This window comes from Cellulomonas sp. PS-H5, assembly GCF_019265565.1.
Lineage (GTDB): Bacteria > Actinomycetota > Actinomycetes > Actinomycetales > Cellulomonadaceae > Cellulomonas.
Genome location: NZ_JAHVCI010000039.1, coordinates 1 through 41,107 on the forward strand (window position 1 = coordinate 1; position 41,107 = coordinate 41,107).

The 41,107-nt window shown below is 75.3% G+C and carries 41 protein-coding genes; 26 read left to right on the plus strand and 15 right to left on the minus strand.

Annotation, left to right across the window (positions count from 1 at the left end; genetic code table 11):
• The first annotated feature begins 123 nt into the window (after positions 1-123).
• From J5O08_RS14325 to J5O08_RS14360, 8 genes are all read left to right on the plus strand, one after another.
• A complete protein-coding gene (locus J5O08_RS14325) occupies positions 124-1,089 on the plus strand; it encodes a carbohydrate ABC transporter permease (RefSeq protein ID WP_218707564.1) in 966 nt (321 codons plus the stop codon).
• Entirely contained in the window at positions 1,086-1,988 is a 903-nt protein-coding gene (locus tag J5O08_RS14330) for a carbohydrate ABC transporter permease (protein ID WP_308281631.1), read from the plus strand. Before J5O08_RS14325 ends, J5O08_RS14330 begins: the two co-directional genes overlap by 4 nt.
• Positions 1,985-3,976: a beta-galactosidase gene (locus tag J5O08_RS14335; RefSeq protein ID WP_308281632.1), complete on the plus strand. Its 1,992-nt coding sequence runs from the start codon at positions 1,985-1,987 to the stop codon at positions 3,974-3,976. The genes J5O08_RS14330 and J5O08_RS14335 overlap by 4 nt, the downstream gene beginning before the upstream one ends.
• Positions 3,977-4,127: 151 nt before the next feature.
• Entirely contained in the window at positions 4,128-5,492 is a 1,365-nt protein-coding gene (locus tag J5O08_RS14340; RefSeq protein ID WP_255589918.1) for a glycoside hydrolase family 30 beta sandwich domain-containing protein, read from the plus strand.
• Between the two features lie 56 nt (positions 5,493-5,548).
• Positions 5,549-5,968: a hypothetical protein gene (locus J5O08_RS14345; RefSeq protein ID WP_218707565.1), complete on the plus strand. Its 420-nt coding sequence runs from the start codon at positions 5,549-5,551 to the stop codon at positions 5,966-5,968.
• Positions 5,969-6,053: 85 nt separating this feature from the next.
• Entirely contained in the window at positions 6,054-6,734 is a 681-nt protein-coding gene (locus J5O08_RS14350) for a DUF6766 family protein (protein WP_217615514.1), read from the plus strand.
• A 47-nt stretch (positions 6,735-6,781) separates the two neighbouring features.
• Entirely contained in the window at positions 6,782-7,690 is a 909-nt protein-coding gene (gene ppk2, locus J5O08_RS14355; protein ID WP_217615515.1) for a polyphosphate kinase 2, read from the plus strand.
• Between the two features lie 43 nt (positions 7,691-7,733).
• Complete coding sequence (locus J5O08_RS14360) at positions 7,734-8,441, plus strand: VOC family protein (protein WP_218707566.1); 708 nt, start codon at positions 7,734-7,736, stop codon at positions 8,439-8,441.
• Between the two features lie 10 nt (positions 8,442-8,451).
• Here the strand turns inward: J5O08_RS14360 and yidD are convergent, their stop codons facing one another.
• The gene (gene yidD, locus J5O08_RS14365) at positions 8,452-8,730 is read right to left on the minus strand and encodes a membrane protein insertion efficiency factor YidD (RefSeq protein ID WP_147794851.1); all 279 of its coding nucleotides are present in this window, start codon (positions 8,728-8,730) and stop codon (positions 8,452-8,454) included.
• Positions 8,731-8,871: 141 nt separating this feature from the next.
• Here yidD and J5O08_RS14370 point away from each other — a divergent pair, with 141 nt between their 5' ends.
• A complete protein-coding gene (locus tag J5O08_RS14370; protein ID WP_374225981.1) occupies positions 8,872-9,267 on the plus strand; it encodes an aldehyde dehydrogenase in 396 nt (131 codons plus the stop codon).
• 10 nt (positions 9,268-9,277) lie between these two features.
• Here the strand turns inward: J5O08_RS14370 and J5O08_RS14375 are convergent, their stop codons facing one another.
• Entirely contained in the window at positions 9,278-9,529 is a 252-nt protein-coding gene (locus tag J5O08_RS14375; protein WP_218707567.1) for a nuclease, read from the minus strand.
• A 351-nt stretch (positions 9,530-9,880) separates the two neighbouring features.
• On the minus strand, positions 9,881-10,444 hold the full coding sequence (locus tag J5O08_RS14380; protein ID WP_218707568.1) for a TetR/AcrR family transcriptional regulator: 564 nt from the start codon (positions 10,442-10,444) through the stop codon (positions 9,881-9,883).
• Positions 10,445-10,554: 110 nt separating this feature from the next.
• Between J5O08_RS14380 and J5O08_RS14385 the strand changes: the two genes are divergently transcribed.
• Complete coding sequence (locus J5O08_RS14385; protein WP_218707569.1) at positions 10,555-11,463, plus strand: SDR family oxidoreductase; 909 nt, start codon at positions 10,555-10,557, stop codon at positions 11,461-11,463.
• Positions 11,464-11,560: 97 nt separating this feature from the next.
• Entirely contained in the window at positions 11,561-12,181 is a 621-nt protein-coding gene (locus tag J5O08_RS14390; RefSeq protein ID WP_218707570.1) for a dihydrofolate reductase family protein, read from the plus strand.
• 7 nt (positions 12,182-12,188) lie between these two features.
• Here the strand turns inward: J5O08_RS14390 and J5O08_RS14395 are convergent, their stop codons facing one another.
• Both J5O08_RS14395 and J5O08_RS14400 read right to left on the minus strand, forming a co-directional pair.
• Positions 12,189-12,905 (minus strand): hypothetical protein, encoded by a 717-nt coding sequence (locus tag J5O08_RS14395; RefSeq protein ID WP_218707571.1) that lies wholly within the window; start codon positions 12,903-12,905, stop codon positions 12,189-12,191.
• 127 nt (positions 12,906-13,032) lie between these two features.
• Positions 13,033-13,371: a cupin domain-containing protein gene (locus tag J5O08_RS14400; protein WP_218707572.1), complete on the minus strand. Its 339-nt coding sequence runs from the start codon at positions 13,369-13,371 to the stop codon at positions 13,033-13,035.
• A gap of 142 nt (positions 13,372-13,513) precedes the next feature.
• Between J5O08_RS14400 and J5O08_RS14405 the strand changes: the two genes are divergently transcribed.
• Positions 13,514-13,714, plus strand: coding sequence for a hypothetical protein (locus J5O08_RS14405; protein ID WP_147794842.1), 201 nt, complete (start codon positions 13,514-13,516; stop codon positions 13,712-13,714).
• A 44-nt stretch (positions 13,715-13,758) separates the two neighbouring features.
• Positions 13,759-14,796, plus strand: a complete 1,038-nt coding sequence (locus tag J5O08_RS14410; protein WP_218707573.1) for an Fpg/Nei family DNA glycosylase — start codon at positions 13,759-13,761, stop codon at positions 14,794-14,796.
• A 22-nt stretch (positions 14,797-14,818) separates the two neighbouring features.
• Here J5O08_RS14410 and J5O08_RS14415 read toward each other — a convergent pair whose 3' ends face one another.
• Positions 14,819-15,262, minus strand: a complete 444-nt coding sequence (locus J5O08_RS14415; protein WP_308281633.1) for a GNAT family N-acetyltransferase — start codon at positions 15,260-15,262, stop codon at positions 14,819-14,821.
• Between the two features lie 102 nt (positions 15,263-15,364).
• On the opposite strand from J5O08_RS14415, the gene J5O08_RS14420 reads away from it, so the two are divergent.
• On the plus strand, positions 15,365-15,625 hold the full coding sequence (locus J5O08_RS14420; RefSeq protein ID WP_147794839.1) for a LapA family protein: 261 nt from the start codon (positions 15,365-15,367) through the stop codon (positions 15,623-15,625).
• Between the two features lie 19 nt (positions 15,626-15,644).
• Here J5O08_RS14420 and J5O08_RS14425 read toward each other — a convergent pair whose 3' ends face one another.
• Both J5O08_RS14425 and J5O08_RS14430 read right to left on the minus strand, forming a co-directional pair.
• Positions 15,645-16,304, minus strand: coding sequence for a DUF1684 domain-containing protein (locus J5O08_RS14425; RefSeq protein WP_218707575.1), 660 nt, complete (start codon positions 16,302-16,304; stop codon positions 15,645-15,647).
• 12 nt (positions 16,305-16,316) lie between these two features.
• Positions 16,317-16,520 carry a hypothetical protein gene (locus tag J5O08_RS14430; protein WP_308161005.1) on the minus strand — a complete coding sequence of 68 codons (204 nt, stop codon included), beginning with the start codon at positions 16,518-16,520 and terminating at the stop codon, positions 16,317-16,319.
• 75 nt (positions 16,521-16,595) lie between these two features.
• On the opposite strand from J5O08_RS14430, the gene J5O08_RS14435 reads away from it, so the two are divergent.
• Positions 16,596-17,543 (plus strand): LLM class F420-dependent oxidoreductase, encoded by a 948-nt coding sequence (locus tag J5O08_RS14435; protein WP_218707577.1) that lies wholly within the window; start codon positions 16,596-16,598, stop codon positions 17,541-17,543.
• Here the strand turns inward: J5O08_RS14435 and J5O08_RS14440 are convergent.
• A complete protein-coding gene (locus J5O08_RS14440) occupies positions 17,524-18,795 on the minus strand; it encodes a glycosyltransferase 87 family protein (RefSeq protein WP_308281634.1) in 1,272 nt (423 codons plus the stop codon). The genes J5O08_RS14435 and J5O08_RS14440 overlap by 20 nt on opposite strands.
• Positions 18,796-19,002: 207 nt before the next feature.
• Between J5O08_RS14440 and J5O08_RS14445 the strand changes: the two genes are divergently transcribed.
• Complete coding sequence (locus tag J5O08_RS14445; protein ID WP_218707579.1) at positions 19,003-20,340, plus strand: uracil-xanthine permease family protein; 1,338 nt, start codon at positions 19,003-19,005, stop codon at positions 20,338-20,340.
• Positions 20,341-20,362: 22 nt separating this feature from the next.
• Here the strand turns inward: J5O08_RS14445 and J5O08_RS14450 are convergent, their stop codons facing one another.
• Together J5O08_RS14450 and J5O08_RS14455 are read right to left on the minus strand one after the other, a co-directional pair.
• Entirely contained in the window at positions 20,363-21,043 is a 681-nt protein-coding gene (locus J5O08_RS14450; RefSeq protein WP_218707581.1) for a LytR C-terminal domain-containing protein, read from the minus strand.
• Positions 21,033-21,341: a type II toxin-antitoxin system VapB family antitoxin gene (locus J5O08_RS14455; protein ID WP_147794834.1), complete on the minus strand. Its 309-nt coding sequence runs from the start codon at positions 21,339-21,341 to the stop codon at positions 21,033-21,035. Before J5O08_RS14455 ends, J5O08_RS14450 begins: the two co-directional genes overlap by 11 nt.
• A 186-nt stretch (positions 21,342-21,527) precedes the next feature.
• Here J5O08_RS14455 and J5O08_RS14460 point away from each other — a divergent pair, with 186 nt between their 5' ends.
• Complete coding sequence (locus tag J5O08_RS14460) at positions 21,528-24,368, plus strand: bifunctional diguanylate cyclase/phosphodiesterase (RefSeq protein ID WP_218707583.1); 2,841 nt, start codon at positions 21,528-21,530, stop codon at positions 24,366-24,368.
• Here J5O08_RS14460 and J5O08_RS14465 read toward each other — a convergent pair.
• Positions 24,260-26,752, minus strand: a complete 2,493-nt coding sequence (locus J5O08_RS14465) for a hypothetical protein (protein ID WP_218707585.1) — start codon at positions 26,750-26,752, stop codon at positions 24,260-24,262. The genes J5O08_RS14460 and J5O08_RS14465 overlap by 109 nt on opposite strands.
• Before the next feature lie 144 nt (positions 26,753-26,896).
• Between J5O08_RS14465 and pheA the strand changes: the two genes are divergently transcribed.
• Positions 26,897-27,859, plus strand: coding sequence for a prephenate dehydratase (pheA, locus tag J5O08_RS14470; protein WP_218707587.1), 963 nt, complete (start codon positions 26,897-26,899; stop codon positions 27,857-27,859).
• Positions 27,860-27,875: 16 nt separating this feature from the next.
• On the opposite strand, the gene J5O08_RS14475 is transcribed toward pheA, so the two are convergent.
• Entirely contained in the window at positions 27,876-29,048 is a 1,173-nt protein-coding gene (locus tag J5O08_RS14475) for a diacylglycerol kinase family protein (protein ID WP_218707589.1), read from the minus strand.
• Positions 29,049-29,131: 83 nt separating this feature from the next.
• Here J5O08_RS14475 and serS point away from each other — a divergent pair, with 83 nt between their 5' ends.
• From serS to J5O08_RS14510, 7 genes are all read left to right on the plus strand, one after another.
• Positions 29,132-30,427 (plus strand): serine--tRNA ligase, encoded by a 1,296-nt coding sequence (gene serS / locus J5O08_RS14480; protein WP_218707591.1) that lies wholly within the window; start codon positions 29,132-29,134, stop codon positions 30,425-30,427.
• Complete coding sequence (locus tag J5O08_RS14485; protein WP_218707592.1) at positions 30,424-31,245, plus strand: HAD family hydrolase; 822 nt, start codon at positions 30,424-30,426, stop codon at positions 31,243-31,245. The genes serS and J5O08_RS14485 overlap by 4 nt, the downstream gene beginning before the upstream one ends.
• A gap of 88 nt (positions 31,246-31,333) precedes the next feature.
• Positions 31,334-32,380 (plus strand): LacI family DNA-binding transcriptional regulator, encoded by a 1,047-nt coding sequence (locus tag J5O08_RS14490; protein ID WP_218707593.1) that lies wholly within the window; start codon positions 31,334-31,336, stop codon positions 32,378-32,380.
• A gap of 125 nt (positions 32,381-32,505) precedes the next feature.
• Positions 32,506-33,900: an ABC transporter substrate-binding protein gene (locus J5O08_RS14495; protein ID WP_218707594.1), complete on the plus strand. Its 1,395-nt coding sequence runs from the start codon at positions 32,506-32,508 to the stop codon at positions 33,898-33,900.
• Between the two features lie 104 nt (positions 33,901-34,004).
• Positions 34,005-34,994, plus strand: a complete 990-nt coding sequence (locus tag J5O08_RS14500; RefSeq protein ID WP_217615539.1) for a carbohydrate ABC transporter permease — start codon at positions 34,005-34,007, stop codon at positions 34,992-34,994.
• Positions 34,991-35,965, plus strand: a complete 975-nt coding sequence (locus J5O08_RS14505; protein ID WP_217615540.1) for a carbohydrate ABC transporter permease — start codon at positions 34,991-34,993, stop codon at positions 35,963-35,965. Before J5O08_RS14500 ends, J5O08_RS14505 begins: the two co-directional genes overlap by 4 nt.
• Positions 35,966-36,100: 135 nt before the next feature.
• Complete coding sequence (locus tag J5O08_RS14510) at positions 36,101-37,030, plus strand: DMT family transporter (protein WP_218707602.1); 930 nt, start codon at positions 36,101-36,103, stop codon at positions 37,028-37,030.
• On the opposite strand, the gene J5O08_RS14515 is transcribed toward J5O08_RS14510, so the two are convergent.
• Positions 37,027-37,617, minus strand: coding sequence for a bacterial proteasome activator family protein (locus tag J5O08_RS14515; RefSeq protein WP_374225983.1), 591 nt, complete (start codon positions 37,615-37,617; stop codon positions 37,027-37,029). The genes J5O08_RS14510 and J5O08_RS14515 overlap by 4 nt on opposite strands.
• A 58-nt stretch (positions 37,618-37,675) precedes the next feature.
• Positions 37,676-38,659 carry an NAD(P)H-quinone oxidoreductase gene (locus tag J5O08_RS14520; RefSeq protein WP_218707596.1) on the minus strand — a complete coding sequence of 328 codons (984 nt, stop codon included), beginning with the start codon at positions 38,657-38,659 and terminating at the stop codon, positions 37,676-37,678.
• Positions 38,660-38,834: 175 nt separating this feature from the next.
• On the opposite strand from J5O08_RS14520, the gene J5O08_RS14525 reads away from it, so the two are divergent.
• Positions 38,835-41,107, plus strand: a 2,273-nt coding sequence (locus J5O08_RS14525) for a sensor histidine kinase (RefSeq protein WP_218707597.1), incomplete at its 3' end; no start/stop codon positions are given.

Genomic DNA, 41,107 nt, shown 5'->3' on the forward strand with positions numbered 1-41,107 from the left:
CCACCCCGGACACCAGCGGGGCCGACCGGGAGACGCCCGGCTCCCCCGCCCCCCCCCCCCCCGGGGGGGGCGGCCCCCCCCCGCGCCCCCCGCCGCCCCACCGACCGATCCGGAGGAAGGGCCATGTCGACCGACGTCGTCCCGGCACCCCAGGCCGCCAGCACCGCCCGCCCGCCCCGCGCGGGGTCCCACCGGCGCCGGGCGCGCGCCGCGACCCCCTGGCTGTTCGCGTCGCCCGCGATCGCGTTCTTCACCGCGTTCCTGATCATCCCGATCGGGTACGCGCTGTACCTGAGCTTCCGCGGCTACCGGGTCTCCGGCGGCGCGTTCGGGCGCCGCGAGGAGACGTTCGTCGGGCTGGAGAACTACGCGACCGCGCTCTCCGACCCGGAGTTCGTCGCGGGCCTCGGGCGCTCGCTGATCTACGGGGCCATCGCGGTGCCGAGCGTGCTCGGCCTCGCCCTGCTGTTCGCGCTTCTGCTCGACCACCCGCGCGTGCCGGGGCGCAGCTTCGCGCGGACGGCGATCTTCCTGCCGTATGCGGTGCCCGGGGTGATCGCCAGCCTGCTGTGGGGGTTCCTGTACCTGCCCAGCACGAGCCCGGTCAGCTACGTGGCGCGCGAGCTCGGCGGCAGCTCGGTCGACTTCTTCGGCTACCCGGCGCTGTACTTCGCGCTGGCCAACATCGCCCTGTGGTCGGGGGTCGGCTTCAACATGATCATCATCTACACGTCGCTGCGCTCGGTACCGACGGAGATCTACGAGGCGGCCCGGATCGACGGCGCCTCCGAGCGGCAGATCGCGCTGCGCATCAAGATCCCGCTCGTGACGCCCGCGCTGGTGCTCACCGGCCTGTTCTCCGTGATCGGGACGCTCCAGCTGTACAGCGAGCCCGCCACCCTGCGCCCGATGTCGAACACCATCTCCTCGACGTGGGTGCCGCTCATGAAGATCTACCAAGAGGCGTTCATGAACGACAACCTCGGGGGCGCGGCCGCGGCGTCGGTCGTGCTGGCCCTGGGCATCCTGGCCCTGTCCCTGCTGCTGCTCCGGTTCTTCCAGCGCCGGACGTTCGGGGGTGCCGCGTGACCGCCGTCGACACCCGGACCCCGGCCGTCGTCCGCACCGGCGACCGCAGCCCGCGCCGCGCACCTCGGCGGCACCGCCGTCCCCGCCTCGCGACCGCCGTGCTCATGCTCGGCGCGGTCTACACCCTGCTGCCCGTGGCGTGGGTGCTGATCGCGACGTCCAAGAGCCCGCGCGAGCTGTTCACCACCTTCTCCTTCGCGCCCGGCACCGGCCTGCTCGACAACCTCGCGAACCTCAGCGCCTACGGCGGCGGGCAGTTCTGGCTCTGGGGCCTGAACTCCGCCCTGTACGCCGGCGTGGGGGCGATCGTGTCGACGCTGGTGTCCGCGATGGCCGGCTACGCGCTCGCCAAGTTCCGGTTCCGGGGCCGCGAGCTGCTGTTCTCCGGCATCCTCGCCGGCGTCCTGGTGCCCGGCATCGTGCTGGCCGTCCCGCAGTACCTGCTGATGGCCCAGCTCGGCCTGGCCGGCACCCGGTGGTCGGTGCTGCTGCCGGTGATCATCAACCCGTTCGGGATCTTCCTGTGCCGGGTGTTCGCCGCGGCGGCCGTCCCGGACGACACCATCGAGGCCGCCCGGCTCGACGGCGCGGGGGAGCTGCGCGTGTTCGGCGCGATCGCGCTGCCGATGATGACCCAGGGGCTGGTGACCGTCTTCCTGCTCCAGTTCGTCGGGATCTGGAACAACTTCCTGCTGCCGTTCATCATGCTGTCCGACCAGGACAAGTACCCGATCACGCTCGGCCTCTACACGTTCCTGTCCAAGGGGGCGGGCGACACCGACCTGTACCCGCTGATCATCGCGGGCTCCGCGGTGTCGGTGATCCCGCTGATCGCGCTCGTGCTCCTCCTGCAGCGGTTCTGGCGGGCGGACCTGCTGGCCGGCGGGCTCAAGGGGTGAGGCCGGGGCTCGGCGCGCTGACCGATCGGCACGGCCTGCTCTACGGCGGCGACTACAACCCCGAGCAGTGGCCCGAGGCGGTGTGGGCGGAGGACGTCGCGCTGATGCGCGAGGCCGGGGTGAGCCTGGTGACGGTCGGCGTGTTCTCGTGGGGCACGCTCGAGCCGGAGCCGGGCCGGTTCGAGCTGGCCTGGCTCGACCGGGTGCTCGACCTGCTGGCCGGGGGCGGGATCGCCGTCGACCTGGCGACCCCCACCGCCTCGGCCCCGCCGTGGCTGGCGCACGACCACCCGGAGACCTCGTCGGTCGACGCGTCCGGCGTGCGGATGAGCCCGGGCTCCCGGAACCACTTCTGCCCGACCTCCCCGGTGTTCCGGGAGCACGCGCTCCGCGTCGTCCGGGTGCTGGCGGACCGGTACGCCGGACACCCGGCGCTCGCGATGTGGCACGTCGGCAACGAGCTCGGGCAGCGGTGCTGCTGCGACCTGTGCGCGGCGGCCTTCCGGGACTGGCTGCGTGCGCGGTACGGCACGCTCGACGAGCTCAACCGCGCCTGGGGGACCGCGTTCTGGAGCCAGCACTACGCGCGCTGGGCCGAGATCGTGCCGCCACGGGCCGTGCCGTACCTGCACAACCCGGCGCAGGACCTGGACTTCCGCCGGTTCACCTCGGACCAGCTGCGGGACCTGTACCGCGTCCAGGCGGAGGTCCTCCGGGCGGCCACGCCCGACGTCCCGGTGACGACGAACTTCATGGGCTTCTTCCGCGGCGTCGACTACCGGTCCTGGCGCGACGACGTCGACGTGGTCGCGGACGACTGGTACGGCGACCCGGCCGACCCGCGCAGCCCGGCGCGCGCCGCGCTCACCCACGACCTCATGCGCTCGCTCGGCGGCGGGCGGCCGTGGGTGCTCATGGAGCAGGCGACCGGCGCGGTGAACTGGCGGCCGCACAACCTGCCGAAGCCGGCAGGCGCGCTGCTGGTCGACTCGCTGCGGGCCGTCGCGCACGGAGCCGACGCGGTCTGCTACTTCCAGTGGCGCGCGTCCGCCGCGGGCGCGGAGCGGTTCCACTCCGCGATGCTGCCGCACGCCGGCCCGGACACCGACCTGCACCGCGCCGTCCGCGCGCAGGGTGACGTGCTCCGTCGGCTGCGTCGGGTCGTGGGCACCCGGGTCGACGCGCGGGCCGCGCTGGTCTTCGACTGGTCGTCCTGGTGGGCGGGGGAGGGGCCGGGCCTGCCCAGCGACCGTCTTCGCCCGGTCGAGCAGCTGCTCGCCTGGTACGAGCCGCTGTGGCGCGCGGGGATCGCCGTGGACGTCGTGCACCCCGGCGACGACCTCGACGGCTACGACCTGGTCGCGGTGCCGGGCCTGTACCTGGTCTCGGACGCCGACGCGGCGAACGTGGCCCGGGTGCCGGAGCGGGGCGGTGCGCTCGTCGTCGGCCCGTTCAGCGCGGTCGCCGACGAGGAGGGCCGGGTCCGCGGCGGGCGGTTCCCCGCGCCGTGGGCGGCGACGCTCGGGGCGTCGGGGGAGGAGCACCGGCCGCTGCCCGACGGGGGCGTCCGGGTCGACTCCGGCCTGATGGGCGCGTTCACCGCGGCCGACTGGTCGGAGAAGCTGCGCGTGGAGGGCGACGACGTCGAGGTGCTCGCGACCTACCGGGGTGCCGGGCTGGAGGGCCGTCCGGCGGTGACCCGCCGCGTGCACCCGGGCGGCGGCAGCGCGTCGTACGTCTCGACCGTGCTGCCCGCCGACGCGCTGGCGCGGCTGCTGCTCGACGCGGCGGCCGGTCTCGACCCGGTCCCGTGCCCCGACGGGGTCGAGCTGGCCCGGCGCGGCGACGTGCTGTTCGCGCTCAACCACGGGCCCGGCACACGCACGGTGCCGCTGGCCGCCCCGGCCGTCGACCTGGTGACGGGCCGGGAGGTGGCCGGCGCGCTCGTGCTCGGGGCGTGGTCGGCGGCGGCGTTGGTCGCGCCGTAGCCCCGGAACGCGCCAATACCTCCCACGCGGTCGGGAAGACGGGTAGCCTCGCACTACCTAGTAAGCGGTAGGTAGTGCCTCGCACCGGCGCGCGCCCCTGCCGCGACCCGGGGCCGCCGTGGTCCCCGTGGACGACGAAGTGGAGTGTGCGATGCGCATCGCGAGCTGGACCAGCACGACCGAGCACGAGCGCTGGACGGACCTCGGGGGCGTCGAGCCCGCTGCGGTCGACCGGATCCCCGACGTGTTCGTGCAGCTGGACGACGAGCGGCAGGAGATCGAGGGCTTCGGCGCGACGTTCAACGAGCTCGGCTGGACCTCGCTGGCCCACCTGACCGACGACCAGCGGGCCGAGATCTTCCGCGAGATGTACGCACCCGGGGTGGGCGGCAACTTCACGATCGGGCGGATGCCCATCGGGGCGAACGACTTCGCCCGCGACTACTACTCCTACGACGACGTGCCGGGCGACTTCGACCTCGAGCACTTCAGCATCGCGAACGACCACGAGACGCTCGTCCCCTACATCCGCGCCGCGCAGGAGCACCAGGGCGCGCTGAAGCTGTGGGCCTCGCCGTGGGTGCCGCCGCAGTGGCTCAAGACCAACGGGCACTACGCGTCGGTGCAGCCGTGGATCAACGGCGTCGAGAACGGCCTGCGCCCCGACCAGGTCCAGGCCGAGGGCACCGACTCGTTCACCCAGGACGAGCGGCACCTCGCGACCTACGCGGCCTACTTCGGCAAGTTCGTCGACGCGTACCGCGAGCTCGGCATCGAGATCGGCATGGTCATGCCGCAGAACGAGTTCAACTCGGCCCAGCCCTACCCGAGCTGCACCTGGACCCCGGCCGGCCTCGCGGCGTTCCTCCGGCACCTCGGTCCCGAGATGCGCGAGCGCGGCGTCGAGGTGTTCCTCGGCACCCTCGAGCGGCCGAACGAGGCCCTGGTCGACGAGGTGCTGGCGGACCCGGAGGCCGCCGCGGCGGTCACCGGGATCGGCGTCCAGTGGCACGGCAAGTCGATCGTGCCGTTCCTCAAGAAGGACCACCCCGAGCTGCGGCTCTACCAGACCGAGCAGGAGTGCGGCGACGGCAAGAACGACTGGCGCTACGCCCGCTACTCGTGGCGCCTGATGCGGGACTTCCTCAACAACGGCGCGAACGCCTACCAGTACTGGAACCTGTCGCTGGAGCGCGGCGGCGTCAGCCGCTGGGGCTGGTCGCAGAACTCGCTCGTCGTCGTCGACCCCGAGGCCCGCTCGTTCGAGTACAGCCACGAGTACTACGTGCTCAAGCACGTCAGCCACTTCGTGCAGCCGGGCGCCCGCCTGGTGCCGACGCTGAGCTACGCCGGCTACGAGAACCAGGTCGCGTTCCGCAACCCCGACGGCTCGCTCGTCGTCGTCATGCAGAACGACACCTCCGAGGAGATGCCGGTCTCGGTGCTCGTCGGCGACCAGGTCGCCTCGCCGGTGCTGCCGGCCGACTCGCTCAACACGTTCGTGCTGGAGGTCTGAGGGCGCCGGAGCCGGTTCGGCGCGCCACCGGGGACGACCCCTGCCACGATGCCCGGATGAGGCGGTGGCGCATCCCGGTGGGCGCGGCCCTGGTGGTCGCGCTGCTGGCGGGGTGCGGCCCCGGCAGCGCGGCCCGCGCGGCCCGGGACGTCGCGGTCGCGTTCTCCGCCGCGGTGGCCGCCGGCGACGGGGACGCCGCCTGCGCGCTGCTCGCCGAGTCGGTGGCGCAGAGCGTCGCCGAGGACGAGGAGGCCCCGTGCGCCCAGGCCCTGTCCGAGGGGCCGGTCGCCGACGACCTCGCGGAGCGCGCCGCGGACGCCCGGCCCGGAGAGGTGCGGGTGGCCGGCCGCCAGGCGCAGGTGCGGCTCGGCAGCGACACCGTGTTCCTCGCGCGGTCGGGCACCGGGTGGGTGGTGACCGCCGCGGGCTGCGACCCGCGCCCGGACCGCCCCTACGACTGCGAGGTGGCGGCATGAGGTCCCAGCGGGTGCTGTTCGCGGTGGTGCTCGGCGGCACGTACCTCGTGCTGCTGCTGTGCGTCGTGCTCGCGGCGGTGCGGCGGTGAGGGCGCCCCGGTGGGTCCGGGAGAACGGGCTGAGCCTGTTCTTCCTCGGGATCTTCCTCGCGGCGGTGGCCGGGCAGGCGGTCAGCGGCGTGGCCCTGTTCAACCGCGAGCAGGTGGCCGCCGGGCTCGAGCCCGTGACGCTCGCCGAGTACGTCACGTCGTCGGCGTTCGCCGTCGACCTCAGCGAGAACTGGCAGTCCGAGTTCCTGCAGTTCCTGCTCTACATCGCCGCGACCGTCTGGTTCGTGCAGCGCGGGTCGCCCGAGTCCAAGCCGCTCGACAAGGCGGGGCGGGAGACCGACGAGGAGCAGGCGGTCGGGGAGCACGCCGGCCCGCAGTCCCCGCCGTGGGCACGCGTCCGGGGCCGGCGGCTGTCCGTCTACTCGCACTCGCTGACCCTGGTGATGGGCTCGATCTTCCTGCTGTCCTGGTTCGTGCAGTCGCTGACCGGCGCGGTGGCGTACTCCGAGGAGCAGATGCGCGACCTCCAGGACCCGGTCACATGGCCGGAGTACCTGCGCGAGCCCGACTTCTGGAGCCGGACCCTGCAGAACTGGCAGTCCGAGTTCCTCGCCGTGCTGTCGATGGTCGTGCTGGCGATCTACCTGCGCGAGCGCGGCTCCCCGGAGTCCAAGCCCGTGGGCGCGCCGCACGGCGCCACCGGGATCGAGTCCTGACCCGCCGAGCACTGGCGCGGCGGCCCGGGTCCCCCGAGAGTGGTCGCATGACCGTCGTGAACCCGCCTCGCGACCTGCGCGAGTACATCGAGTTCCTCCGGGACAGCGGCTACACGGTCCGGGACGGCCACACGCCGGACCCGGACCTCATCGACCCCGAGGGCAACCCGGTCTGGACCTGGCAGGAGGGGTACCCGTACCCCGACCTGATGGACCGAGACGCCTACGAGCTGGAGAAGTACCGCCTCCAGGTCGAGCTGCTGAAGTTCCAGTACTGGCTCGAGGACAACGACAAGCGCGCGATCGTCCTGTTCGAGGGCCGCGACGCCGCCGGCAAGGGCGGCACGATCAAGCGGTTCACCGAGCACCTGAACCCCCGGACGTCCCGGGTGGTGGCTCTCTCGAAGCCGAGCGACCGCGAGCGCGGCCAGTGGTACTTCCAGCGCTACGTGCAGCACCTGCCGACGGCCGGCGAGATCGTCATGTTCGACCGGTCCTGGTACAACCGCGCCGGCGTCGAGCGGGTCATGGGGTTCTGCACCGAGGACGAGTACCAGGCGTTCATGGGGCAGGCGCCGGTCTTCGAGAAGATGCTCGTCGACTCCGGCATCCACGTGACGAAGCTGTGGTTCTCGGTGTCCCGCAAGGAGCAGCGCACCCGGTTCGCCATCCGCCAGCTCGACCCGGTCCGCCGGTGGAAGCTGTCGCCGATGGACCTCGCCTCGCTGGACCGGTGGGAGGAGTACACCGAGGCCAAGGAGGAGATGTTCCGCCGCACCGACAAGCGGCACGCGCGCTGGACGATCATCCGGTCCAACGACAAGAAGCGGGCGCGCATCAACGCGATGCGGTTCTTCCTCGGCCAGTTCGACTACGAGGGCAAGGACCCGGAGGTCGTCGGCCGGCCGGACCCGCTGCTCGTCATCCGCAGCAAGAACGAGCCGGCGGACGAGTAGCCGCCCCTTGCGTGGGGGCGGCGACGCCCGCGATCCTGGCCCGATGGCCGGCGAACGGACCTACGCGATCCTGCCCTGCCCCGACGTCGACGCGGCGGTCGCGTTCTACGAGGCGCTCGGCTTCCACCCCACGTACCGGCAGCGGCGCCCGAACCCGCACGCGGTCGTGCGGTGCGAGGACATCCAGATCCACCTCGCGGGCATCGACGGCTTCGACCCCGAGGGCTCCTACGCCAGCGTGATCGTCGTCGTGCCCGACGCGGAGGCGCTCTACCAGCAGTTCGCCGCGGGGCTGCGGGCGCACCTCGGGCGGCTGCCCGTCGCCGGCGTCCCGCGCCTGCTGCGGCCGCGGCGCAAGCAGGGCACCACCACCGGGTTCACGGTGGTGGACGTCGGCGGCAACTGGCTCCGGTTCTACCGCGAGGCCGACGTCGGGCAGCCCGGGCCCGCGGCCTCCGGGCTGGCGCGGGCCGTCGAGGTCGCGGCCCGGCAGGGCGATGCGCGCGGCGACGACGCGCAGGCGCTGGTGGCGCTCGACGCCGGGCTGACCCGGCACCCGGACGCGCCGGCCGACGACCGGGTCCGGGCGCTCGCCTACCGCGCGGAGCTGCTCGTGCGGCTGGGCCGGGTCGAGGACGCCGCCGCCACGCTCGCCGAGGCGGAGGGGCTGCCGCTCGACGCGGCCCGGGCGGAGGCGGTCGAGCCGGACCTCGCCCACGCGCGGGAGGTCGTGGCCGGCGCGGCGGGCTGACGCAGGGCCGTCAGAACCGGAACGGGATCGGGATGCCGCCGCAGCAGCACACCCCGCGCACGTCCGACTGCGCCAGCATCCCCGCGGCCTGGTAGCACGCGACGAACCGGGCCACGGTCGGCCGGACGCCCCGCAGCACGCCGCGGGCCACCACGGTGCGGCGGACGGCCTCGGAGCAGGACGTCCCGCCGTGCGCGACGCGGTGCGCGCAGGCGTAGCCCTTCCGGGGGGAGATGCGGCGCTGGTAGACCCGGATCAGGCGGTCGGCGGCGACGGCGGCGAGGCTCATCGCGTCACGGTAGGCGCGGGCTCGGCCGGGCGCGCGGCGAGCGGCGGCCCGCGGTCGGCACCCCCTGGTGGCCCCGCGCGCCCGCGGCGTAGCGTCGACGGTGCCGGAGCACCAGCCGATCGCACGAGGGGTGGAACTGCCGTGAGCATGATGATGGACATGATGAAGTCGATGCCGGCGGGCACGACGGGGATGGACATGACCGCGATGCAGCCGTGCATCGAGGCCTGCTCGGCCGCGGCCATGGCGGCGACCATGTGTGCCGACGCGGACGCCGGGGAGAACATGGCGCGATGTGCGTCCATGTGCACCAGCACGGCGGACGTCGCGACCACGACGATGCGGATGATGATGCGGCCCGCGGGCTACGACATGTCCGCGATGTCGGCGATGATGCAGGCCTGCGTCGCCGTGGGCGAGGCGTGCGCGGCGGAGTGCGAGATGCACGCGTCGATGTCCGAGCACTGCCGGATCTGCGCGCAGGCCTGCCGCGCGATGGTCGACGCCTGCCGCTCGATGATGGCGTCGATGGCCTGACCGGGGACGGTCAGACCGACGGGCGCGCCGCGTACCAGGCGCCGCCCACCGCCAGCAGCCCGGCGACCGGGTGCACCGCCGCCGGCTCGCCGGGCTGCGGCGTCGCGCGGGTCGTGAGCACGACCAGGTCGCCGTCGAGCAGGGCGACCGTCACCTGGGCGTCGCCCTGCTCGACGACGAGGCCGTCGCGCCCGGGGCGGGGGGGGGCGGAGGCGACGGCCTCCTGGATGGGGAGGACGTCGACGCGGGTGTGCTGCGGCACTTCAGGCTCCTGGGGTCCGGCGTTGCGGTGCGGGTGCGCTCGCGCGCCGGGACGGGCCGGGGCTGCGCGGAGGGCGGCTGCTGCGGGGTGACGCGGGGTCCGGCCGGGCGCGCGCTCAGGCGCGGGCGGGGGACCGCTGGGACGTCAGCGACACATTCGACAGCTGCACCGCACCGTCGGCACGGCGACGGACCCCGCGGGGAGCGGGGTCGCGTGGGCGTGCAGGACGGCGGACATGCGAACGAGTGTGGGGAGCCCCGCGTGACGTGTCAAGGGCGCCCGGTGCCGTCGGCGCGGCCCCGCTGGTGAGGCCGACGCGGGCCCCGTGCGAGCGTCCGGACCGTGGACGCGTCAGCCGGACGCGAGCGCCCGCAGGTCCGCCAGCGCGGCCCGCACGTGGTCGTCCAGACCCCGTCCTCCGTCGCTCGCGACCCACGCCTCGAAGCCCACGCGGAACGCGGCCACCGCCGCCTCGGCGGCGAGCGCGGCGGCCGGTGCGGCGACGCCGCGGTCGCGGAGCGCGCCGGCGAGCGCGGCGCCGAGCGCCGCCATCTTGAGCAGCTCGCGCTCCTGCAGGCCCGGGTTGGCGGCGACGACCCCGGCGCGGGTGCGGGCGTGCGCGAACCGGTCGGCGAGCGCGTCGCAGCCGCGCACGACTCCCGCGCCGGCGGCGTCCAGCGGCCCCGCGTCCGGCGGCGCGTCCGCGACCCCGGCGACGGCCAGGCGCTCCAGGGTGTGCGCGCCGTCGAACAGCACCTCGCGCTTGTCGGCGAAGTACCGGAAGTAGGTGCGCTCGGTGACGCCCGCGCGCTCGGCGATGTCCTGGACGGTCGTCTGCTCGTAGCCGCGCTCGGCGTACAGCTCCAGCGCGGCGCGCGCCATCCGGCCCTGCGCGTCCGGCTCCCAGCGTCCCATCCGGCCAGTCTAGTGATGACAGCGGCTGTCATCAGGCGTACGGTGATGACAGCGACTGACATCACGGTCGCCCCGGGTTCGCCCGGGTGCTCGTCCCTTGGAGGACTCCCATGCGCGTGTTCGTCACCGGTGCGTCCGGCTGGATCGGCTCGGCCGCCGTCCCCGAGCTGCTCGCCGCGGGGCACGACGTCGTCGGCCTCGCCCGGTCGGAGGCGTCCGCCGCCTCGCTCGCCGCCGCCGGCGTCGAGGTCCGCCGCGGCGACCTCGACGACCTCGGGGCGCTGCGGGCCGGCGCCGAGGACGCCGACGCCGTGCTGCACCTCGCGTTCAAGCACGACTTCAGCGACTACGCCGCGTCCGGCCGCACCGAGCGTGCCGCCGTCGAGGCGTTCGGCGACGTGCTCGCGGGCTCCGACCGGCCGCTGCTCCTGGCGTCCGGCATCGCCGGGGTGTCGCCCGGCCGGCTGCTGACCGAGGGCACGGCGTCGCCGTACTCGGCGCCCGACGCGCCCCGCGGCGCGAGCGAGACCTACGCGCTCGCGCTCGCCGACCGCGGCGTCCGGCCGGTGGCGCTGCGGTTCGCCCCGACCGTGCACGGCGACGGGGACCACGGGTTCGTCGCCGAGCTGGTCCGGGTGGCGCGCGAGCGCGGCGTCGCGGGCTACGTCGGGGACGGGGCGAACCGATGGCCCGCGGTGCACCGCTCGGACGCCGGGCGGCTCGTCGCGCTCGCGCTCGGCCGGGCCGCGGCGTCGGGCGACGTGCCGGTCGTGCACGCCGTCGGCGAGGAGGGGGTGCCGGCCCGCGACATCGCCGAGGCGATCGGCCGAGCCGTCGGCGTGCCGGCGGCGTCGGTCGCCCCCGAGGACGCCGCCGCGCACTTCGGCTGGATCGGCGGGTTCTTCGCGCTCGACCTCCCGGCCTCCAGCGCCCTGACCCGCGAGCGCCTGGGGTGGGAGCCGACCGGGCCGACCCTGCTCGAGGACCTGGCCGCGGGGGCGTACAGCGGCGCCCGCTGACCGCGGCGGGGGTCTAGGCACGCGCCGCGCGGGTGGGGTCTCATGGGGGTCCAGCACCCGCGCGGCGCGCGTCGCCCGCCCGACGGAAGGACCCGCGATGGCGACCCTCGTGTCGACCCTGTTCATCTCGCTCGACGGCGTGGCCGAGATCGACCCGGCGTGGCACTTCCCGTACTTCGACGACCACATGGGCGCCGCGGTCACCGAGGACTACGCCGGCGCGGACGTGCTGCTCCTGGGCCGGGTCACCTACGACAGCTTCGCGGGCGCGTGGCCGGATCGGGAGGCCGCGGGCGACGTCGACGCGGCGTACGCGAAGCAGCTCGGCGACACCCGCAAGCTCGTCGCGACGCGCGGCACCGCCGACCTCGGCTGGCGGAACGCGGAGCGCGTCGAGGGCGACCTGGTCGAGGCCGTCACCGCGCTCAAGGCCGAGCCGGGCGTCGGCAAGGTCGTGGTGCCCGGGTCGCTGTCCGTCGTGCGGCAGCTGCTCGCCGCCGGCCTGCTCGACGAGCTGCGGCTGCTCGTGCACCCGGTCGCCGCGCGGAGCGGCGAGCGGCTGTTCGACGAGGGGTCGCCCATCTACCCGCTGCGGCTGCTCCGGTCGGACATCTTCCCGACCGGCGTCGTCCGGCTGGTCTACGCCCCGGCCGAGCTGCCGAACGCGCACGGGTACGACGACGTCAAGGGCGAGGTCCCGCTCGCCGACGAGGCCTGAGGTCGCGTCAGCCCGCCAGGCCCGCCGTCGCGGCCTCGACCGCCGCCCGGGCCTCCTGCGCAGCGGTCGAGCCCGCGATGACCGAGTCGATGTCGTCGGGGACGACCTCGGTCGCCCGCGCGGTCGCGGCGGCGTCGAGAGCGCCCTGGAGAGCGGCGCGGGCGTCGGCGTCCCCGCCGCCCGCGGCGAGGGCCTGCCGGCCCGCGGCGACGGCACCGTCCAGCGCGGCGACCGCGGCCTGCCGGGCCTGCTCCTCCTGCTGCACGTCGTACGCGTACGAGTCCTCGAACACGGCGCCGGTGGCGTCCTGGATCGCCGCCAGGTGCCCGAGCGCCGCGTCCCGCGTCTCCTCGACGGCGGCGGCCTGCTCGGCGAGGGAGCCCTCGGTCGGAGCCGTGGTGTCCAGGGCCTCGGCCTCGGCGAGCACGTCGGCGAGCGCGGTCCCCAGCGAGGGGTCGAGCAGCCGGCCCTCGGTGGACGCGAGCCCCTCGTGCGAGCTGTCGATCGTCTGCTGCAGCTCGGTGGCGACGGGGGCCAGGTCGGCCAGAGCGTCGTCGAGCGCGGACCGGTCCTGCGCCTGGGAGCGCTGCGCGGAGGCGAACCAGACGCCTCCCGCGACCAGCAGCAGGACCACGACGACGGCCACGACGGCCAGCCGGGTGCGACGCGCGCGGTCGCCCGGCGCGGCGGTCGTGGCGGTGTCCGGCGGCGTGCTCGCGGCCATGGTCGTGCCCCCTGATCGGTCCGAGCGGTCGGTCCCCGCAGCCTACCGGCGCGGTCGGACGCGCCCGGCCGGTGCCCGGCTGCCGGGACGCCGCGTCCACGCGGACGCCGCGGAGCGGCGCGGGCCGTCACCCGGGGCCGAGGGCGGTGCCCGGGGAGGGTGCGGGCGGGTCGCCCTTGAGCTCGACGAGGAGCACGCGGGTCGGCGTCGTGCCGGTGTTCTCGCCCGTGTGCTCCTGGGCGGGCAGCCACACCACGGCCCCCTCGGGCAGGACGACGTCGCGGTCGCCCTGCGAGCCCGTCAGGCGCCGGCTGAACGCGGACCGCGTGATCATCACGCTGTCCGGGTGGACGTGCGGCGTGGTCCGGTCGCCCGGGACGTCCTCGTACGCCAGGACCCGCACGCGCGCGTTCTCGAGCACGACGCGGTAGTGGTCGGCGTTCGTCACGACGGGGTCGAGGTCCACCCGCGTCATCGTCCTCGCGGACCTCGCACGGCCGAGGCCCGTCGTGGCCCGGTTCTGGCTGTGCGCCCGCTGTGCCTGGCAGGATGGTCGCCGTGACCTGCCGAGACGCCGCCCACCGGGCCCCCGCGCGCCGGGTGGTCCCGTGCTGAGCGGCGCCGTGGACGTGACGCTGGAGCTCGTGCTCCGGGCGACGGCCGCGCTGCTCGGGCACGTGCTGCACGGCCGGGACGCGGTGCAGGAGCTCGCGGCGGCGTGGACCTGGTCCGCCGCGGTGTGGCCGGTGGTCGGGCTGGCCGCGGTCGCGCTGCTCGTCGGGCTGTGGACCGTCTTCTGGGACGACTGAGCCCCCGGGCCGCGGGCGTCGGAGGTCGCCCCTAGCCTGGGCGCATGCCCGAGGGTCACACCGTCCACCGCATCGCCCGCCAGTTCGCCCGGGACTTCGTCGGCCACCGCGTGGCGGTGTCCTCGCCGCAGGGCCGGTTCGCGCAGGGCGCCGCGCTGCTCGACGGGCGCGAGCTGCTGACGTCCGCGGCCGTCGGCAAGCAGCTGTTCCTCGGCTTCGAGGGCGGCCACGTGCTGCGGGTGCACCTCGGCCTGTACGGCGCGTGGGACTTCCTCGGGGTCGTGTCCCCGCTGACCGAGGGCGGCGGGTCGGTCGCGAGCCTCGGCGCCCCGCGCGTGCGGCGGTCGGTGCGGATGGGCGAGGGGGAGCGCGAGGGCGACGAGGGCGCGGAGACCGAGGACTTCCCGCCGGAGCCCGTCGGCCAGGTGCGGGTGCGGCTCGCCACCGAGCAGACGGTGGCGGACCTGCGCGGCCCGACGGCCTGCGAGGTGCTCGACCCCGCCGCCACGGCCGCCGCGCTCGCCAAGCTCGGGCCGGACCCGGCGGTCGAGGACGACGTCCGCGCCCGGATGGCGGACCCGCACGCCGTCGCCGCGGCCACCGGCGCGGCCGCCCACCGCGAGCCGGGGGAGTCGGACCCGGCGGTCGCCGACGCGGTGGCTCCCGGCCCCGGCACGGCCGCCGACGTCATGGTGCAGCGGCTCACCGCCCGGGGGACCCCCGTGGGTCAGCTGCTCATGGACCAGGCCGTCGTCGCGGGCATCGGCAACATCTACCGGGCGGAGCTGCTCTACCGCGCCCGGCTCGACCCGCACACGCCCGGCAAGCGGGTTCCCGCGGAGACGGCGCGCGCCCTCTGGGACGACTGGTCGGCGCTGCTGGCCGACGGGATCGCCACGGGCGTCATGCTCACCCGGGAGGACCTGGACGAGGCCGGCCGCGCCGAGGCGCTGCGGGACCAGGCGCAGCGGCACTGGGTGTACGGCCGCGCCGGCGAGCCCTGCCGGACGTGCGGCACGCCGGTGGTCGTCGAGGAGATGGCCGGGCGGAAGCTGTACTGGTGCCCGACCTGCCAGCGCTGACCCGCGACGGCCGCGTCGCCCCTCAGTGCGGCGCGCGGACCATCGGGACGTGCGGGATGCCGTCCTCGTCGTAGTCCTCGCCGGCGCGCTCGAAGCCGTACCGGCCGTACCAGGCCTCCAGGTGCGCCTGCGCGTGCAGGTGGATGGTCGCCCCGGGCCCGCACAGCGCGATGCCGTGCTCGAGCAGCGCGCCCGCCACGCCCCGCCCGCGCGCGGCCCCGGCGGTCGCGACCCGGCCGATCGCCGGGTGGTCGCTGCCCGCGCGCAGGACCCGGATGGTGCCGAGCAGCTCGCCGTCCTCGTGCGCCCAGACCTGCAGCGAGTCGTCCAGCAGGTCCTGGCCGTCGAGCTCGGGGTACGGGCAGGTCTGCTCGACCACGAACACGTCGACGCGCAGCCGCAGCAGGGCGTAGAGCTCGGCGGCGGTGATCTCGGCGGGGGTGCGGGTCTCGATCGTCAGCGGCACGCCGGTCAGCGTAGGTGGTCGCCGGGGGTGCGGCTGCGCCATGCTCGGATCACGGCGGCCGCGGCCGCCCGCGCACGCACCCGCGCCGAGGAGGAGCCCGCGATGAGCAGCACCGAGACGCCCACGAGCCGCCCGAACCCCGTCGTCACGTTCCTGCAGCGCCGCTGGCTGAGCATCCTGCTGGTCGTGCTCGCGGTGGTGTTCGTGGCGCAGAACCGGCAGCCGGTGCGGGTGCACCTGCTCGCGACGACCGTGACGACGCCGCTGTGGGTGGCGCTCGCGGCGATGCTGCTCGTCGGCCTCGCGGCGGGGACGTTCCGGATCCGGCGCGCGGGCCGCGCGGAGGGCCGCCGCGGCCGCTGAGGTCGGCACGCCCGGGGCGTCACCCCAGCTCGAAGTCCGCCACCAGCTTCGGGTCCGGCTGCTGCTCGCCGACCGGCACCGGCGCGGGCAGCACGTTCCCGCGCGTCGCCAGCGGGCACGCCCACGCCGGGTCGTACGCGCACGAGGGGTTGTACGCGAAGTTCAGGTCGAGGATCAGCCCGCCGTCGGTGGCCCGGCCGAGGTCGGCGTGCTTGATGGTGTCGAGGAGGTACCGCCCGCCGCCGTAGGTCCCCTTGCCGGCGGTCGCGTCCTTGACCGGGATGAAGATGCCGCCGCCGTAGGTGCGCAGCGCCCACACGGACAGCGAGCCCAGGCCCTCGAGCTCGACCCGCCCGACGCGGTCGAACGGCACGACGCCGTCGGTCCCGGTGGTGACCTCGAGCCGCTGCGCCGACGTCGCGCGCACCCGCACCTCGAACCGGTAGGCGGGGTCGTAGGGCGCGACGGACAGCCCCTCGAACACGGCCTTCGCGGCGTGGTGCAGCGGGGAGGCGGCGTGGGTCGCGAACAGCTCGTCGCGGCGCGCGACCCACTCGGCGTGCGCGGCGGCGGGGTCGTCCTCGGCCATCCGCCGGACGTCCGCGTACATCTGCGCGGTGCGCCGCCGCCAGTCCGCCACCGCGAGTGCGTCGAGGGCCAGGCCGAGCTGCGTCACCATGCCCTCACCGTCTCACGCGCGGGGCCCCCGGGCCGGGCGAGCGCGCCGGTCGTGCCGCTGCAGCGCGCGCACCTCGCGGACCGCCGTCGCCGCGCACACGAGGCCGACGAGCCAGGCCCACGGGCGGCCGCGCAGCGCCAGCACCAGGCACACGAGGGTCAGCGCCCCCGCGCCCAGCACGACGGCGAGGCTCGACCACCGGATGCCGCGCAGCACGCCCCGACCGTACCGCCGCGGGGCCCGGTGCGGCCCCGGTGCGACCCACCCCGCGCGCCGTGAAAGGCTGCCCGCATGGACCTGAGGATCTTCACCGAACCGCAGCAGGGCGCGACCTACGACGACCTCCTCGCCGTCGCGCGCGCCACCGAGGACCTGGGCTTCGACGCCTTCTTCCGCTCCGACCACTACCTGTCGATGGGCTCCGGCGACGGGCTCCCGGGCCCGACCGACGCCTGGACGACGCTCGCCGGCCTGGCCCGCGAGACCAGCCGCATCCGGCTCGGCACCCTGGTGTCGTCGGCCACGTTCCGGCACCCCGGCGTGCTCGCCATCCAGGTCGCGCAGGTCGACCAGATGTCGGGCGGCCGCGTGGAGCTGGGTCTGGGCACCGGCTGGTACGCCGAGGAGCACGAGGCCTACGGCATCCCGTTCCCCGACAAGCGGTTCGGCCTGTTCACCGAGCAGCTCGAGGTCGTCACCGGCCTGTGGGGCACGCCCGCGGGCGACCGGTTCGACTACGCCGGCGAGCACTACACCCTGAAGCGCAGCCCGGCGCTGCCGAAGCCCGTGCAGACGTCGCCGCTCGACGGGACGACGCCCGGCGTGCCGCTGATCGTCGGCGGCCTCGGCCCGAAGAAGACCCCGGCGCTGGCCGCGCGCTTCGCCTCCGAGTTCAACCTGACCTTCCCGCCGCTGGACGTCGTGGGCGAGAAGCTGGAGACGGTCCGGGAGGCCTGCCGCGCGATCGGCCGCGACCCGCAGACGCTGACGATGTCGGCCGCGCTCGTCCTCGCGGGCGGCAAGGACGACGCCGAGGTGGACCGCCGGGCCGCCGCCATCGGGCGGGACCCGAAGGAGGTCCGCGCGGTGGGCATCGCCGGCACGCCGACCGCGATGGTCGACCGCCTCGGCACGCTCGCCGAGCAGGGCATCACCCGGGTCTACCTGCAGGTGCTCGACCTGCACGACCTCGACCACCTGGAGCTCGTCGCCTCCGAGGTCATGCCGCAGGTGCGCTGACGCGCGCGTCCTCGCCCGGGCCGGTGGCCCGCGACCCCGCGCGACCCGCGCGGACCAGGTCGCGGGCCACCGCCACGACCAGGACGACCAGCAGCAGGTTCCGCAGCACCAGGACCAGCGACGGGCCGGTCTGCTGCAGGGTGATCCCGTCGTAGGCGATCGGGAACACCACCTGGGTCAGCCCCGCGATCACGAGCACCAGCACCGCCGGGACCCGCCAGGACCGCAGGCCGCCGGTGCCGGGCCGGGCCAGCCCGACGACGACCGGCCCCGCCAGCCAGCCGACGAACTGCGGCGAGCCGACCTTGTTCGCGAGGATCAGCGTCACGGCGACGAGCAGCGCCCCGCGCGCCAGGAACGCCGCCGTGTCCAGGCGGTCGCCGGCGCGCAGCCGCACCCACGCGAGCAGCCCGGTCACCGCGGCCAGGGCGACGGGGAGGGCGACGCCCAGCGCGCCCGCCACGGCCGCGGTCCCCGTGCCCGCGATCTCCCAGGTGGTGATCTCCTGGTTGAGCACGACCCGCGCCCCGCCGCCGGCGATCCCCGCGAGAACGAACGGCGTCGCCGCGACCGACTCGAGCTGGAGGCCGCGCTCGCCCTGCTCGGTGAGGAAGCTGGTGAGGTGCCCGAGCCCGCCGCCCGCGGCGACGGCACCCGCGACCGCCACGCAGACCGCCGCGGCCGGCAGCACCAGGTCCCGCCACGGGCGGCGCAGCACGAGCACCAGCGGCAGCAGCAGCGCGCCCGGTGCGACCTTGACCCACGCGCCGAACGTGAGCAGCGCGGACGCCACGGCGGGGTGCCGCAGCGCCACCGCCAGGGCGATCACGACCACGGGCGCCACCACGGCGTCCAGCCGGCCGACCGCGACCGGGCCCAGCAGCAGCACGAACGCCAGCCACCACCAGGCGCCCACCGCGGGGTCGCGCGCGGGCGGCACCACGTCGCCCCTTACTGCGCCGTCCCGCGCCGGACGCCCCGCGCAGCGCAGCAGCACGACCACGGCGACCGCGTCGAGCAGCGTGATGAGCGCCGACCAGGCCACCGCGTACGGCTGGGTGCCCACGGCGTCGACCAGCGCCGGCAGCAGCATGGGGAGGACGGCGCCAGCGGGGTAGACCCAGTCGCCGTCGAGGACCGGCCACACGCCCTGGTGCAGGCCCTGCCACATCCACCAGCGGTACAGGTCGAGGTCCCAGAACGCCCGCGCGGGGATCAGCACGGTCCCGACGTAGGCGATCCAGCCGTGCACCGCGACGAACGCGGTCCACAGCGCGGCGCGCGAGCGCAGCAGCCGGTCGATGGCGCACCTCCACGGCGGACGGTCACGGGCCGGGCCACACCCTACGCGGGCGGCCCGTGCGGTCCGTGGGCGCGGCCGGACGGGTGACGCGTCACCCGCTAGCCTGCCCTGCGGCGCGCGGACCGACCGGGGCGCCGGCGTAGGAGGAGGACCGCGGTGAGCGCGATCGGCTGGCGGGTGCACGGCGACGGCAGGAGGGTCGAGCCGGGAGCGGTCGTCGCCCCCGACGAGCGGCTGTCCTGGCCCCGGACCATCGGCATCGGCATGCAGCACGTCGTGGCGATGTTCGGCGCGACGTTCCTGGTGCCGCTGCTCACCGGCTTCTCCCCTGCGACGACGCTGCTGTTCTCCGCGATCGGCACCGTGGTGTTCCTGCTGGTGACCGGCAACCGGCTGCCGTCCTACCTGGGATCCAGCTTCGCGTTCATCGGCCCGATCGTCGCCGCCACCGCCTCCGGCGGGCAGTCCGCGGCCGTCGGCGGCATCCTCGCGACCGGCCTGCTGCTCGCGGCGATCGGCCTGGTCGTGCACCTCGCGGGCTCGCGGTGGATCGACGTCGTCATGCCGCCCGTGGTGACGGGCACCGTCGTCGCCCTGATCGGCTTCAACCTCGCGCCGACGGCGTGGGGCACCTGCGACGAGACCGGGGCGTGCAGCGGCTTCCGCGCCGCCCCCGTGACCGCGATCGTGACTCTCGGGGCGATCGTGCTGTCCGCGGTGCTGTTCCGCGGCATCCTCGGGCGGCTGTCGATCCTGGTCGGCGTCGTGGTCGGGTACGTCGTCGCCACCCTGCGCGGCGAGGTCGACTTCACCGCGGTCGGCGAGGCGTCCTGGTTCGGGCTGCCGCACTTCGTGGCCCCGACGTTCGAGCCGCGGCTGCTCGGCCTGTTCCTGCCGGTGGTGTTCGTGCTGATCGCGGAGAACGTCGGGCACGTGAAGTCCGTCGCCGCCATGACCGGCAAGGACCTGGACCCGCTGACCGGCCGCGCGCTGCTCGCGGACGGCCTCGCCACCACCTTCGCCGGCCTCGGCGGCGGCTCCGGCACGACCACCTACGCGGAGAACATCGGCGTCATGGCGGCGACCAAGGTCTACTCGACCGCCGCCTACTGGGTGGCCGCGGCGACCGCGCTGGTGCTGAGCATGTCGCCCAAGTTCGGCGAGCTCATCAACACGATCCCGGCCGGCGTCCTCGGCGGCGCCACGACGGTGCTCTACGGGATGATCGGTGTGCTCGGCGCGCGGATCTGGGTGCAGAACAAGGTCGACTTCTCCGACCCGGTGAACCTGACGACGGCCGCGGTCGCGCTGGTGGTCGGCATCGCCAACTACACCTGGACCGCGGGCGACCTGACGTTCGAGGGCATCGCGCTGGGCACCGCCGCGGCGATCGGGGTCTACCACGTCATGCGGGGCGTGGCCCGGTGGCGCGGCACGAGCCAGGAGCCGGCGTCGCCGGCGTCGGTCCCGGGCGGGGTCGAGCTGGAGCGCTGAGCGGGCGGCGGCCGGGGGCGGCTCAGCCCTCGGCCGCGGGCTGCTCCTCGGCCGCCGGCTCCTCGGCGGGGGGCGGGGTGGCCTGCGCGACCGGGGTGACCTGGTCGAGGGCGATGCAGCCCTCCGGCACGGCGAACGGCTGGTCCGCGACCAGCACGACGTCGGCGGCCGCCACCAGCGCGTTGTACGTCGAGCCGACGACGACGTCGACGGACGCGTCCTCGCGGGTGTCCAGCACCAGCTGCGGGGTGTCGAACTGCGCGGCGACCGTGTACGCGGCGGCGACGCCCTGGGTGCCGAACTGGATCAGCGCGTTGCCGCTGTACGTCGTGTAGCCCATCTGGCTCGCGTTGAGCTGCTGCCCGATGACGAACCCGCGCGACGACAGGGCCGACGCGGTGTCGCCCGCGAGCCCGACCCGGGTGGTGCCGTTGAGCACGTTGACGGTGACCTGGCCGTACGGAACGGGCGTCGCGCCCTCCGGCGGGCACGGCGAGTTCACGGCCGCGAGGCCGGTCGGCTCGGGCGACGAGAAGTCCCGGGACAGGAACGGCAGCGAGACGTTGCCGGTGTACACGGCGGCGGCGCCGAACGCGGCGACGGCCAGGCCGCCGAGCAGCACGCCGAACACGACGGCCTGGCGCTCCCGGGTGTGCCGGCGGCGGCGCTGGCGCGCGGCGTCCGGCGTGCGGTCAGCGCTCATCGGACTCGATCACGAGGACGCGCGCGTGCAGCACGGGCCGCTGCTGCAGGGCGGCGCGCACCGCGCGGTGCAGGCCGTCCTCCAGGTACAGCACGCCGCGCCACTGCACGACGTGCGCGAACAGGTCGCCGTAGAACGTCGAGTCCTCGGACAGCAGGTTGTCCAGGTTCAGGGTCCGCTTGGTGGTGACCAGCTCGTCCAGACGCACCTGGCGCGGCGGCACGTCGGCCCACTGCTTGGGCGTGACCAGGCCGTGGTCGGGGTAGGGCCTGCCCTCGCCCACGGACTTGAAGATCACGGACGCGAGTGTAGGTGAGACGGGCCCGCTCCGGGGGCACCGGCTCGCGGGTGGGTGGTCGGGGGGCGGCACCCGGGTGAACTTCGGCCCCGAGGTCGCCTGCCCGCGCCCGGCGGCCGATGGGACGGGTACGGCGGGCCCGGTCGGCAGGGGCCGCCGCCGCGCGGGCTCGGGGAGGGGGTGCGCATGCAGGTCGACGCGCGCGGTCGCGCCCGCAGGCGGGTGCGGCTGGTCGTGGCCGTGCTCGTGCCCGTCGGGCTGGCCCTGTCGCTGCTCGCCTCCGCGTTCGACGCGCACCAGCAGCAGGACCGCGCGGAGCAGGCGACGCGCGCCGACCTCGCCGTGTCCGCGGAGGCCCTGGTGGCGCGGCTCGGCGGTCAGGTCCGGGTGGCGTCCACGTCGGCGTCCCTCCTGACGCCCGCCGCGGGCGCGGCGTGGGACGACGCCGCGGCGGCCTGGGAGGGCCACCTGCGGGTGCTGGCGGGCGCACCCGCGCTCGAGGCCGACCCCGCGGCACGGCCCGGCTCCGGGCCGGTCCTCACCTCGGGCGTCGCGTGGCTCCCGGCGCCCGCGAGCCCGGCGGACCGCGCCGGGCCCGTCGACCTGCGACCCACGGGGGCGGCGTCGGTGCCGGGGGAGGTGCACGCCGCCCGCGTCGTCCGGCTCGGGCCCTCCTCGCTGCTCGACGCGCTGGCGTCCGGCGTCGGCGACGCCGACGGGGCGGCGGCGGTCGCCGGCGCGCTCGCGGCCGCGCGCGACTCCGGCCAGCCGGTGCTGAGCGCGCCGTACCGGGCCACGTCGCCCGCGCTCGACTCCTCCGACGCGGGCAAGCTGGCGCGGGCGGGCGCCGCCCAGCAGGCCGAGGCCGCGATCGCGGTGCCCGTCTTCGACTCCCCGGAGGCGCCGGGGAGCGAGGGCGAGCGCCGGCGCCGGCTGCTCGGCTGGACCGTCACGACGTTCGCCGTCGCGCCGCTGCTCGACGCGGTGACCGCCCGGCCCCGCGACGCCGCCGTCGTCAGCGACGGCGCCACGGTCCTCGGCGTGCTCGCCGAGGACGGCGACGCGCGCCCCGCCGCGGGCGGCCGGCTCGCCGTGACGGTGCCGGTCGCGGGCCGGACCTGGACGCTCGCCGCGGAGCCGCGGGACGCGGTCGGACCGCTCGCACCGCTCCCGCTGCTCGGGGGCGCGGTGCTGACCGCGCTCGTGGTCGGCCTCATCGCGTCGCGCGCCGCCGCGGAGCTCCGGGCGGTCGAGGTCGCCGCCGACCGCACCCGCGCGCTCGCCGCCCGGACGCGCGACCTCGAGTCGATCACCCGCAACACCCCGGACGCGCTTGCGCGGGTGGACGGCGACGCCCGGCTCCGGTTCGTCAACGAGGCCATGCGCCGCGCCGCCCGCGTCACCGACGCCGACCTCGGCTCCCGGGTCGGCGACCTCGCCGGCCGGTCCCCGGTCATGGACTCCGTGCGGGCGCTCGCGCACCACATGATCGCCATCTCCGAGGACCGCGGCGTCGACGGCGACGCGGACCCGCGCCGTCAGATCAGCATGTCCGCGCAGGTCGGGGGGCACTGGTACGACGTCCGGGCGGTGCCCGAGCGCGGCCCCGACGGCACGGTGGACTCGGTGCTGGTCGTGGCCCGGGACGTCACCCGGTTCCGGGAGGCCCAGGACCGGCTGACGCACGCCGCGACCCACGACCCGCTGACCGGCCTGGCGAACCGGGACCTCGCCCGGGAGCGCGCGGTCGCGGCGCTGGCGACCTCGCGGGCCGGGACCGCGCTGCTGCTGCTCGACCTGGACCGGTTCAAGCTCGTGAACGACTCCTACGGCCACGTGGTCGGGGACCAGCTGCTGCAGCGGGCCGCGGAGCGCGTCGGTGCCGACCTGCCGGACCGGGCGGTCGCCGCGCGGCTGGGCGGCGACGAGTTCGTCGTGCTGCTCCCCGACGCGACCGCGGCCGTCGCCGAGGAGGTCGCCCTGCGGCTCGTCGCCGCCTTCGACGAGCCGTTCGCGGTCCGCGGCGAGGAGTTCGCGGTCGGCTGCTCGGTCGGGGTCGTGCACGCCGAGCCCGGCGGGATCGCGTGGGACGAGCTGCTCCGGTGCGCCGACGTGGCGATGTACCGGGCCAAGGCGGCGGGCGGCGGCTGCCACCAGTGGTACGAGGACCACGGCGCCGACCACGCGCGGCAGCGGCTGACCATGGCCGCCGACCTGCGCCGCGCCGTCGACGAGGGCGAGCTGTCCCTCGTCTACCAGGCCGAGGTGGACCTGGTCACCGGCCGGGTCGAGGGGGTCGAGGCGCTCATGCGCTGGACCAGCCGCACCCGCGGACCCGTCTCGCCCGCCGAGTTCATCCCGGTCGCCGAGGAGACCGGCCTGATCGGCGAGCTCGGCGCCTGGGCGCTGGACCGCGCGCTCGCGGAGGTCACCGCGCACAACCGCGGCACCGGCGCCGGGCTGCGGGTCTGGGTGAACGTGTCGCCCCGGCAGTTCGCCGCGGGGCAGGACCGGGCCGACCTCATCACCCTGGTCGTGGACCTGCTCGCCGCGTACGACGCGCCCGCGAGCTGGCTCGGCATCGAGGTCACCGAGAGCGCGCTCGCGGACGACGCCCGGGCGGTGCCGATGCTGCGCGCGCTGCGGGAGATCGGCGTCGGCGTCGCCATCGACGACTTCGGCACCGGGTACTCGTCGCTGTCCCGGCTGCACGACTACCCCGTCACGCTGCTCAAGATCGACCAGTCGTTCGTGCAGGAGCTCGGCGGGTCCGGCGCGGCCGGCCCGCGGGCGGCGGGCGTGGTCGAGGCGGTCGTCGCGCTGGGCCGGTCGCTGGGCGCCGACGTCATCGCCGAGGGCGTGGAGGACGAGGCCCGGTACGCCGCGCTGCGCTCGCTGGGCTGCGACCTGGCGCAGGGCTACCTGTTCGGCAGGCCCTGCGCCTTCGCCGACGCCGTCCGCCCGGTCGAGGTGCCGGGGCCGGTGCTCCCCGGCATGGTCGGGGCGAGGCTGCCCGGGCCGCGCTGAGCCGCCGGCTGCTGGAGCAGCATCCAGGTCGAGCACGCCGCGGCGAGCAGCGGCACGGCCAGGCCGATGCCGGTCGCCGGGACGACCACACCCGAGTCGTTGAGCGCGAAGCCGACGCCGAGCGTGACGGCGAGCGCGACCAGGCCCTTCATCAGCATCGGGGCGTCGGTGCCGATCTGGCGGAGCGGCGCGCCCGCGGACAGCCACGCGTACGGGCCGCCGTCGGGGGCGCTCACGGCCGAGCGGGCGGGGCGGCCGACCAGCAGCACCACGAGCAGGAGGCCGCCGATCGCGAGCAGCGTCTGCTCGCTGCCGAACAGGATGCGCAGGTTGGTCTCGCCCTTGCGCACCACCACCGTCCACAGGCCGCCGTCGAGCACGGTCTCGATGAACGCACCCAGGTGGGTGCGCTGGTCCGCGGGCCGCAGCCAGTCCGCCAGCGCGATGCCGACGACGGTGACCACGCCGGCGGCCAGGACCGCGACCACGCGGCGCCAGGTCAGCCGGACGCCGGCGGCGAGCAGGGCCAGGATCGCGAACCCGGGGACCAGCGCCGGGGGTCCGCCGAAGTCCGCGCCGATCGAGGGGGCGCCGTCGATCACCACCGCGACCAGGCCGACGGCGGCGACCACCGCGACGGCGAGGCCGCGCCGCCCGGCGCGCAGCAGCGGGTCGGCGAACGCCACCGCCGTGAGCACCATGGCCGTCGCGAACAGCGCGAACGCCGGGTTCCCGAAGCCGTAGAACCGCCCGGCGACCAGCGAGCCCGGTCCCATCATCGAGTCGAGCGCGAGGCGGGCGCCGGTGGCGACGTCGACCGCGAGCACGAGCGCCGTGAGGCCGCCGACGGCGCCCATCGGGCCGAGCAGCCGCCCGCGCCACCAGGGCGGCCCGAGCGTGACCGCGACGATCGCCGCGACGAACAGCGCGACCACGCCGGCGAGCGCCCACGCGGGGTCGCCCGACCGCCACCAGGGCAGCAGGTTGGCGAGGAAGGTCGAGACCGGCACCGCCGCGACCGCGACGGCCCCGATCCGCAGGCCGTGCAGCACGCGGCGCGGGTGCCCGGCCCCGGGCGGCCGGCGGCGCAGCCGGGCGAGCAGGCCGGACCACCACAGCCGCACCCGGTTGTTGAGCCCGACCACGACCAGCAGGTACAGCGCCAGGTTCAGGCCGACCCAGAGCACGTAGAACCCGCCGACCAGCGGCGCGGCCGCCTGGGCGTGCCGGTTCTGGTCGATGAGGTACGCCACCCGCGCGCCGGCCGTCGCGTCGTCGGGGCTGTACCGGATCAGCGAGCCGACGAGCGCGCCGGTCGGCGCCTGGTCGCGGATCCCCAGCGCCTCGAGCACGGTCGGGGCGATGTCGGTGGTCTGCAGGAAGCCGTCCTGCCGGGTCGACGAGGAGCCGATGAGACCGCCCTCGTAGCGCCCGCCGTCCGGCGTCGGGCCCGCCGCCGCCGCGACCTGCAGGTTCGCGCGGCGGTTGGAGTCCGCGACCGAGAACAGCAGGACGGTCGCGTCGTCGTCCGCGTCGGCGACGGCGTCCAGCACCGCCCCGATGCGCGCGTCGATGTCCTGCACCTGCTCGGCCCGGGTGGGCTCGATCACCACGTCCGTCCCGGACAGCGGCGGCTCGTCCTGGTTGTCCGCCGGGGCGTCGGCGTCCCCGTCGGACCGGCCGCGGGTCTGGTAGCCCGGGTCCCGCACGGTGCCGGCGTCGACGACCACGAGCTGCGAGCCCTCGAGCCCGGTCGCGACGGCGCCCTCCAGCGCGGAGGTGCCGGCCGGCGCGCGCACGTGCGTGCCGACGGGCGTGCCGTCCGCGTCGGAGAGCGCGATCGCGGCACCCGGCCCGATGCCCGTGGCGGTCACGCCCGCCGCGGCGACGGTGTCGCCCAGCAGGCCCAGCCGGGAGTCGTACGACGAGGCCGACATCGCCTCCTGGTAGTCGGCCCAGCCGGGCACCGCGCCGTTCGCCAGCGGGTCGCGCAGCGTGCGGCACGTGCCGTCCGCGACCGCCAGGTCCGTCGCGCGGCCGCCGGCCGAGACCGCCAGCCAGCCCATCGACGGGCAGGTGAACGAGATCGCGCTGCGCACGACCGTGGTGCCCAGCGACGCGCTCCGGGACAGCTCCCACAGAGCGGGCGTGGTCAGCGAGCCGAGGTCGTCCCAGCGGAGGCCGGCGACCCCGACGAGGACCACGGGGGCGCGGTCCGCAGCCTCGTCCGCACCGTCCGCCGCCGCGGCCCGGGGAGCGGCGGCGACCCAGCCCGCGGCGACCGTCAGCAGCGCCGCCAGCGCCGCGGCGACCACCCGGGCGGTGGCGGGTCGGGCGGGCGCGGGGCGGGCAGCCGCGCGCGGCTGAGGCGTGGACAGGGGCACCGGCCCAGGGTACGGGCGCACTACTGTCGGTGGCGTCGTGGCGAGCGACTCCCCGCGGCACGTCCACCCGCGCCGCACAGCCCGCGCACGCCCCGGCCACACCCGTCGCGCGCCCGCGCGGCGGCCGTCCCCAGGAGGTCCACGATGCCGCGTCCGCGCTACGCCTACCTCGGCCCCGCGGGCACGTTCACCGAGGTGGCGCTGCGGCAGGTCGCCGGCCCCGAGGAGGCGGAGTACCTGCCGCAGACCGACGTGGTCAGCGCGATCGAGGCGGTCCGGTCCGGCGCGGCCGACCACGCCGTGGTCGCCATCGAGAGCACCATCGAGGGCGGCGTCACCGCCACGCTCGACGCGCTCGCGGTGGGGGACCCGCTGGTGCTGCAGCGCGAGGTGCTCGTGCCGGTCGGCTTCACGCTGGTCGGGCGGCCCGGGGTGGCGCTCGCGGACGTCCGCCGGGTCGCCGCCCACCCGCACGCCTGGGTGCAGTGCCGCCGCTGGCTCGGGGAGCACGCGCCGCGCGCCGTGCACCTGCCCGCGACGTCCAACACCGCGCCCGCCGCGCTGCTGGCCGAGGCCGGCGCCGGCGCGGACGGCGGGGCGCTGGGCTTCGACGCCGCGCTCGTGCCGCCCGCCGCGCCCGCGCACTACGGGCTCGAGGGCCAGGTGCTCGCCGAGGGCGTCGCGGACAACCCGAACGCCGTCACCCGGTTCGTCGTCGTCGGCCGCCCGGGGGAGGTCCCGCCGCCGACGGGCGCCGACAAGACCACCCTGGTCGTGCACCTGCCGAGCAACGAGGCCGGCGCGCTGCTCACGATGCTCGAGCAGTTCGCGGCCCGCGGCGTGAACCTGTCCCGGATCGAGTCCCGGCCGATCGGCGACTCGCTCGGGCGGTACTCGTTCTCGATGGACGCCGAGGGGCACATCTCCGAGGAGCGGATGGGCGAGGCGTTCATGGGCCTGCACCGGGTGTGCCCGCACGTGCGCTACCTGGGCTCCTACCCGCGGGCCGACCGGCGGGCCGCGGACGTGCACATCGGCACGGCGGACGCCGACTTCCGCACGGCCCGCGACTGGCTGCGCTCGGTGCGCGGGGGCGCGTCGGTCTGAGCCGCGCGGGGCGCCGTCAGGCCTTCGCGACCCGGACGACCAGCGCGCCGGGCTCGACCCGCGCCGACAGCTCGGTGACCTGGCCGATCACGTCGCCGTCCACCTGCACGTACTCGCCGCCGGACACCTCGACGTGCACCTCGCGGGCGCGGGCGTGGTCGATCCGGCCGATCTTCGCGGGCAGCTGGCTGCGGACGCCGACGCCCTGCAGCACCACCTCGCCGAACAGCTGCGCCCAGCCCGCGACGCCGCCGCGGGTGTCGATCGCCGCGACGTCGAGCCAGCCGTCGTCCAGCACCGCGTCCGGCAGCAGCGTGATCCCGCCGGGCAGCCGGCCGCAGTTGCCGATGAGCAGGCTGCGCACCCGCGCGGGCTCGCCCGGCGCGTCGTCCAGCCGGACCGTGGTCCGCAGCCGGCGGCCGTGCAGGTGCTTGATGCCGGCGACGAAGTAGGCGACCCAGCCGACCCTCGCCTTGAGCTCGTCGTCCGCGTCGGCGACCATCGCCGCGTCGAAGCCCACCCCGGCGATCACCAGGAAGATGTGGTCCCGCGGGACGTCGGTGTCCGCGGGCAGGTCGTCGGCCGCCTCCGCGATGTCGTCGTCGACGCCGGACTCGTACTTCAGCACCTTCAGCCAGCCGACGTCGATCGTGCGGTCGGTGCCGTCGAGCGCGATCTGCAGCGCGGCCAGCGGGTCGCCGATCGGGATGTCGAGGTTCCGCGCGAGGAGGTTCCCGGTGCCGACCGGCACGAGGCCCATCGGCACGCCGGTACCGACCAGCGCCTCGGCCACGGCGCGCACCGTGCCGTCGCCGCCCAGCGCCACGACGATGTCCGCGCCGCGCGCGACCGCGTCCTTGGTCTGCCCGATGCCGGGGTCCTCCAGGGTGGTCTCGAGCCACAGCGGCTCGGGGAGGTACTGCTCGGCGCACGCGCGGCGGACGGTCGCCCGCAGATCGGGCACGTCGGGCTTCGACGGGTTGGCCACGAAGGCGACGAGAGGGCGGTGCGGCTCCGGCTGCGCGGGGGTGGTCACGGAGGCGTGGTGGCTCGCCGCGGTCCCGAGGATCCCGGCGGCGCGGCGGGCGCGGCGCTCGGCGGCGGTCGCGCGCCACGCGACCACGGCGACGACGAGAGCGGCGACGGACAGCGCGGCGGCGGCGACGGCCAGCCATCCCTCCCAGGTCATGCCCAGAATCTACGCGCCGGGGGTGGGCCGCCGCCTCCGGTTCGCGGCGCGGCCCCGCGGCGGCGGTCGGTAGGCTCGGGAGCGTGATCGATCTCAAGCTGCTGCGCCAGGACCCGGACGTCGTGCGCGCGAGCCAGGTGGCCCGCGGCGACGACCCGGCCCTGGTGGACCAGGTGCTCGACGCGGACGCCCGGCGGCGTGCCGCGCTCACCGACTTCGAGAGCCTGCGCGCGGAGCAGAAGGCGCTCGGCAAGAAGGTCGCCTCCGCGCAGGGCGAGGAGAAGCAGTCCCTGCTCGCGCACGCGAAGCAGCTCGCGGAGCAGGTCAAGGCGCTCCAGGCCGACGCCGACGCCGCGGACGAGCTCGCGACCGAGCTGGCCCGCCGCATCGGCAACGTCGTCGAGGACGGCGTCCCCGCGGGCGGCGAGGACGACTACGTGGTCCTGCGGCACGAGGGCACGCCCCGCGACTTCGGCGCCGAGTACGGCGCCGAGTTCGCCGTCCGCGACCACCTGGAGCTGGGTGAGGGCCTGCGAGCGATCGACACCGAGCGTGGCGCGAAGGTGTCCGGCGCCCGGTTCTACTACCTGACTGGCATCGGCGCCCGCCTGGAGCTCGCCCTGCTGAACGCGGCCGTCGACCTCGCGCTGAAGTCGGGCTTCACGCCGGTCATCACGCCGACGCTGGTCAAGCCCGAGGTCATGGCCGGCACCGGGTTCCTCGGCGCGCACGCGGACGAGATCTACCGCCTGGAGGCCGACGACCTGTACCTGGTCGGCACCTCCGAGGTCGCACTCGCCGGCTACCACTCGGGCGAGATCCTCGACCTGTCGGCCGGCCCGCTGCGGTACGCCGGCTGGTCGGCCTGCTACCGCCGCGAGGCCGGGTCCTACGGCAAGGACACCCGCGGCATCATCCGGGTGCACCAGTTCCACAAGGTCGAGGCCTTCTCCTACACGACCGTCGAGGACGCCGCGGACGAGCACCGCCGGATCCTCGGCTGGGAGGAGGAGATGCTCCGCCTCGTCGAGCTGCCGTACCGGGTCATCGACACCGCGGCGGGCGACCTCGGGTCGAGCGCGGCCCGCAAGTTCGACTGCGAGGCGTGGCTGCCCAGCCAGGAGCGGTTCCTGGAGCTCACCTCGACCTCCAACTGCACGACGTTCCAGGCGCGCCGGCTCGGGGTGCGCGAGCGCACCGCCGACGGCGAGGTCCGGCCGGTCGCGACGCTGAACGGCACGCTCGCGACCACCCGGTGGATCGTCGCGATCCTCGAGAACCACCAGCAGGCCGACGGCTCGGTGCGGGTCCCGGAGGGCCTGCGGCCGTACCTCGGCGGCCTCGAGGTGCTGGAGCCCGTGGGGGGCGGATCCCGATGACGCACCCGCGCACGGCGGCCGGCACGCTCGTCGCCCTCGACGTCGACGGCACGCTGCTGTCCTACGACGGCGCGGTGTCGCCCGCCGTGCGCGAGGCCGTGGCCGCGGTCCGCGACGCGGGCGCGCACGTCGTGCTCGCGACCGGCCGCGGCGTGCGCAGCGCGGTGCCGGTGGCCACCGACCTCGGGATCACGACCGGCTGGGTCGTGTGCTCGAACGGCGCCGTGACCGCGCGCCTCGACCCGGAGGCCCCGCAGGGCTACGAGGTCACGAGCACGACCACCTTCGACCCCGAGCCCGCGCTCCGGGTGCTGCAGGCCGAGCTGCCCGACGCGCTGTTCGCCGTCGAGGACCTGGGCCACGGCTTCCGGGTGTCCCGGCCGTTCCCCGACCACGAGCTCACCGGCGACCAGACGGTGCTGCCGTTCGACGAGCTCGTCGCGCAGCCCGCCACCCGCGTCGTCGTGCGGGACCCGGGCAGCACCCCCGAGGAGTTCCGCGAGCTCGTCGAGCGCGTCGGCCTGCACCAGGTGTCCTACGCGGTCGGCTGGAGCGCCTGGCTCGACCTGACCCCCGGTGGCGTCTCCAAGGCGAGCGCCCTGGAGGAGCTGCGTCGCGACCTGGGCGTCGAGCCGTTCGCGACCGTCGCGGTCGGCGACGGCGGCAACGACGTCGAGATGCTCCGCTGGGCCGCGCGCGGCGTCGCGATGGGGCACGCGCCCGAGTTCGTGCGGCTCGCGGCCGACGAGGTCACGGGCACGGTCGAGGACGACGGCGTGGTCGCCGTGCTGCGGACCGTCGGGCACGCGCCGGCCTGACGCGGGGCGGAAAGCGGTAGCGCTCCCACGGCAACCGGTCGCCCGACAGGGTGGACCGCCGCCTCCCTGGCGGAGCACAATCCCCGCCATGGCGCACGGCATCGTCGACGTGGCCCGGGCTGCCGGGGTGTCCACCGCGACCGTGTCGCGCGCGCTGCGCGGCCTGCCGAACGTCACCGCCGCCACGCGCGAGCGGGTGCGCCGGGCCGCCGACGAGCTGGGGTACGTGCCGTCGCCGTCCGCCGCGTCGCTCGCCTCGGGGCGGACGCGGACGATCGGCCTCATCACGCCGTGGGTCGCGCACTGGTTCTTCGCGAACGTGATCGAGGGCGCGGAGCGGTCCCTGCGGGTCGAGGACTTCGACGCGCTGCTCTACACGTTCGAGGTGTCTCGGGAGGTCCGGCGGCTGCGGCTGGACCCGGACGTGCTGCGCCGCCGCGTCGACGGCGTGCTGGTCGTGGGGCTCCCGCTCGAGGCGGAGGAGGTCGCGCTGCTCGACGAGCTCGGCTACCCGCTGGTGTTCGTCGGCGCGGGCGCGCCGGGCCACGTCACCGTCGGGCTGGATGACGTCGGCACCGCGCGCCGCGCGGTCACGCACCTGGCGGACCTCGGCCACACCGTGATCGCGCACCTGTCGGGGGAGCCGGACGACACCCTGCCGTGGTCGCCGGCCGTGCGCCGGGCCGAGGGCTGGCGCGCCGAGCTGGCCGCGCGCGGGCTGGCGACCGAGGGCCTCGAGGTGCACGGGCACTTCGACGTCCGGGGCGGCCGCGCGTCGATGCACGCGCTGCTGGACCGGCGCCCCGACGTGACGGCGGTGTTCGCGGCGTCGGACGAGATGGCGATGGGCGCGCTGCTGGCGCTGCGGGACCGCGGCCTGCGGGTGCCCGAGGACGTGTCGGTCGTCGGCGTCGACGGGCACGACATGGGCGAGCACCTCGGCCTGACCACGATGGTGCAGAACGCGCAGGAGCAGGGGGTCACCGCGGCGTCCATGCTGCTGGAGATGATCACCGGCGCGCCGGTGCCGGAGGAGGTCGTGTTCCCGACGGTGCTGGTCGAGCGCGGGTCGACGGCGAGGCCATGGGGACGAACCGGGACGAGCCGGAATCGGGCCGACCGCGCGTCCATGTGACCAAATCGTGACAAGTCGGAACCCGTCAGGTGGTTGTGCGCCAGCCATGTAAACGCTTGCATATGACCCACGCACCGAGGCGTACCCGCCTCGGCCCGCAACCACGACGAGGTGGAGGCAGACGCATGATGAGGATCCGTCGTCGCGGCGCGAGCGCCGCAGTGGCCGGCGGGCTCGGGCTGGCGCTCGCGCTCACGGCTTGTTCCGGCGACTCCGGCGACTCCGGTGACGGGGGCACCAGCGGCGGCGGCGACACCGACGCCGCGAACGAGATCGACTGCTCCGTGTTCGACGAGTTCGGCGACCTCGACGGCACGACCGTCTCGGTCTACACGTCGATCGTCGAGCCCGAGCAGCAGACGCAGGAGGACTCCTACGACCCGTTCGAGGAGTGCACCGGCGTCACCGTCGAGTACGAGGGCTCGCGCGAGTTCGAGGCGCAGCTGCTCGTCCGCATCCAGGCCGGCAACGCGCCCGACATCGCGTACCTCCCGCAGCCCGGTCTGCTGAACACGATCGTCACGGACTTCCCGGACGCGATCGTCCCGGCGCCGGACGCCACCGTCGCGAACGTCGACGAGTTCTTCAGCGAGTCGTGGAAGGAGTACGGCACCGTCGACGGGACGTTCTACGCGGCCCCGCTGGGCTCCAACGTGAAGTCGTACGTCTGGTACTCGCCCTCGATGTTCGAGGACGCCGGCTACGAGGTCCCCGAGACCTGGGACGACCTGATCGCCCTGTCCGACCAGATCGTCGAGGACGGCGCCATGCCGTGGTGCGCGGGCGTCGAGTCCGGTGACGCCACCGGCTGGCCGGGCACCGACTTCATCGAGGACATCGTGCTCCGCACCGCCGGGCCCGAGGTCTACGACCAGTGGTACACGCACGAGATCCCGTTCAACGACCCCCAGATCATCGAGGCCTGGGACACCGCGGGCGAGATCCTGAAGAACGACGAGTACGTGAACGCCGGCCTCGGCGGCGTCGACTCGATCGCCACCACGCCGTGGACGGACGCGGGCTTCCCGATCCTCGACGGCACCTGCTGGCTGCACCGCGCGGCGAACTTCTACCAGACCCAGTGGCCCGAGGGCACCGAGGTCGCGCCGGACGGCGACGTCTACGCCTTCTACCTGCCGACCAACCAGACCGACATCAAGCCGGTCCTGGGCGGCGGCGAGTTCGTGGCGGCGTTCGACGACCGTCCCGAGGTGCAGGCGTTCCAGACCTACCTGTCGAGCGCGGACTGGGCCAACACCAAGGCCAAGACCACCCCGATGGGCGGCTGGGTCAGCGCCAACAACGGTCTGGACCCCGAGAACCTGGCCACCGAGTTCGACCAGCTGTCGGCCGAGATCCTCGCCGACCCGAACTCCGTGATCCGGTTCGACGCGTCCGACCTGATGCCGGGCGAGGTCGGCGCCGGCACCTTCTGGACCGCGATCGTCAACTGGCTGACCGGCACCTCCACGGAGGACGCCGCGAAGTCCGTCGAGGACTCCTGGCCCGCCGGATCCTGACGGGTCGGGCATCGATCGACTGATCGGCTGACGGCCCGCCCGGCGGGGCGCGGGGGCACCACCCCCCGTCCCGCCGGGCGGGCCCGTCCGGTTCGGAGGCGTACATGAGCTGGTTGACGAGCGCGAGCTCGGTGGGCGAGAAGTTCGCCCTGATGTTCTTGGCGGTCGCGCTGTTCGTGGTCGTCATGGGCGCGATCCTGTTCCTGGTGGACCGGCCCAAGCGGGTCCCCCGGTGGGTCGTCGCCGCGGCGTTCGCGGGACCCGCGCTGCTGCTGCTGGCGTGGGGCCTCGTGCGGCCCGCGGTGCTGACCCTGTGGAACTCGTTCTTCGACAAGCGGGGCAACGAGTTCATCGGCGTGGACAACTACACCCGGGTGCTCACGGGCGGGCAGTTCCAGAGCGTGCTCACCAACACCGCGATCTGGGTGATCCTGGTGCCGATCGCGTCGACGCTGATCGGCCTGGTCTACGCCGTGCTGGTCGACCGCACGCGGTTCGAGAAGCTCGCCAAGGCGCTGGTGTTCATCCCGATGGCGATCTCGATGGTCGGCGCGTCGATCATCTGGAAGTTCGTCTACGAGTTCAAGCCGGACCAGCCCGGTGTGAAGCAGACCGGTCTGCTCAACCAGGTGCTGGTCTGGGTCGGCCTGGAGCCGCAGCAGTTCCTCATCAACTCCCCGTGGAACACGGTGTTCCTCATCGTGGTGATGGTGTGGATCCAGACCGGTTTCGCGATGACCGTGCTGTCGGCGGCCATCAAGGCGATCCCGGACGACATCGTCGAGGCCGCGCGCCTGGACGGGCTCGGCGGGATGCGGATGTTCCGCTACATCACCGTGCCGTCCATCCGGCCGGCGCTGGTGGTCGTCCTCACCACGATCGCGATCGGCACGCTCAAGGTGTTCGACATCGTCCGCACCATGACCGGCGGGCAGTTCAACACGCAGGTCATCGCGAACGAGTTCTACACGCAGGCGTTCCGGCAGAACAACCAGGGGCTCAGCGCCGCGCTCGCGGTGATCCTGTTCATCCTGGTCGTGCCGATCGTCGTCTACAACGTGCGGCAGCTGCGCAAGTCGGAGGAGATCCGATGACCACCACCCCGCTCCCCCCGACCGGGCCGTTCGCCGAGGCGTTCGAGGAGACCGCCGACGCCGGCGGCGAGCCGGGACGCCAGCGCCGGCTGAGCCGCCTCGAGCGGCGCGCGATCGCGACCAAGGGCCGGCTGTCCTCCCCGTGGGCGTCGTTCGCGGCGATCCTCATCGCGATCCTGTGGACGATCCCGTCGGTGGGCCTGCTCGTCACGTCGTTCCGGCCCGAGCTCGACATCCGCCGCTCCGGCTGGTGGACCGTGTTCGGCGGGCTGTTCAACGGCGAGGCCGAGTTCACGCTCGACAACTACGACCAGGCGCTGTTCGGCTCCGGGGCGAACCTGGCGACGTACTTCGTCAACTCGTTCGTGATCACGATCCCCGCGGTGATCATCCCGATCACGATCGCCCTGCTCGCGGCGTACGCGTTCGCGTGGATCGACTTCAAGGGCCGCAACATCCTGTTCGTCGCGGTGTTCGCGCTGCAGATCGTCCCGCTGCAGGTGGCGCTCGTGCCGCTGCTGCGCGACTACGTGAGCGCGGGCGTCGCCGGGTCGTTCTGGACGGTCTGGCTGTCGCACTCGATCTTCGGCCTGCCGCTGGCGATCTTCCTGCTGCACAACTTCATGAAGGACATCCCGTCGTCCCTCGTGGAGGCCGCCCGCGTCGACGGCGCGGGGCACGTGAAGATCTTCTTCCGGGTGCTGCTGCCGCTGCTGGTCCCGGCCATCGCGGCGTTCGGCATCTTCCAGTTCCTCTGGGTCTGGAACGACCTGCTGGTCGGCCTGACGTTCGCGTCGCCGAACTCCCGGCCGCTGACCGTGGCGGTCGCCGAGATGGCGGGCAGCCGCGGCGGCGACTGGCACGTGCTGACCGCCGGGGCGTTCATCTCCATGGTGGTGCCGCTCATCGTGTTCATCTCGCTGCAGCGGTACTTCGTGCGCGGCCTCCTGGCGGGCTCCGTCAAGGGCTGACCCCCGGGCACGCACCCCGCGAGTGGAGCGTTCTGCCCGACACGCACCGGCGTGTCCGGCAGAACGCTCCACTGCCGTGCGGGCCCGTAGAGTGCGTGGGCGATGAGCGGACGAGCGGGCGGCGTGGTGGGGCGGGTGCCGGCGCCGGCGCTGTTCGCCGTCTCCGGCCTCGCGCAGTACGGCGGCGCCGCGCTCGCGGTCGCGCTGTTCGCCGTGATCCCGTCGCCGACCGTCGCCTGGCTCCGGATCGCCGTCGCCGCGCTGGTGCTGCTGGCCTGGCGCCGCCCCTGGCGCGCGCGGTGGACCCGGGCCGACCTCGGCGCGGCCGCGGCGTTCGGCGTGGTGCTCGCCGCGATGAACGTGTCCTTCTACGTCGCCATCGACGTGCTGCCGCTCGGCACTGCCGTGGCGATCGAGTTCCTCGGGCCCGTCGCCGTCGCCGCGGTCACCGGGCGGACCTGGCGGGAGCGGCTCGGCATCGTCGTCGCGGCGCTCGGGGTCGTGCTGCTCGCCGGGGTGGAGCTCAGCACCGGCGGCGAGGACTCGGTGCGGGGGCTGGTCGCCATCGGCATCGCCGCGGCGTGCTGGGCGGGGTACATCCTGCTCGGGCGCCGGGTGGCCCACGGGGCGCGGCGGCCTGCGGGGGACGCCGGCGCGGCCGACCCGGACGGCGAGCGTCCCGCACCCGACGGCATCGCCTCGCTCGCGGTCGGCATGACCGCCGGGGCCCTCGTCGGTGCGCCCTTCCTCGCCGCGCCGGCCGCGCCGGTGCTGACCGACGTCGGCCTGGCGCTCGCCGTCGTCGGCATCGCGGTGCTGTCCTCGGTCGTCCCGTACGCGATCGAGCAGGTCGTGCTCCGCCGGGTCACCGCGGCGACGTTCGCCGTGCTGCTGGCGATGCTGCCCGCGACCGCCGCGGTGGTCGGCGCCGTCGCGCTGCGGCAGTGGCCCCACGGCTGGGAGGTCGTCGGGCTGCTGTGCGTGTCGGTGGCGATCGTGCTGACCGCGACGCGCCGTGCACCGGGGGAGACCACGGAGCCGGCCTCGGCCGAGCGGCAGGCCTAGAGGTACTGCCCGGGCCCCTGGTCCGCCGTCGGCGCCCCCGGGACGCCGCCCGGGCCGACCGGACCGGCCGGGCCGTGCCCGCCCGGCAGCGCCCGCCGCATCTGCGTGAGCTGAGCCTGGGCCGCCATCTGCTGCGCCACCAGCGCGGTCTGGATGCCGTGGAACAGGCCCTCGAGCCAGCCGACCAGCTGGGCCTGCGCGATCCGCAGCTCGGCGTCGCTCGGCGTCTGCTCGTCGGCGAACGGCAGCGTGATCCGGTGCAGCTCGTCGATCAGCTCGGGGGAGAGCCCGTCCTCGAGCTCGCGGAGCGACCGCTCGTGCACCTCGGCGAGCCGGGCGCGGGCGGCCTCGTCGAGCGGGGCGCTGCGCACCTCGTCGAGCAGCTGCTTGATCATCGTGCCGATCCGCATGACCTTCGCGGGCTGGCCGACCGAGGCGGCGGCCTCCTCGGCCGCGTCCGCCTGCCCCTCGGCTCCCGCGGACGCGCGGGCCCCGCCGTCCTGGTCGTCGGGGTCGCCGGAGCCGCCGCCGAGCACGACGACGCGGGGGCGCTGCGGGCCCGTGCTGGAGTCGCTCATGCGCGCCATCCTCTCGCGCGCGGGCGCGGACGGCACCCCTGCGCGACCACCGGGCAGGACGCCGCGGTCACGGGACCAGCAGCACCTTGCCGAACACCTCGCCCGAGTCCAGGAGCCGGTGCGCGTCGGCGGCGCGGTCGAGGGGGATGCGCGCGTGCACCACCGGGCGCAGCCGGCCGTCGGACAGCATCGGCCACGCCTGCGCCCGCACGTCCGCGACGATCCGCTCCTTCTCCGCGAGCGGGCGGGCGCGCAGGGTGGTGCCGATGACGCTGCCGCGCCGGGCCATGAGGAGGCCCAGGTCCAGCTCGCCCCGCGACCCGCGCTGGGTGCCGATGACGACGAGCCGGCCGCCGGTGGCCAGCGCCGCCAGGTTCGTCGCGAGCCCGCCCGCGCCCAGGACGTCGAGGACGACGTCCGCGCCGTGCCCGTCCGTCGCCGCGCGCACCGCCTCGGCGACGTCCTGCGTGCGGTGGTCGACGACGGTGCGGGCGCCCAGCTCCCGGCACCGCTCCGCCCGCTCCGCCCCGCCGGCGGTCGCGACGACGTGGGCGCCGAGCGCGGCGCCCAGCTGCACGGCGACCGACCCGACACCCCCGGAGCCGCCCTGGACCAGCAGCACGTCGCCGGCCGCGAGCCGCCCCGCGTCGACGACGTTCGTCCACGAGGTGAGCAGCGCCTCCGGCAGCCCGGCGGCGTCCACGAGGTCGACGTCGTCCGGCACGGGCAGCAGCAGGCCTGCCGGCACGGTCACGGCCGTCGCGTAGCCGCCGCCGGGCAGCAGCGCCGCGACCCGGGCGCCGAGCGGCCACACGGCGGCGTCGACTCCGGGCCCGTGACCTGCGACGACGCCCGAGACCTCGAGGCCCGGCCAGTCGGGCGCACCGGGCGGCGGCGGGTACCTGCCCTCGCGCTGCAGCAGGTCCGCCCGGTTCACGCCGGCGGCCGCGACGCGCACCAGCACCTCGCCGGGACCGGGCTCCGGGTCGGGCCGCTCGGCCACCTGCAGCTGCTCCGGTCCGCCCGGGCTCTTGACCTGCACCACGTCCATCGTGCGAGCCTACGCACCGTGTCGTCGCAGGACACGGGTGGATGAATCCTGCCGATGCGCTCATGTGGCGGCCCGGTGGCGCCGATGAGGTTCGGACGGGGGCCCTCCACGGGTGCCTTGACCTGGGCGTGCCCGCACGGCCAGGTGGGACGCGAGGATCGGGAGGCAGGTCGACATGCTGCGCAGGCTCGGCATCCGCACCAAGGTGCTGGCGGTCCTCGCGCTGCCCGTGCTCGTCCTGCTGCTGACCGCGGCCTACATCACCACCCAGTCGGTGGGCGAGGCGCGCACCGCCGCCACCGTGCGCGACGTCGTGACGGTCATGCCGCTCTACGCCCGCGCGGCCGAGGCCCTGCAGCAGGAGCGCACGCTCTCGGTGCAGCAGGTCACCGACGCGGACCTCGGCGGCAACCTCAGCGCGGCCCGGTCCGCGACGGACGACGCGGTCGCGGCGCTCGGCACCGCGCTGCGCGACATCGACCTGTCGACCCTGGACGCCCGCGTGGCCGACTCCGTCCAGAAGGCGACCGACCAGCACACGCGACTCGTGGAGATCCGCGACCGCGTCGACGCCGACTCCATCCCGGGCACGCTGGTCGACAGCAACTACACCGACATCGTGTCGGCCGACAACGACGTGCCCGTGGTCGTCTCCGAGACGCTGTCGGAGCGGTCCCTGGCGAGCCGCATGTCCGCGTACGGCGCCATCGCCGACACGATCGAGCAGGTGCTCCGCGCCCAGCCGCTCGCGACGAGCGTGCTGAACGCCGACGGCGCGAACTCCTCCGACGTCCGGGAGCTGGCGGCCCTGTTCGCGGTCCAGGACCAGGCCCGGTCCGACGCCCGTGAGCGCACCAACAGCCTCCGCCTGCAGGGCATCCAGCTCAGCTCGCGGGACGCCGACCTCACGGCCATGCAGCTGTCGATGGTGTCCGGCAACGAGCTCACCGTCTCCGCGCTGGACCCCACCCGGTGGAACAGCCTCGTGAACGCGGAGCTCGCCTCGCTGCGCCCCGTGGGCACCGAGCTGCTCGAGTCCGCGACCGAGCGCGCCGACGTGGTGGCCGGCCAGGCGCAGGAGCGCGCGGTCCTCACCGGTGGCATCGCCGCGGCCGCCGCCGTGCTGTCGATCCTCATCGCGCTCGTCGTCTCCCGCGGGATCGTCGTCCCGATGCGCCGCCTGACCGCGGCCGCCGGCACGGTCCGCGAGACGCTGCCCCGCCTGGTCGAGCAGGTGGCCGTCCCGGGCGAGACCCCGGACCTCACCCTGGCGAACATCCCGGTGGAGTCGCAGGACGAGGTCGGTCGGCTGGCCCAGGCGTTCAACGACGTCAACTCGACGACGATCCAGGTCGCCCGCGAGCAGGCCGCCCTCCGCGGCTCCATCGCCGAGATGTTCGTCAACGTCGCCCGCCGCGACCAGGTGCTGCTCGGCCGCCAGCTGTCGTTCATCGACACGCTCGAGCGCTCCGAGGAGGACCCGGCGGTCCTCGCGAACCTGTTCCGCCTGGACCACCTCGCCACGCGTATGCGCCGCAACGCGGAGTCGCTGCTCGTGCTCGCGGGCATCGACTCGGGCCGCCGCCTCCGCGAGGCCATGCCGCTGTCCGACGTGGTCCGCACCGCGTCGTCCGAGATCGAGCAGTACGACCGCGTCCAGCTCGAGCTCGACGCCGACCCGCTGATGCACGGCTTCAACGCCCTGGGCGCCGCGCACCTGCTCGCCGAGCTGCTGGAGAACGCCACGCTGTTCTCCGAGCCGGGCACCCCCGTGGTCGTGCAGACCGGCGTCGAGGGCGACCACGTCGTGGTCCGCATCGTCGACCAGGGCCTGGGCATGTCGCCCGACGAGATCGCGGCCGCGAACGCGACGATCTCCTCGACGTCGCCCACCGAGGCCCTGGGCGCGCAGCGCCTCGGCCTGTTCGTGGTGGCGCGCCTGTCCCAGCGGCTCGGCGCCGAGGTCGTCCTCAAGCGCGCCCAGGGCGAGCTGTCCGGCACGGCCGCGGTCGTCCGGTTCCCGGTCGCGCTGTTCACCGCCAACGACCCGGCGCTCGCCGGGCCCGCCGCCGGCCGCGCCTCCGGCCCGTCCACCGGGTCGCTGCCGACCGTCGAGGCACCCGTCGCCGTCCCGGTCGACCTGGCCGCGCTCACGGACGGCGCGACCCAGACGGGCCTGCCGCGCCGCCGCACCGCCGGCGAGGCGACCCCGGCCGCCGCTCCCGCCGTGCGCTCGGACGTCCCGGCGGAGCAGGACGTGGTCCTGCCGGCCCCGGCCGAGGCCACGCTGGCCCCCGAGGTCGCGGCCGAGGCCGGCGGCTGGACCCCGCTGGTCGCACCCGCCCCCGGCGAGCCGGCCCCGCTGCCCTCACGCGGCGGCCTGCCCTCCCGCGGCGCCCTGCCGTCGCGCACCCCCGCCGCGCCGGCCGACGAGCCCGAGGCCCCGGC

Bases quoted from the DNA above. Each gene is read 5' to 3' on its own strand.
- J5O08_RS14380 (WP_218707568.1), bottom strand. From the start codon at position 10,444: ATGGGACGCTGGGAGCCGGACGCGCAGGGCCGGATGGCGCGCGCCGCG.
- J5O08_RS14435 (WP_218707577.1), top strand. From the start codon at position 16,596: ATGGACCTGAGGATCTTCACCGAACCGCAGCAGGGCGCGACCTACGAC.
- J5O08_RS14520 (WP_218707596.1), bottom strand. From the start codon at position 38,659: ATGGACGTGGTGCAGGTCAAGAGCCCGGGCGGACCGGAGCAGCTGCAG.
- J5O08_RS14475 (WP_218707589.1), bottom strand. From the start codon at position 29,048: ATGACCTGGGAGGGATGGCTGGCCGTCGCCGCCGCCGCGCTGTCCGTC.
- J5O08_RS14460 (WP_218707583.1), top strand. From the start codon at position 21,528: ATGCAGGTCGACGCGCGCGGTCGCGCCCGCAGGCGGGTGCGGCTGGTC.
- ppk2 (WP_217615515.1), top strand. From the start codon at position 6,782: ATGACCGTCGTGAACCCGCCTCGCGACCTGCGCGAGTACATCGAGTTC.
- J5O08_RS14490 (WP_218707593.1), top strand. From the start codon at position 31,334: ATGGCGCACGGCATCGTCGACGTGGCCCGGGCTGCCGGGGTGTCCACC.
- J5O08_RS14495 (WP_218707594.1), top strand. From the start codon at position 32,506: ATGATGAGGATCCGTCGTCGCGGCGCGAGCGCCGCAGTGGCCGGCGGG.
- J5O08_RS14500 (WP_217615539.1), top strand. From the start codon at position 34,005: ATGAGCTGGTTGACGAGCGCGAGCTCGGTGGGCGAGAAGTTCGCCCTG.
- yidD (WP_147794851.1), bottom strand. From the start codon at position 8,730: ATGAGCCTCGCCGCCGTCGCCGCCGACCGCCTGATCCGGGTCTACCAG.
- J5O08_RS14395 (WP_218707571.1), bottom strand. From the start codon at position 12,905: ATGGCCGCGAGCACGCCGCCGGACACCGCCACGACCGCCGCGCCGGGC.
- pheA (WP_218707587.1), top strand. From the start codon at position 26,897: ATGCCGCGTCCGCGCTACGCCTACCTCGGCCCCGCGGGCACGTTCACC.
- J5O08_RS14345 (WP_218707565.1), top strand. From the start codon at position 5,549: ATGAGGCGGTGGCGCATCCCGGTGGGCGCGGCCCTGGTGGTCGCGCTG.
- J5O08_RS14515 (WP_374225983.1), bottom strand. From the start codon at position 37,617: ATGGCGCGCATGAGCGACTCCAGCACGGGCCCGCAGCGCCCCCGCGTC.
- J5O08_RS14505 (WP_217615540.1), top strand. From the start codon at position 34,991: ATGACCACCACCCCGCTCCCCCCGACCGGGCCGTTCGCCGAGGCGTTC.
- J5O08_RS14410 (WP_218707573.1), top strand. From the start codon at position 13,759: ATGCCCGAGGGTCACACCGTCCACCGCATCGCCCGCCAGTTCGCCCGG.
- J5O08_RS14485 (WP_218707592.1), top strand. From the start codon at position 30,424: ATGACGCACCCGCGCACGGCGGCCGGCACGCTCGTCGCCCTCGACGTC.
- J5O08_RS14385 (WP_218707569.1), top strand. From the start codon at position 10,555: ATGCGCGTGTTCGTCACCGGTGCGTCCGGCTGGATCGGCTCGGCCGCC.
- J5O08_RS14360 (WP_218707566.1), top strand. From the start codon at position 7,734: ATGGCCGGCGAACGGACCTACGCGATCCTGCCCTGCCCCGACGTCGAC.
- J5O08_RS14420 (WP_147794839.1), top strand. From the start codon at position 15,365: ATGAGCAGCACCGAGACGCCCACGAGCCGCCCGAACCCCGTCGTCACG.
- J5O08_RS14390 (WP_218707570.1), top strand. From the start codon at position 11,561: ATGGCGACCCTCGTGTCGACCCTGTTCATCTCGCTCGACGGCGTGGCC.
- J5O08_RS14450 (WP_218707581.1), bottom strand. From the start codon at position 21,043: ATGAGCGCTGACCGCACGCCGGACGCCGCGCGCCAGCGCCGCCGCCGG.
- J5O08_RS14425 (WP_218707575.1), bottom strand. From the start codon at position 16,304: ATGGTGACGCAGCTCGGCCTGGCCCTCGACGCACTCGCGGTGGCGGAC.
- J5O08_RS14340 (WP_255589918.1), top strand. From the start codon at position 4,128: ATGCGCATCGCGAGCTGGACCAGCACGACCGAGCACGAGCGCTGGACG.
- J5O08_RS14325 (WP_218707564.1), top strand. From the start codon at position 124: ATGTCGACCGACGTCGTCCCGGCACCCCAGGCCGCCAGCACCGCCCGC.